We start from the raw sequence: 50,534 nt of genomic DNA on the forward strand, positions 1-50,534 counted from the left end.
CCGGCGCCGACCAGATGCTGCACTGCCGCCAGCTCGTCTCCCTCCACCTCGACGTTCGGGACCACTCGCTCTAGGGCCCTATTTCGAGTGCGGATCCCGAGACGGGGTGCAGATTCCGCCGACGACGGCGGGTACACCGGCGGGACATGGCGGCGGGCCTACTCGGCGATTGCCGCCACCATGTCCCGTTGGTCTTGCGGTCAGTGGGGGTCGTTGACCGGGAGGGGCCAGCGGTCGATGTGGTCGAGGGCGATGGGGCGGGGTGGGAGGAATCGGCGGAGGCCGGATTGGTGGCGGGCTTCGGCGAGGGATGAGCGGGCTTGGGCGGCATAGTGTTCGGCGTAGCGGGCGGCGGGGTGCAGGCGGTGGGCTTCGGCGAGCCAGCCGGTGGCCTGGCGTTGGACTTCGGTGCGGGTGAGGGGTGGGTCGGCGCCGAGAAGGGTGCCGCCGTGTTCGGGGGCCACGGTCATGGCGGAGCCGAGGTGTTGCAGGCAGCGGGCGGTGCCGTGGTCGTCGGCGAGGGTGCGGTACGCGGTCAGCGATTGTTGCCAGCAGCGCAGGGCACGGCGTGGCTCGCCGCGGGTCCACCAGACGATGCCCATGGTTTCGTGGATGTGGGCGCGTCCGTCGGGGTCGCGGCCGGTGCGGGTCAGTGATTCGGCCAGTTCCAGGCGGTCCTGGGCGGCGTCGAGCCGACCCTGCCGGATGTGCACGACGGCCAGATTGATCAGCGCGCATACCTCGCCCGCGACGTCTTCTCGTGGCAGTAGCCACCAGGACGCCTCCAAGCGGGCCGTCACCGCGGCCAGGTCGACGGGCGATTCGGTGAGCAGGCGCAGCGCGGCGCGGTGCTCCCAGCGGGCGGCGAGACTGGTGGACAGGTTGCGAGGCCGATAACGCTGAGGACGTTCCCGCAGCCGACCCGCTCGCATCCACGCCAGATCACGATGCAGCACAAGGTCTTCCAGTCCGGGTACCCCGCACAGTTCGGTCGCGAGCCCGGAGTCGTCCTCCCCCAGGCCGATTCGGGCGTACCACCCGTCCAACGCATCACCGATACGCGCCAGCTCCGGCACCAGGGTGTCGGGCACGGACGCGCCGAGTGACGCGCAGGCGGCGACCAACTTGCGCAGGTACGGCTCCTCGGACTCGAACCAGCGACGCGCGCCGGCGGCGAATCGCACCGACTCCAAGGCGATCGCCCAGCGGGTGGCGCGGTCCGCGTAGTAGTGCACGAGCGCGGTCAACGCCGCCCGCCAGCGCGGTCCCGCGAGCACCGTCGCGCGGTCCGGCAGCCGTGGCACCTGCCGGAGGCAATAGCGTTGCGCGCCACCGGGCGTCACGATCCCGCGCTGCTGCAGATCGTCCAGTAGCACCGCCGCCGTGGGATGCGGCGCAATCTGTTCCAGCGGCAACCGATCCGGCGCATCGAGGGCGGCCGTCAGAACGGCGAGCAGTGCGGCCGTTTCGAATTCACGCACCGGCAGGTCCCGCAGCACCGCGCCGATCACATGACCGTTCAACGCGCCCGCACTGCGCGGCGGCTCCGGACACGGCTCCACATCGACAGCCAACACCGGCGGCCCCGGCTCGACCAGATCCGCAATCAGCTCCAGTTCCTGTGCGGTGCGGACCCTTTCGCGATACCGCAGCACGAACCGATACCCCACATAGACCGCCGCGGCTGCAATGACGAGCACCGACAACCACCGCAACGTCCCCGCCAGCACCGTCATCGCAGTGCTCTCACCGAACGAGTTCACCACCAGATTCCGCGCCAACTCGAACAGCAGCGCATACGCCACCACCGACGCCGTACCCAGAAACCCCTGCCAGATAGACGATCTCGGCGTGCTCGGCTCCACCGACGACTCACTATCGAGCCGCCGCTGATCGCCGGGTTGACTCACCGCGACACCTCCGTGGCCCAATCCCGCACCGGCCGACTCCGAGCCGTCGTCTGCCGCACGCGGTAGTCCGATCCGCCGCGGCATAACATCACGCGGCCCCCGCCTGTCAGCTCAGACCTCTCCAGCCCTGCCGCCGAGTCACCAGCCGCACTATCGCCGGACTGCCGCGCCGCCTGGATCGCCACCGAGCCACCGGCACTGCGGCCGCCCCACGCCGACGGCGACGAGATATGTTGCTGCGCTGGTCTTTCGGTCCTGTCGTGACTCATCGCAGCGCACCGCCGGTGAGGCCGGGTACCAGCCAGCGGCGCCAGGTGGCGAGCAGTAGGGCTACCGGGAGGATGGCCGATATCAGCGCGCCTGCTGCCAATTGGGCTGAGTTCTCGGTGAATTGGCGGGCTTCGCCCCAGAGCAGTAGGGACCAGGGGGTTGCGCCTGCGCCGCTGATCAGGAGGCCGATGACGAAATCGTTCCAGACTTGGATGAATTCGAGGACGGCTACCGCGCCGAGGGCCGGGCCCGCGGAGGTCAGTACGCGGCGGGCGATGGTGCCGGGGCCGGCGAGTCCGTGCAGGGCGTCCGCGGCGGGGCTGCCGGGGGCGGCCAACAGTGCGCCGCGTAGGACGAGGATGGCGATGGGGAGTCCGGCGGCTGCGTGCAGCAGGATCAACGGGATTCGGGTGCCGGAGAGTTCGTAGGTGTCGATGAAGGTGTCGAGCGGGCCGAGGTAGCTCTGCACCGGGAGCACCGAGAGTACGACCAGGAATACCACCGCGATGCCTGCGGCAGGACGGTTCGGTCGCAGGGCGGCAAGGCGATACGCCACCGGCACTGCCGCGGTGACCACGATGATCGTGGCGAGGGCGGCCACCCACGCGGTGGTTTCCAGCGATCGCAGCAGTGCCGGGTCGCGCCACATCCGGGTGATCGCGCCGAAACCGAAACCGTCTCGGTCGTGCAGGCTGGTCACGATCAGCACGCCGATCGGGATCAGGGCGAGCGCCGCCACCGCCGAAACCCCCAGGGCCCGACCGAGTCCGAGGCGTTGGCGCGCCTGCGCCCCGGACAGTTCCGCCTGCGCGGACCAGCTGGTGCGATGCCTGCTCACGTCGGTCTGCAGCAGCCACGCCACGAAACCGACCAGCACCGCGAGCGGCAACCCGTACACGGCCGCCTCGCCCGCGCCGACATCGGAGTCGACGGCCAATCGCCACCAGTGCACGGTCGCGCTGTCGACCTGGTACTGCATCGAACCCGGCACCCCGATCAACACCACGTCGAACACCCGCGCGGCCGCCACACCCACGGCAAGTCCGACGATCAGCACCACCGGACGCAGTAATTCGTAGAGCCGTAACGGCAATGGCCTGTCGTCGCCACGATGCAGGTAGCCGGCGCGGACCGGGTCGGTCTCGATGGCGCGGATACCGGCACGGAACAACCCGGTGACGAAGCCGAGCCAGGTCCACAGAAACGCCGACCCCAGCATCACCGCGAACCAAAACCGGTAAACACCAACACTTTCGATGCCGAGCCGATCCCCGAGATACTGGAAGATCAGCCGAAAAGCCACTCCCGACACCAGCACCGAGATCCCGAACGGCACGATCAGCGGCCGCCACAACCACCGCGAATCCCTTCCCCACCAGGCGATCCCCAACGCCACCGCGAGCAGCACAACGCCGAACAGCACCCACACCAACGTCCGCAGATACGCCCAGCTACCGTCGCGCCCCAACGCACCACCGAGCACCCACAACCCCACGACAACAACAACCAACGCAATCGGCCACAGCACCAACCGAATTCCCGAATACCACCGATGCCGCACCAGCTGCGTCAACCCCACCGCACCCAACGCCACCAGCACACACGACCCGACAACCAACGGCCGCGCCCGCACCGCAAGCACCACCGTCCACACCACCGGCACCGCAACCAACGACACCGTCAACACCGTCGCGGGAAGCCCAGCCGCCCACCCGATCCACCGCCGCGGATGACTCCCCGCCACCAACGGCCCACGCATCCGACGAGTAGCAAGCTCCAACCGCAACCCATTGGCCTGAAAGTCAGGCGAACCCGTCATCGCTGCCCCCGATCCACCGCGTCGAGCGCCGCGATCGCACGATCCGTCGCGTCATCGAGCCGTTCGGTCTTCCCGTCCCCCACCGCGATCAGGAAGTCGGTCAGTATGCGCCACAATCCGTTTCGGCCGCCGACCGCGCCGATTCGATCGGACAGGTCGAAGGCGCTGCGACTGCTCAGGGTGCGGGCGGAGGGGGCGAGGAAAGGTGAGTATCGGGCGTTGGTGCGGAGGTTCGGTGCGATGAAGCCGCCGTAGTTCTCGATCCAGGGCAGCGGGGCCGCGGGATCGGCAAGGGCGCCAACCACTTCCATGGCGCGGTCGGTCGCCGACTCGGTGACGACCATGACGTCGCCGCCGACGATCCGTGGCGGATCCTGATCGGCCGCGACGGCGGGAAAGGCAGCGACGCCGACCACGTCGTCGACGCGCCGCCCGGAGCGCTGGACAGCGGCGCGGACGATCGGCTCGGCGAAGTCCGCCTCGACGACCATCACCGCGCGCCGATGCTCGAAAACCTCACGGACCGCGTCCGGGAATTGACGGGTCAACGCGGCGGCGACGCCACCGGGAAACGCGTGCCGATGTCCCCACAGCGAGCCGAGGTGATTGAATGCCGCCCGCACCCCCGGGCTCTCCCAGGTACGGGCATTGCGTGCAGCGGCCACCTCGTCGTAGATCCGCGGCGATTCGGCCAGCAACGCGTTCTCGAACACATCGGAGAGCACCCAGCCGTCCGCCGCGCCGAGAGCGAGCAACCGAACAGGCGTCTCGGCGAGCACCTCCATCCGGTCGAGCCAGTCAGCGAGCGTCCAGCCGATCGGGTCCCCGAGACCGTACTGGTCGACAAGTTGCCGGTCGTACCAGACCATCGACTTGTCCGCCGCCTTGAACGGCACGCCATACGGTTTCCCGTTGTCCTGCAACAACTGCCGCCACACGTCTGGGTAGCGCGAGCCGAGCTCGTCGGACCACAGCGTGTCGCGGACCGGCCGCAACTTGCCCTGTTCGGCGAGCGGCTGCACCCGACCCGCCTGCGGCAGCATCACGATATCCGGCGCGGAACGACCACCCGCCGTGAACGCGGTCTCGATCTCGTCGCCGAGCGGAACGACATCCACCTGACTGTCGTAGCCGAGGCGAGCGAGCACCGCCCGGAACGCCGCCAGCTCGGAACCGCTCCACGACACCCCGATGCGGACCGCACCGGGATTGCCGAGCAGTAGATTCGGGGCACAGGCGGCTGCCAGCGGCGCGATCAGCGCCACTTGCAGTAGTTCCCGCCTGCTTCGCATATCCCCCCGGGCCCGGCTACTTCCTGCGACCGCTTACTTCGAGAAGTTCTCCGGCGGCTGCCACGGCCGACCGTGCGGGTCGTCGGGGCGGTAGACCGGCGGTTGCTGCTGCGGGGGCTGCTGCTGTGGCGGTTGTTGTTGCGGCAGCTGCTGTTGCGGCGGTGTCTCCCGCGGCGGCTGGTACGCCTCCTCGCGCGACGGCAGCACCGCCTGATGCGGCGACGCCTCATGCGCAGTGGGCGTGGCCGCGGTCATCAGGCCGTCCACCGGCTTGCGGGCGGTCTCCTCCGCCGCGCGCACCGCACGTTCGATGGCGGGGTCGGGCGCGGTGTCGAACCAGTCCGCGACATCCTCGGAGTCGTCCTCTACCTTGGTCGGTTCGCTGTCGGCAGCGGGCGCCTCGTAGCGGAAGATGCCGTCCTCGCCCTTGCTGGCGAAGCTGGTGGCGAATCCTTCGAGCGCCTTGCCGAAGTCGCTGGGCACCAGCCACACCTTGTTGGCGTCGCCGCGCGCGACCATCGGCAGCGTCTGCATGTATTGGTAGGCAAGCAGTTCCGGCGTCGGCTTGCCGTTCTTGATTGCAGCGAAGACCTTTTCGATGGCCTTGGCCTGGCCCTGCGCCTGCAGGTAGGAGGCGGCCCGCTCACCCTGCGCGCGCAGGATGCGGCTCTGCCGTTCACCTTCGGCCTCCAGGATCGCCGACTGCTTGGCGCCTTCGGCGGAGAGGACCTGGGCCTGCTTGGAACCCTCGGCCATCTTGATCTGCGATTCGCGGGTGCCCTCGGCGGTGAGGATCATCGCGCGCTTCTCGCGGTCGGCCTTCATCTGCTTTTCCATCGACTCCTGGATCGATGCGGGCGGGTCGATGCTCTTCAGCTCGACGCGCGCGACCCGCAGGCCCCAGCGTCCGGTCGCCTCGTCCAGCACGCCGCGCAGCTGGCCGTTGATCTGGTCGCGCGAGGTCAGCGTCTGCTCCAGCGTCATGCCGCCGACCACGTTGCGCAGCGTCGTGACGGTGAGCTGCTCGACCGCCGCAATGTAGTTGCTGATCTCGTAGACCGCGGCCTGCGGGCTGGTGACCTGGAAATACACCACGGTGTCGATGTGCAGCGTGAGGTTGTCCTCGGTGATCACCGGCTGCGGCGGGAACGACACCACCCGCTCGCGCAGGTCCACCTTGGCGCGGATGCGGTCGGCGAACGGGACGAGGAACGTCAGCTGGCCCGACACCGTGCGCGAATACCGGCCGAGCCGCTCGATCACCGCCGCCTCGGCCTGCGGCACCAGCGCGATCGACTTGAACACCACCACCACAACCAAAAGTACGAGTACGGCGGCAACGATCAGTACAGCCATTACGGCCCCTTCCAGACGACGGCGGTCGCGCCTTCGATCCTCATGACATACACCTTCGTACCCGGTTCATAGACCTCGGACTCGTCCATCGGCCGCGCGGTCCAGACTTCGCCGCCCAGTTTCACCTGACCGGAATGCTCGGCGACCCGCTCCAGCACCACCGCCGACTTGCCTTCCAACGCAGCCACGTTCGTCGGAATCGGCGGCGGCGTGCCGAAGCGGCGCCGCAGCAGCGGCCGCACGCCGAGGAACAGCACCAGTGTGAGCACGCCGAAGACGAGGGCATCCACCACCAGCGTGGTGTCCGCGACAGCGCTGACGCCCGCGGTGCCGAGCGCGGCGACACCGAGCATGAGCAGCGTCAGGTCGCCGGTGAGCATCTCCGCCGCCGCGAGCAGGATGCCCGCGACCAGCCAAACTATTGCGGCCACAAAACCACTCTAGTGCGCGGGTGATGATCTCGGGCCGCACTGACGCGACTACAGATCTCGGGTGAATCACGAATCGCGCGCGGACGCGCTGGCCGTGCCGCTGTATCGAAATCGCCAGCGGCGGTGCTAGCTTCAGGCGGGTGAGCGGGCATAACAGCTATGGCGGCGACATCTTCGCCGGACACTCCCGAGCGAAAAAGCGCGCGGTACCGCAGGTCACGGCGGATCGCGACCTGGTGGTCGAGGACGCGGCCAGCGGATTCTGCGGCGCCGTGGTCGGTTTCGATCGCAGCTACGACGGCGAGTTCGTGAAACTCGAGGACGCGCGCGGCGCGGTGCGGCTGTTCGCGATGCGCGAAGCTGCGTTCCTCATCGACGGCGAACCCGTGACGTTGATCCGGCCGACCACAGCGGCGCCGAAGAAGGAAACGCGCTCCGCATCCGGCTCGACCCGGGTGGAGGGGCTGCGCGCCCGGGTCGCCCGGACCAGCCGGATCTGGGTGGAGGGCGTGCACGACGCCGCGCTGGTCGAGCGGGTTTGGGGACACGACCTTCGGGTCGAGGGCGTGGTGGTCGAGCATCTGGAAGGCCTGGACAATCTGGCCGAGCGGCTCACCGAATTCGCGCCCGGACCCGGCCGGCGGGTCGGCGTGCTGGTCGACCATCTGGTCACCGGATCCAAGGAAACGCAGCTGACCACCGGGCTCGGCGCGAACGTGCTGGTTACCGGCCATCCGTACATCGACGTCTGGCAGGCGGTGCGCCCGGCGACCGTCGGGATCGCGGCCTGGCCGCAGGTGCCGCGCGGCGAAGACTGGAAAACCGGCATTTGCGATCGCTTGGGGTGGGGCACGCCACAGCAGGGCTGGCGGCGCGTCTACAACTCCGTCGAGTCCTTCCGCGACTTGGAGGCACCGCTCATCGGTGCGGTGGAACGCCTCATCGACTTCGTCACCGAACCGGAATAGCAGGTCCGCAAGGGTGCCTCGCACCCCTGCTCAGGAATGCCCTTTCCGGGAATGCCCGCGAATAACCGTCACCCTTTATGCTCGATAATTATGTGCTCTCCTAGTGCCACGCTGACGGTGTGGGCCGGCTCATGGCTGGCCGGCTGTAGCGCGCCCGACGACGTATTGGAGGCCCTGCACGCGTGGGCGCCCCAGCACACCATCGCCGCCGGTGATCCGGTCACCGGTGGCCGCACCGACCTGCCGTGGTCGTCCCGCGGCAACCTGCCCGGTACCGGAATGATGGCGCTGCTCAAGGTGATTCGCGAGAGTATGGCCCAGCCCGGCGCCCAGCTGCGGCTGGTGCTCCCGGTGCCGGGCGACGTGCGCGGCCTGCCCGCAGGCACCGCCTTCGCGGCCGACGCGATCGAGGCGGAGGAGGGGCTGCTGATCGGGGTGCCCGGCACCGAGGGCACCGGTCTCATCCCGCAGTGGACCGACGAGGACACACTGCAGTGGGCCGTCTACAGCACGCCGATTCCGCCGGTGCCCGGCCAGGACATGTCGCTCGGCGAGGCCGAATACGCGATGCGCGAGGCGGTCCGCGACGCCGCCGACGCGCTGCTGCAACTGCACACCACCTCGGTCGGCTCGGCCGACTCGGACCCGCGCGAACTCATCGAGGCCGAGCTCGCGGACTACTCGCGGCACGACTACCCCGGCTCGATCCCGTTGCGGGCCAGGAAGATTCTCGATACCGCCGATCACGTCGCGGCGATACTCACTGTGGCACAACGGGAACCGGCGTCCTCGCCGACCTCGGCGAGTGCGATCGGCGCACAGGAGTCACTACTACGTCCGCTGTGGGACGCGATCCGAGCCGCGCGCCTGGTGGCCATTCATGCGGCGGCCCGCAGCACGCCGTGAATTCGACGACTCCGGCGGCACTCGGGTCGATCGACGAAGCGGGCAACACGGACGTTCCGGACAGGGCGGCCGCCACGTCCTTCCATCTGGTTGAATGGTGCGACCCTCCAGCCCTCTCAGCAGGCGGTATGACATGAATTTTCCGCGTCGCGGCGCCGCGACCCTCGTCGCCGCACTGCTCGCCCTCGGCCTACCCGCCGCAGCGCCCGCGTCGGCGATCGTCGGCGGCACCGAGACCGAGGCGAGTGCCTACCCGTGGCTCGGCGCGGTCGGTAGTCCGCTGTTCTTCACCAGGCCCTCCGGCCAATTCTGCGGTGGCGCGCTGATCGCGCCCGACCAGGTGCTCACGGCGGCGCATTGTGTGTCGGTCGCGAAACTGGCCCCCCAGGCGGTGACGGTCACCTTCGGGCGCACCGACTTGCGCGACGCCGACGGAGTCGAGGTGCACGTCAAGGAGATTCGCGTCCACCCCGACTTCTACGACACCGACCTCGACGGCGAGACCGTGCACCACAACGATCTCGCCGTCCTCACCCTGGACCATCCCCAGCCCGGCCCGTTCGTGAAAGTCGGTGCCGCCCAGGCGAAGACCGGCACCATTCTCGGCTGGGGCGCCACGTCGGAGGCCGACGAGACCAACACCCATCTGCGCCGAGCCACCGTCCCGCTCGTCCCGGATGCCGACTGTGCCACGGCGTACGGCTCCGCGTTCGACCCGAACAACATGCTCTGCGCCGGTTCTCCCGAAGCCGACACCGCCGAATACGACAGCGGCGGACCACTTCTCGTAGACGGACAACTGGTCGGCCTCACCTCATGGGGCAAAGGCGCCGCCCGCCCTGGCTTCCCCGGCGTCTACGCCCGCATCCCAACCAACTTCATCGAGTCGAGTCATATGGTCGCCAATTGATCTTCAACAGCAGCCATTTGACTCGCCTCGATGACACCAACGACCATTTGACTCGCCTCGATTTCCCCAGCCTCTTTCAACCGGACCACAGCCAGTCCTCACGCTGGAACTCGAGCGTTGCCCATCACAGGCTGCGGAAGAGAAAGGCGGGGACCCACCTGACGTGCTCAGCACTTGGTCATTCCCTTGGATAGGTATACCTATCCGGGCAAGTGCACCTAAGGATTTCCCAAGGTGACCAGCTCAATGAGCTGAAGACCTATCCACGTTTTCCTGTGAGTAGTGTGGGCGCGTCGTGTGCCGTACCCGACTTTAGGTGCACGTCAGGCGCGCGGTGTCGCGTTGTGGAGGTGGTCATCGGGTTGTGGTTGCGTCACAAGCGCTTTGGGCAAGAGTGGGTGGTCGGTGGCGGTTTTGGGGGTCGATCAGCCCCGTGAGGTGGTCGGTGGCGGTTTCTACGTGGTCGATCAAGCCCGCCGGGTGGTCCGGGGGTCGGTGTGCCCGAGGATCTGCACTCTGTCTCGGGATCGGCACTCGGAATAGGGCCCTAAAGCCAGTGCCGATCCCGAGAGAGAGTGCAGATTCTGCTGTTAGCGTGGCGAGTTGGACGCCGAACCCACTTTCGCCGCCGCTTCGGCTTTCTTCGAAGGCGGGTCCGATGCTATCGCAGGCGGATTCGCGTTAGTTCCCGGTGGCAACCGGTCGCTTCGGTGGCGCACAGCATCCCACGGCGCAGGGTGTGCCGTTGAGCGTGCAGCCGTAGCCGGGGACCTCGCCGAGGTGGCGCGAGGCGGTGTCGTTCAGCTGCTCATCGATCAATTCGACGACCAGCTGGGCGAAGCGCGGGTCGGTGCCGGGGGTGGCGGCGCGGGCGAAGGCCATGCCGAGTTCGGCGGCTTTCTCTTTCGCCTCGTTGTCCAGATCCCAGATCACCTCCAGGTGGTCGGAGACGAAACCGACGGGGCAGACGATCACGGCATCGAACTTCTTCGCCGAGAGGTTGTCGAGATGATCGACGATGTCGGGGTCGAGCCACGGCACCTGCGGCGGGCCGGAGCGCGACTGCCAGACAACGTCGTAATCCGTGAAACCTGTTGCGGCAGCGGACAACCGGGCGGCTTCAGCGACCTGACGGCTGTACAGATGACCGCCGTCGGCAGGCGGTCCAGCGGCAGTGTCGGCGCTCAACGGAATGGAGTGCGCGGTGAAGACGAGCCGCGCACCGGCACGCCGATCGGCCGGAAGTTCTTCCCGCGCCGCCCGAATCGCGTCGGCGAAGGCCTCGATCAACAACGGATGGTCGAAGTACTGCCGCAACTTGACCAGATCCGGTGCATCGTCACCGAAAGCGGTTCGAGCCCTGGCGATGTCCTCGTGATACTGCAGGCAACCCGAGTAACCACCCCACGCGGACGTGGGGAACACCAGAGCGGACCGAACACCGTCGGCGGCCATCCGCGCGACGGTGTCCTCCACCATCGGAGACCAGTTCCGATTACCGAAGTACACCGGGAGATCGATACCCGCCGTGGCCAATTCGGCCTCGACCGCGGCGATGATGTCCCGGTTCAACCCGTTGATCGGCGAGACTCCGCCGAAGTGCAGGTAGTGCTGCGCGACCTCTTCCAGGCGTTCGCGCGGCACGCCCCGGCCCCGAGTGACGTTCTCCAAGAACGGCATCACGTCCTCGGGGCGTTCCGGGCCGCCGAAGGACAGCAGCAGAAGTGCGTCGGCAGCCCGAACCACAATGCCCTCCTAAGAAGATCAGTTGATCGACATGCCCTCGGGGAACCAGGTGTTGTGGCTGGCTCCGCCGTCGACGTAGATGATCGACGCGGTCGTGCCCGGCAGCCAGTCCGACAGCAGCGCGACGATCGACTTGGCGACCACCGTCGGGTCATCGACGTCCCAGCCGATCGGCGACGCGCCGTCCCAGTACTCGTTGAGCTGGTTGAGCTTGGCGGCGTCGTCGGTCGCGGTGCCCGCGATGGCCTTGGCCGCGAGGGTCTTGATCGGACCGGCGGCGACCAGGTTCGAGCGAATCTTCTTGGCGGCGCCCACCTCTCGCGCCACGTACCGGTTGACCGACTCGAGCGCGGCCTTCGCCACACCCATCCAGTTGTAGAACGGCATCGCCGTGCGCGGATCGAAGTCCATGCCGACGATCGAGCCGCGCTCGTTCATCACCGGCAGCACCGCGCGGGCCAGCGACGCGTAGCTCCACGCCGAGATCTCGAACGCCTTGGCCGCGTCCGGGCCCGGTCCGTCGAGGAACGGCAGTGCTTCCGGACCCATCAGGGTGCGCGGCGCGAACGCGATCGAGTGCAGCACGCCGTCGACACCCTCGGGCGCCAGCTCGCGCAGCTTGTCCGCCAGCTCACCGAGGTTTTCCTCGTTGGTGACGTCGAGCGGGATGGCCGGAGGAACCTCTTGCGGCAGCCGCTTGGCGATCCGGTCGATCAGCCGCAGCCGCTCCGGAATGCCGGTGATGATCACCTTCGCGCCCTGCTCCTGCGCGACGGCGGCCGCGTGGAACGCGATCGACGAGTCGGTGATGATGCCGGTGACCAGAATGGTCTTACCTTCGAGCAGTCCGCCCATAAGTTTTCGGTTCTCCTGGAGTCGAGTGTGGAATTGCTTGCGGCCGCCGAGGTTTCGGTGGTCGCCGGGTCCGTTAGGTCAGTGGCCCATACCCATGCCACCGTCGACCGGGATGATCGCGCCGGACACGTAGCGAGAATCCTCCGAGGCGAGGAAGCTGACCACGGCCGCAACGTCTTCCGGCGTGCCGAGGCGCTGCAGCGGAATGAACTTCTTGGCGGTGTCGCGCAGATCCTGCGGCAGTTCCGCGGTCATGTCGGTCTCGATGAAGCCGGGCGCGACCACGTTCGCGGTGATCGAACGCGAGCCGAGCTCACGGGTGATCGAACGCGCCAGACCGATGACACCAGCCTTGGACGACGCGTAGTTGATCTGGCCGGGGCCACCGCCGAGGCCGACCACAGAACCGAGGAAGATCATCCGGCCCCAGCGCGCCCGCAGCATCGCGCGGTTAGCCCGCTTGGCACAGCGGAACGCACCGGTCAGGTTCGCATCGATAACCCGGGTGAACTGCTCCTCGGTCATCCGCATCAGCAACGTGTCATCGGTGATACCCGCGTTCGCGACGAGCACCTCGACCGGCCCCTGCTTCTCTTCGACCTCGGTGAACGCGGCATCGACCGAAGCACTATCGGTCACATCGCATTTCACGCCGAACAGGCCGTCCGGCACCCCCGAGCCGCGATGCGTGACGGCCACCTTGTGACCGTCGGCGAGCAGCCGCTGCGCGACCGCGAGGCCGATGCCGCGATTACCGCCGGTGACGAGGACAGACCGGGATGTGTTGTTCGACATGACGGACAACCTATCTGGTGAGGTTCGGACGCCGCGCCTTGGCTCCGAGAAGCGCTTGCGGGTCGCGAATGCGCGAGGCCGCATACCTTGGTGGATGCCACAGTCGCATGGCGGTTACGGCAGGCGTTGACGATAAAGCAATCCGGTGACGACGCCGGCGGCGACCAGCAGCATGCCGAGCAACAGCCAGGGCCTGCTCGCATCACCCCTGGTCAGCTCGTAACCGATCTGCTGTTCGAGAGTGTCGTAGACGGCGGTCAGTTCCGCCAGGCTCGACGCGGTATAGAAATCACCGCCGGAGAGCTTGGCGATCTCGCGCAACGAGTCGTTGTCGACGGGCACCTTGACCCGCTGCGAACCCTGTCCGTCCTGGTCAGGAATCTCCACCGACCCCCATTCGGTACCGAACGAGATCGTCGAGACCGGCACGCCCTTGTTCTTGGCGAGCCGCGCTGCGGTGAAGCCGTGCCGTGGATTGTCGACGTCCTTGTCGTCCGGCACGGTCTGCTTACCGTCGGACATCAGCACGATGCGTGCGGGCGGCGGCGTCTCCGCCCCACCGAGCACCGAGGCGAGCGTATCGATGGAATTGAGCGCGGTGAAGATGCCCTCACCGGTCGCGGTGCGCTCGGCCAGCTTGATGTTGTCGATAGCGGCCTTGACGGCTTCCCGGTTCGTGGTCGGCGAGACCATCACCGAGGCGGTGCCCGCGAAGGTGACGAAACCGAGGTTGATGCCGGGCGTGAGTCCGTCGACGAACTCCTTGCCCGCCTTCTGCGCCACCTGCAGCCGGGTCGGCGGCACGTCGGTGGCCTCCATGGACAGCGAAACGTCCATCACCAGAATGACGGTCGCGCGATTGCGCGGCACCTTCTTGACCGCGGTGGGCCCGGCGGCCGCGACGGTGAGGAAGACCAGGCCGACCAGCATCAGCGCGACGGGCACGTGCCGGAACTGGCTCGGCCGCGACGGGGCCACCTTCTCCAGCAGCTCCATGTTGCTGAACTGCAGCATGTGCTTGTGCCTGCTGCGCTGGACCAGGATGTAGCCGAGCGCGATCAGCGCGACGACGGCCAGGAAGCCGAGCCAGATCTGCGCGGTGAAATGCGAAATACTCACTGGCGAGGCACCCGCCCGCTAGGGGCGCCCAAGCTGTGGCGCCGGGTGGACACGAACCGGACCACGTCGGAGATCCAGTCCCGATCGGTCTGCAGGGTGAGCACGGGCGCGCCGCAACTGCGCAACGCCTCTTCGACCTGATCCCGATGCCGCTGCGCGGCGGCCGCGAAATCGGCGCGCAGCGTTGGCGTCACGCTGAATTCGCGGGTGCGCCCGGTCTCCGGGTCGTGCAGCACGACGTCGCCGACGTCGGGCAGCGACAGGTCGCGCGGGTCGAGCACCTCCACCGCGAGCAGGTCGTGCCGCGCCGAGATGGCGCGCAGCGAACGCTGCCAGTCGATGTCGCCGAGGAAGTCGCTGATGATCACCGCGAGGCCGCGCTTGCGTTGCGGGCGGCGCAGCGATTCGATGCCGCCGCGCAGATCGCCGCGCACGCCGTCGCGGGCGTGCGGGGTGGTCGCGATGCTGCGCAGCAGCGACTGGGCGTGCACCCGTCCGCTGCGCGCGGGCACTCGGACCAGTTCCTCGCCGGTCGCGACGACGGCGCCGATCCGGTTACCACCACCGCTGGTGAGATGGGTGATGGCGGCCGCGGCGGCAATCGCCAGATCCCGCTTCTGGCACAGCGCGGTGCCGAAGTCGAGGCTGGCCGACAGGTCGACGACCATCCAGGTTTCCAGCTCGCGGTCGGCGACGGTCTGCCGCACGTGCGGATGGGTGGTGCGGGCGGTGACCGACCAATCCATCTGCCGCACATCGTCACCCGGCTGATAGGTGCGCGCCTCGCCCGGCTCGGAGCCGGGGCCGGGGATGAGGCCGAGGTGGTCGCCGTGCAGCACGCCGTCGAGCCTGCGGCGCACGGTCAGCTCTAGCGTTTTCAGCGCCGCGGCCAGCCGCGGGTCGGTCAGCTCGCCCGCGTGGAACGAGGGCGGTGCGTGCGACGACGTGCCCGCTGGGGGTTGGTAGGGAGGCGGAGCCGACCGGGGGTGGGTAGACACGGGCGGAAGCGGTTCGCGCGCCGCGGTCACTTGTTCTGAACGTTGCCGGCGGGCTGGGACTGCTGCCCGTTCGGCTGCTGCGGCACCGGCTGCGGAACGCCCTGCTGCGTGGGCTGCGGCACCGCGCCTTGCGGCCCGTTCTGCTGCGGAACCTGCTGCGGTGCACCGGAATTGACCGGCGGCGCGCTCGGCGCGACGGCCTGCGGCGCGACCTGCGGCATGCCGATGGTCTGCAGCACCCGCTTGATCACTTCCTCCGGGCTGATCTCGTCGGCCAGCGCGTCGTAGGACAGCACCAGGCGGTGGCGCAGCACGTCCGGGATCACCTCGACCACGTCCTGCGGCACCACGTAATCGCGGCCGCGGATCAGCGCGACGGCGCGGGCCGCGGCGATGATGCCGAGGCTGGCGCGCGGCGAGGCGCCGTAGGCGATCCAGCTGGCCACGTCCTGCATGCCGAAGTCGGCGGGCTTGCGGGTCGCCGCGATCACCCGGACCACGTAGTCGACCAGTGCGTGGTGCACGAAGACGGAGGCCGCGACCTGCTGCAGCCGGACCACGTCCTCGGGAGTCAGGATGCGCGTCGCCTCCGGCGGGGTGACACCCATCCGGTAGATGATCTCGCGCTCTTCCTCGACCGAGGGGTAGTCGACGACGACCTTGAACAGGAAGCGGTCGCGCTGCGCCTCGGGCAGCGGGTACACGCCCTCGCTCTCGATCGGGTTCTGCGTCGCCATCACCAGGAACGGGTTCGGCATCGGGTAGGTCTTGCCGCCGATCGACACGTGCCGCTCGGCCATCACCTCGAGCAGCGCCGACTGCACCTTCGCGGGCGCGCGGTTGATCTCGTCGGCGAGCACGAAGTTCGCGACGACCGGGCCGAGCTCGGTGTCGAATTCCTCGCGGCCCTGCCGGTAGATACGGGTACCGATGAGGTCGGTGGGCACCAGGTCCGGGGTGAACTGCACCCGGGAGAACGAGCCGCCGATCACCTTGGCGAAGGTCTCCACGGCCAGCGTCTTCGCGATGCCGGGCACGCCTTCGAGCAGGACGTGACCACGCGCGAGCACGCCGACGAGCAGCCGCTCGACCAGTCGATCCTGGCCGACGATTACCCGCTTGACCTCATAGATCGCCTTCTCCAGGGTCTGGACGTCACGCTCCAGGGTGCTAGGCGTGGACGCTGGCGCATCTTTCGCCAAATTCGCCCCGCTCACACCGTCTGTCGAAGTCACCAACATCCCCGCTTTCGCCTTGGTCCTGTGCGTGCTGCCACAACTATTCCAGGTAATGGCCGTATGTGCCGCAACCGGACCCGACATGAAGGGAATTCAAAGCTTTCAGGTGTCCGGTTCGGGTAAGTCCGCGGCTCATGTATCAGTACTCGCAATCGCCGTATGTCGCGAACTCTGACACAACGAAGGAACCGTCAGCTGACGATCCGCACCGCGTACGGCATGATGCCACCCTCGCGCACCGACGTCACCCGGACGACCTCACCCGACTCCGGCGCCTCGATCATCTGCCCGTTGCCCAGATACAGCGCGACATGCTCGCTGGCGTTCGAACCCCAGAACAGCATGTCGCCGCGGGCGCGCTGATCGACCGGCACGCGAGTGCCCGCGTTGTACTGGTACCCGCTGTAGTGCGGCAGCGAAACCCCGATCCCGGCAAAGGCATAGATCATCAGGCCGGAGCAGTCGAAGCCGATCTTGTCGAAGTCGCCGTAGCTGTCGGCGACGCCGCCGTCGTGGATGCCGTATGTCGGGCCGTCCTCGTCGCCGCCGCCCCAGGCGTAGATGACACCCAATTGGGACATGGCGCGATCGACCACCGTCTCGACCGCCGCGGAGCCGCCGACGGACGGCAGGCTCGGACGCGGGGTGCTGCGGCGCGGTGGCGAGTTCTCCAGCTGGGTGTGCGGGCGCTTGCCTTGGCCGAGTTGTCCGGCCCGGCTCTGCGCGTTCTGGTCGGCGTTGGCGCGGGCCGCTGCGGCCGCGGCGGCGGCGCGCACCGCGGCCTCTTCGGCCTTACGTTGCTGTTCCCAGTTCAGATAGACGTCGCGCTGGCCCTGTAGTCCGGCGACGTTCTGTCGTGCGAAGTCCAAGCGGCCCTGCGCATCCTGGCGCTGGCGCTGCAGGTTGTCGCGCTGCACCGTCTGCTGGTCGAACGCGGCCTTGGCGGCGGTGACCGCGTGCTCGGCGTCGACCTTCGCCTGTTCGGCGGCCGCTGCGGCCGCGTCGGCGGCCGACTTCGCTTGGCGCGCACTGGAATTCTTGTTGCCCTGGTCGATCTGGGCGCGACGTAGGCTATCGAGTACCTGCTGCTGATTCTTCGAGACCAGCGATAGGAGCTGGGCCTGATCGAGGGCGGCGGCCGGGGTGGCCGCGGCCAGGTAGACGACCATCGACTCCGCGGCGGGGCGGGTGTAGGCCTGCGCCGCGAACTGGTCGAAGTTGCGCCGCGCGGCACTGACTTTCGTTCCGGCGTCGGCCAATTCGCGCTGGGTGTCGGCCACCACGGCGGCGGCCGCGTCGGCGGCGTCGCGCGCGTTCTGCAGATCGACCAGGGCCTTGTTCACTTCTTCGCGCTTGCGGGCGACCTCGCTGTCGAGCTGCTGCAACTGCTGATCGACCGCCGCGACCTGATTGATCAGCCCGCCCACTTCGGTCACGCCGGCGTCGACTTGCGCTCCGGCATCGGCGATCTGGCCGTCACTCGGATTCGGCGGGGCAGGCGGCACCGCGGCGGCAGGTCCGGCCAGCACCACGACGACCGTCACCAGCAACCCCAGGGCGACCCCCAGGGGACGCCGATAAGCGGCCTCGCCGTTGTTGCGCATCGCACCTCCCAAGGACCCGACTCCAGCAACACCCCATGAGCACCAACCGCACCTCGACGCTCAATGGTGGGCAGATAACCCCTGACAAGACTTCTTCCCCATCGGTAACTACACGACCGTACGACACTTCAGTCACCAAAGGAACTCCAGCAACAGAATGACAGGCGCGTAATTTGCCCGTTGCCTGAGATTAGCCGCATGCGGCAAAGGTTTCCGAGCGGTATTACATACCGGTCGTCAGGGAAAGTAGCTGTCTAGAAACCAGCTATGAGGTAGCGGCCCGATCGCCCTCGGTGCCGGAAACGGCGACCGGCGTGGCGGGTTCGGCACGCCGACGCGACTTCACGAAGTAGAGCCCGACCACGACGGCCGCGGTGCCCGCGAGCAACACACTGGCGATCGCGGTCCAGGAGACGGCCTCCGGCTGCTCCAGCTTGTCCACGAAATGCTGTGCCGCCTCGGCGGAGTGCCCGCCGTTGAACTTCGCCTTGTCCTCGGCCCACTCGAGCCGGACCCGGGAGATGGTGTCGCTGTAGGTGCCCGCCCAGTCGTCGCTGAGCACCAGGACGGTGCCGTGCTGGGTTCCGCCGACCTCGGTGGCCAGGTCGCGCAGGCTTTCGTGGCCCGGTGCGCCCGGCACGACCACGATGTTCAACGGGATGCCGTGCGCTCTCGCGTCGGCGGCGACCGCCGCCAACTCCGTCTGATCCTTGCCGTCCAGCGTGGCGACGTGATTGTCGGCCAGGTCGGCGTTGATGGTGGTGACGGTGTCCTCGGTGACGTTCGGCGGCAGTTCGGCGGCCATGGGCGTGAAAACCGAGGTGTGCGAGACGGTCATCTTCCATCCGGTCTGTCGAGCCGCATCGGCATCCGAAGCGACGTGCATCCAACACTGCGGGGTGAGCTCAATGCCACCCGGCTGGCTCCGAAAGCACAGTACGCGACGGAGAGTCGAGGCACGCGCAGACGGCACGCGACGCGCCCCCGCGCGGCTTCGTACCGGCCGTGACGCAGACTAGGCGGGCGGGGTCGATGTGCTCACAGGACAAGCGTACTGTTAGGGTCGTAGCGCGAGGAACCGGCGCACTCGAGTGCCGGAGCAACCTGCAAAGACTCGGTCGCCGGCACAGCCCCGCCGACGGCCAACCCTCACAGACGAGTGGAGCTGACGTGACGACAAGTATCGATACTTTCGGCGCCAAGGGCACCCTCGAGGTCGGAAGCAACTCCTACGAGATCTTCCGCCTCTCCGCCGTGCCCGGCACCAAGAAACTCCCCTACGCACTCAAGGTCCTCGCGGAGAACCTGCTCCGCACCGAGGACGGCGCGAACATCACTGCCGATCACATTCGCGCCATTGCGGATTGGGATCCCTCGGCCGAGCCGAGCATCGAGATCCAGTTCACCCCGGCCCGCGTGATCATGCAGGACTTCACCGGCGTGCCCTGCATCGTCGACCTCGCCACCATGCGTGAGGCCGTCAAGACCCTCGGCGGCGACCCGGACAAGGTCAACCCGCTGGCCCCCGCCGAGATGGTCATCGACCACTCGGTGATCATCGACGTGTTCGGCCGCGCCGACGCGCTGGAGCGCAACGTCGACATCGAGTACTCCCGCAACCGTGAGCGCTACCAGTTCCTGCGCTGGGGCCAGGGCGCGTTCGACGACTTCAAGGTCGTCCCCCCGGGCACCGGCATCGTGCACCAGGTCAACATCGAGCACCTGGCCCGCACCGTCATGGTCCGCAACGGCCAGGCCTACCCGGACACCTGCGTCGGCACCGACTCGCACACCACGATGGTCAACGGCCTCGGTGTATTGGGTTGGGGCGTCGGCGGTATCGAGGCCGAGGCGGCCATGCTGGGCCAGCCCGTCTCGATGCTGATCCCGCGCGTCGTCGGCTTCAAGCTCACCGGTGAGATCAAGCCGGGCGTCACCGCCACCGACGTGGTGCTCACCGTCACCGACATGCTGCGCAAGCACGGCGTGGTCGGCAAGTTCGTCGAGTTCTACGGCAAGGGCGTCGCCGAGGTGCCGCTGGCCAACCGCGCCACCCTGGGCAACATGAGCCCCGAATTCGGTTCCACCGCAGCGATCTTCCCGATCGACGAGGTGACCATCGACTACCTGCGCCTGACCGGCCGCGACGACGACCAGCTCGCGCTGGTCGAGGCGTACGCCAAGGAACAGGGCATGTGGCACGACGCCGAGCACGAGCCGGTGTACTCGGAGTACATGGAGCTCGACCTCGGCGACGTGGTGCCGTCCATCGCGGGCCCGAAGCGGCCGCAGGACCGAATCCTGTTGTCGGAGTCCAAGACCGCGTTCCGCAAGGACATCCACAACTACACCAACGACGCGGAGAGCGGCCCGGCCGCCGTCACCCCGCACACGCACCTGGACGAGGCCATCGAGGAGTCCTTCCCGGCCAGCGATCCGGCCGTGCTGTCCTTCGCCGATGACGACGCGGTGCTGATCCCGTCCGCCGCGAACGGCGCCGTCGGCCGCCCGAGCAAGCCGGTCAAGGTCTCCTCGGAGGAGTACGGCGACTTCGTGCTCGACCACGGCGCCGTGGTGGTCGCCTCGATCACCTCGTGCACCAACACCTCCAACCCGTCGGTCATGCTCGGCGCCGCGCTGCTCGCGCGCAACGCCGTGGAGAAGGGCCTGACCTCCAAGCCGTGGGTCAAGACCTCGATGGCGCCGGGTTCGCAGGTCGTCAACGACTACTACAACAAGTCGGGCCTGTGGCCCTACCTGGAGAAGCTCGGCTTCTTCCTGGTCGGCTACGGCTGCGCCACCTGCATCGGCAACACCGGCCCGCTGCCGGACGCGGTGTCCAAGGCGATCAACGACAACGACCTCTCGGTCACCGCGGTGCTCTCGGGCAACCGCAACTTCGAAGGCCGCATCTCCCCCGACGTGAAGATGAACTACCTGGCCTCGCCGCCGCTGGTCATCGCCTACGCGCTCGCCGGAACGATGGACTTCGACTTCGAGACCGACGCGCTCGGCCAGGACGCCGACGGCAACGACGTCTTCCTGAAGGACATCTGGCCCTCCTCGAAGGAGATCGAGGCGACCATCGGCAGCGCGATCAGCCAGGACATGTTCATCAAGTCCTACGCCGACGTGTTCAAGGGTGACGAGCGCTGGCGCGGCCTGGCGACCCCCGAAGGCAAGATCTTCGACTGGGACGCCGACTCCACCTACGTGCGCAAGCCTCCGTACTTCGACGGCATGCCGCAGGATCCGGAGCCGGTCACCGACATCTCCGGCGCGCGCGTGCTGGCCCTGCTCGGCGATTCGGTCACCACCGACCACATCTCCCCCGCGGGCAACATCAAGGCCGGTACCCCGGCCGCGCAGTACCTCGAGGGCCACGGCGTCGAGCGCAAGGACTACAACTCCTACGGCTCGCGGCGCGGTAACCACGAAGTGATGATCCGCGGCACCTTCGCCAACATCCGGCTGCGCAACCAGCTCCTCGACGACGTCTCGGGCGGTTACACCCGCGACTTCACCCAGGACGGCGGCCCGCAGGCCTTCATCTACGACGCCTCGCAGAACTACCAGGCCGCGGGCATCCCGCTGGTCGTGCTGGGCGGCAAGGAGTACGGCTCGGGTTCCTCGCGTGACTGGGCCGCCAAGGGCACCTCGCTGCTGGGTGTGAAGGCCGTCATCACCGAGTCGTTCGAGCGCATCCACCGCTCGAATCTCATTGGTATGGGCGTCATTCCGCTGCAGTTCCCGGCCGGTGAGTCGGCCGCGTCGCTGAAGCTGGACGGCACCGAGACCTTCGACATCGAGGGCATCACCAAGCTGAACGAGGGCACGACGCCGAAGACCCTGAAGGTCACCGCCACCAAGGAGAACGGTGACAAGGTCACCTTCGACGCGGTGGTCCGGATCGACACCCCCGGTGAAGCCGATTACTACCGCAACGGCGGCATCCTGCAGTACGTGTTGCGCAACATGATTCGCGGCTGATCACCCACACGCCGTTGGTCGAGAGTCCGCGCACCGCGTTTTCGCGGTGCGCGGACTGCTCACACCTCTTGGAGGAGCACGCCCGCTATGCCCAAAGTCAGTGAAGATCACCTCGCCGCCCGGCGCAGCCAGATTCTCGACGGGGCGCGGCGCTGCTTTGCCGAATACGGGTACGAGGGCGCCACGGTACGTCGGCTCGAGGAGGAGATCGGGCTCTCGCGCGGTGCGATCTTCCACCACTTCCGGGACAAGGACGCGCTGTTCCTCGCGCTCGCGCAGGAGGATGCCGAGCGGATGGCCGATGTCGCGGCCAACCAGGGCATCGTCGGGGTGATGCGGGACATGCTCGCGCATCCCGAGCAGTTCAATTGGCTCGGAACGCGTTTGGAGATCGCGCGGCGGTTGCGCACCGACCCTGAGTTCCGTGCGGGGTGGACTCAGCGGTCGGCGGAGTTGACTGCCGCGACGTTGGCCCGGTTGGAGCGGCGCAAGGCGGCGGGGGCGTTGCGCGACGACGTGCCTACCGATGTTTTGCTCGGGTATCTCGATCTGGTGCTCGACGGGCTCATCGCGCGCATCGCGTCGGGGCATACAAACGAAAACCTCACCGCCGTACTGGATCTCGTCGAAGCCTCGGTCCGCCGCCGCGACTGAGCTCCCCGCCGAACGCCTCCTCGCGCAGAGCCAAACCACTTCTGATTTCCCGCACCGAGAATCGCATGCGAATTTCGGTGCGGGAGATCAAGAGGAGTGCGGGGAGTCAGCAGGGGCGAGTGTAGGGCACGGACGGGAGCAGGCTGCGCCATTCTTGTTCGTCGAGCATGGCGACCGAGGAGGAGCACAGTTTCGCAGCGACTGCGGCGGGGTCGGTGTACCAGAGGGTGGTGAGTTGATCACCGACGCCGAGTAGGCGTGATTCGTCGGTGGGGTCGAAACGCAGGAACCAGGTCCAGCCGATCTTGGCCTCGATCGGGTCGCCTTGCTCGCGGATGCGAGACGGATCGGTGATGTCCCACAGGCGAGCCGTCTGGTCACCGCCGCCGGAGGCCAGGCGATGGCCGGACTCGTCGACCGCCAGCGTCCGGATCGTGGCTGTGTGTGCGCGCACCGAATCCAGTTCGCGAACGTGCACCGGATCGGTGATGTCCCACGAGCGGATCATGCCGCTGTCGTCGCCGCTGAACAGGGTTTTGCCGTCCGGAGCGAACAGCAGAGCGCGTGCTTGCCCGCCGTGCAAGTCGAGTGAGACCGCGGTCGACTTTCCGGGATCGGTGATGTCCCACAAGTGGATTCGTGCATCGTCGCCGGCGGCCGCGACCACAGGGCGGCCGGGCGCGAAGGCGGCCAGTTCGAGTTCTCGGTCGTCTCCGGTCGACAGTGGACCGCCCAGTGGGCGCGGGACGGCCGGGTCGGCGACGTCCCACAGTTGCAGCGAGCGGTGCCCCCCTCCGGTGACCAGGTGATCCCCCTTGGAGGCGAAAGCAATCGGCCCGGTGCCGGGTATCGCGCCGAGCGCCGCGGGCCTGGCTCGGTCGGTCAGATCCCACAGTCGGACCTCATCGGCGCCGGTGGTGGCCAGCAGGGTGCCGTCGGGACGGAGGGCCACCTTCGTCCCGTGGCGGTCCGGCGGGCCTGCGCGCACCTCGCTGATCATCGCGCTGATGAGTGGGGCAGCGATGTTCCACACGTCGACCTGACCGTCGCGGAATCCGCCGACCAACGTTTTACCCGGCTGGTCGAAATCGAGAGAGGTCAGCGAGCTGGCGAACACGATGGGCAGCCGCACGCCGGCTTGGCTCCATACCCTGAGCTTGCCGTCGGCACCCGCGCTGATCGCCGTGGTGTTGGTGACCACCACCAGCGACTGCAGCGAACCGTTGTTGACCAGTTCGAGGACGATGGGCGTCACGCGGTCGAGCCGGCTGGTGTTCCACTCGCGGGCGGTGCCGCCCGCGTCGGTGACCACGAGTGCTCGACCGTTGAGCCAGTATTGCAGGCCCGAAATCGGCACGGGGCGGGTCTGTTTCCGGTCGACGAGTTGGGGTCGATCTCGGTCACGGGCGTCCCAGAACAGCAGTTGGCCGTCCGCGGTGCCCGCGGCGAGCCGGCCTTGGGCACCGAAGGCGATGGCCTGCACGGCGCCGCCGGTGTCTAGCGGGATGCCCACCGGGAGCGGCTGTTCGCGGTCATCGACGGACCACAAGCGCACGGTGTGATCGTCGCCGGCGGTGGCGAGCACCGATGCGTCAGGTGCGAGCGCCATCGCCTTGATAGCGGTGGGATGTGCGCCGAGAACTGCGCCGAGCCGCCGAATAGCTTGGGGCGCGATGATATCGAGGAAGGTGAGCGTTCCGTCGCCGCCGCCGACCGCCAGGGTGCGGGCATCGGGTAGGAAGGCGACAGTGGTGAGCGGGGTGCCGTTGTCGAAAGTTCCGGCCAGGCTCGCCTGGCGCGGATCGCGGATGTCCCACAGTCGTAGCGTGCCACCGGAGTCGAGGCTGGCCAGCATGGTGCCGTCCTGATTGAATTCGGCCGCTTCGACAGCACCTCGATGCCCGCTCAGGGCTGGTCCGACCTGGGTGAGCACGCCCGGATTCGATATGTCCCACAGCTTTACGAGGCCGTCGCCACCGGCGCTGGCCACCAGGCGATGGCCCCAACTGAAGGTCAGACTGCGGACGGGACCGTCGTGGGCAGCGACCGTGACGAGTTCGATCGGCTGCACCTGCGCGGCCAGCAAGCGGGCTCGGGCGACGGGATCGGCGGGGTTCAACCGGTAGGCCGCCAGCGCGAGCTGGGTGGACAGCACCGGGTCGGCGTTCTCGACGCGTTCCGATTGGTCGACGAGCTGGCTGAGCACCGTGTCTTTGTGTTCCTGGGAGACGGTCGCGCGCTGGCCTACCACCACGACCGAAAGCACCAGTGCCGCAACGGTGAGCACGGCGACGGCGGACAGGAAGGCCCGCCATCGGATGGTCCGCGTCCGGTGCCGCTCCTGCGACGCGGACACGAATTCTCGGGCGAGCCGGTTCGACGACTCCGTGCGCCGCATCCAGCCGGTGGCATTTTCCAGCCGAGTCTTGGTGTACAGCAGCGATATCGGTCGTTCCATCCGCGCCCACTCGCGGGCGTCGGCCTCGACGCGCTGGCGATCGGCGGCGAATTCCCGTTCCTCGGACAGCCATTCGGCCAGGCGGGGCCAACCGGTGAGCAACAGCTCGTGGACCAGCTCGATATCGTCGTTGTGCTGCACCAGAATTCGCCCGGTGGTGAGCTTCGCGATCGCGGTGCGGGCGACCGCCGGATCCGCCGACTCCTCGATCAGCAGTTCGACGGGCATCCGGTTGCGCACCACGGTGGTCGGCTCGGTGATGGTCAACGCTACGAGTACTTGCCGCGCCATCACCCGTTCGCGGTCGGTGAGCTGGGACCACACCGACTCGCAGCTGATCGCGCAGGCGCCGCTGAGGCCGCCCGCTTCGCGATAGCCGTCGACGGTCAGCGCGCGGCCGTGCCGATTCGCCCAGGTCATGGCCAGTGCCAGCGACAAGAGCGGGAGCCGGACCTCGCTGTTCGCCTGGATGGCGCCCAGATCCTGCAGCACCACCTCGACCAGGCTGTCCTCGACCCGCAGACCGGCGGCCTCGGCGGGCCGGACGATCACCTCGCGCAGCTCGGGCAGGGTCATCGGGTCGAGCAGCATCGCGTGTTGCCGCAGCGGTTCCACCGTCCACGAGTACCGCAGGAACGCCTGCAGCAGTTCATGCAGGTAGACGATGTTGAACGCGGCGACGACGGTGGTCGGCGGCTCGGCGGCCGGATCGGTGAGCGCGGTCAACTGACGCAGGAACTGTTGCCGCAGTGCATCATCCGTGCACAGCGTGAACAGCTCCTCGCCCTGATCGATCAGCAGCAGCCGGTGGGTCGACGGCTGGTCCGCGAGCGCGGCGGCCAATGCGGCCACCGGGTCGTGGCCGGGGGTCATGGCGATCGGCGTGCGCGGTCCCGGCGCGGCCTGCAGCCCGGCGGCGAGCAGCGACGACTTACCGATGCCGGACGGACCGAGCAGCAGTGCCGCGGCCGACCGCTCGCTCGACTCGACCGCCGAAATCAGTTCGAGCAGGCGATGTTTCGCGTCACTGCGGCCGAAGTACAGATCACTGTCCTCGACCCGGTAGGACTCGAGACCACGGTAGGGTGCGCGATCGGCATCAATGACAGGCAACTCGACCTTGGCGGCCTCCCAGTCCTGGTACCAGCGCTCCAGATCAAGCAGCGAGGGGTCGACCCGCGGGTTTTCCGGGGTCCGCCGCCGCGCGTCCGCGATCAGCACCTCCAGCACCGGCCGAACCGAGTCGAACGCCGCCGGCGTGCGCTGGCCGCGCCGCCAATCGCTGATCCGCTGGAAGGTGATCTTGCTGGCGCCCGGGGCGAGGCGGGCGTTGGCGGCGCGGACCACCGACTTCAACGGCGGCCCGCCCGCTGCGGTGAAGAGGTCGCTGAGCCGGTCGGCGAACAGGCGGCGGCCTTCGGCTCGACTCGGGGTGGCGACGTTTTTCGGCGCTACCACGTTCGCGACGGCGCGGACTCGGGACATACCAGCGAGCAGAACAATCGCATGTTCACCACCAACGTGTCGGGTGTCCAGGAATTGTGGCGCTGAGCTGACGAAATGCGTTCCTGCGATCATCCATCGGGTGATCGATATTCGGCACCGACGCTGGGTAGGAAAGGCGGTTCCAGCGGCGGCGTGAGCATACCAGCCGGTATGTTCAACGCCGATTCAATGCCGACCCGCATCGCGTCTGGTGACGCGCACCGCGTTGGCACGGTGCGCGTCACCACGCTCGACTACGACTGCACCAGGAGAACGGCGTACTGCACCGCCGGTATGAGGCCAAGTGCCGTCACCAACGTCATCCCGACGCCGATCGCGACCCGCCGGTGCCGCGACCACCAGCCGACTCGGGTCACCTCCCGAGAAACGGCTTCAGCGTCGTCGATGTTCTGCGCGTAGTAGCCGAAACCAATTGGCGCGGAACTGATATCGAGCAGGCGCTCGGGACTGGTATCCAGGATGGGCTCCATCTCGGACTCCTATTTTCGTCGTAATCCGTTGCGAGCGAATGGTTCCGGTCTGCTGACAGCTCAGACCGTCACCAGTTCGCGGTCGTTCGCGGTCCCGCCGTTAACGATCTGCGGCACAGTGGAACTCGTGTACGCCGTGCCATAGGCCCTCGGTCCGCCCTGCGGGACTGGCTCGATGTACTGCCGAGGAGCAGGTTCGGCATACGGCTGCGGCGCGGGCTCAACCAGATACGGCTGCGGCGCGGGCTCGAGATACGGCTGGGGTGCCGGCTCGAGATACGGCTGCGGCGCGGGCTGCGCGTACGGCTGCGGCGCAGGTTCAACCAGATACGGCTGCGGCGCAGGCTGGGCATACGGCTGCGGCGCAGGCTGCGCGTACGGCTGCGGCGCGGGCTCAACGAGATACGGCTGCGGCGCGGGCTGCGCGTACGGCTGCGGCGCGGGCTCGACCAGATACGGCTGCGGCGCAGGGGCCGAGTAAGGCCGAGGCTCGACATACGGCCGCGGCTGAACCTGCGGGGCAGGCTCGCTGTACGGCTGCGGCGCGGGTCCCGGGTAAGGCCGGGGCTCGACACGAGGCTCGACATAGGGCCGCGGCTGAACCTGCGGAGCGGGCTCGCTGTACGGCCCCGGTTGCGTGCGCGGGCCGGTCTCGCCATACGGCGAAGGTGCGGCCTGCGGGCCCGTCTCACCATTAGGCGAGGGTGCCGTGCGCGGGCCGGTCTCACCGTTAGGTGCCGGTGCTGTCCGCGGGCCGGTCTCACCATTGGGCGCAGGAGCATTGCGCGGACCTGTCTCACCGAACGGCGAAGGCGCTGTGCGCGGCGAAGATTCGCCGAACGGCGTCTGCGACGGCGACGGAACCGGCCCCGTCTCGGTGTAAGGCGAAGGCGACGGGGCACCGAACGGCGACGGCGCGGTGCGCGGGGCACCCTCACCGAACGGCGACGGGCTCGGCGCATTCTGCCCGAACGGCGCAGGCGCGGTACGCGGAGCCTCGCCGAACGGCGACGGAACCGGACCGGTCTCGCCGAAGGGCGACGGCGCCGGAGCACCGAACGGCGACGGCACGCCGCGCGGGACCTCGGGCGCGAATCCGCCCAGCATCGACGAGATCAGCTCCTCGAAGAGCGCGGCGCCTTCCATCTCCTCCAGCAACGGAATCGTCAGGAACAGCATCGACAACATCCCGAGCGTCAGCAGCACCACGAACGCGGCAGGCACGCCGAATTCGAGCAGCGGAACGCCGATCACCGTCACCAGCCCCATACCGACGGCGGCCGTCGCGGCCGCGGCCGCACCCGCCATCAGCGTCCCGATCAGCACCGTGCCGACCGCACCGGCGACCATGCCGCCGAGTACGAGCAGCGCGGCGCCGCCGCCTGCCATCAGGCCGGCCAGCGCGCCGAGCACGAACACGCCGAACCCGAGCACCTCCGGCAGCGTGAACAGTGCGCCACCGAACAGCACCGCCGCACCCAGAGCAAGCACCCCGAGCACCTCCGGCGCCGCGAGCAACGCACCGCCGAACAGCACAGCAGCACCAAGCCCGAGCACGCCGAGCACCTCCGGCGCAGCCAACAGCGCACCACCGAACAGCACAGCAGCACCAAGCCCGAGCACGCCGAGCACCTCCGGCGCAGCCAACAGCGCACCACCGAACAGCACGGCCGCACCCAGAGCGAGCGCCCCGAGCACCGGTACCCCGATGGTGATCTCGAACGGCAAGGCCAGCACTTCCAAGCCGGCGAGCACAGCGCCGATCCCGAGGACCGCGGGAATCGCGATCGGCGCGAGCAGGACTGCGCCGATCGCCAGTGCGCCGATGATCTCCGGCGCCGCAAGCACTGCGAGCGCTGCGGCCGCACCGAGCGCCAACGTACCGAGGAGCAGCCCACCGCCGAGCACACCGGCGATCATCGGCAGCTCGAGCGTCGCGTTGCGGAGGCCGAGCAGGCCGCCGTCGTTGCGCATGCCGCGGGCATCGGTCAGCATCGGCGCCAGGCCGATGCCGAGCGCCGCGGCCGGATCGGCGACGAGCTGCCGCAGCCCGGTGGCCAAGCCCTGCAACGGATCCCCGCCGCCCGTGGCCTGGCCGAGCATCGGATTCAGCAAGTCACGCAAGCCCGCAGCGGGGTCGGGTCCACCGTTCGGGAAACCGAAGAACGTGCGCGCCTGGTCGGCCACGTTTTCCAGCGGAGCGCCGAGCAGGTCGCGACGGATGCCCGCCTGCTCGATCGCCTCGTCGGCGAACACGAGCAGATCCCGGACCGGCTGCCCGAGCGGTCCGGTCGGCACCGCCGCACCGATCAACTCGGTGAGCTGCGGCAGGGCGATGGTGCCGACAACTTGTTCGGCGGCCGACACCAGTTCGGGCATCGGCAACGGTGCGGAACCGGCCGGGCCCGAGGCCGACGCGTCGTCGACGATCAGACTTCCCGGCAGCGACGAGTGCGCGGCCTCCGGCGTCGGCGTGGTCAGGTCGTGGATCATCTCACCCGTGCCGTCGGCCTGCGGAACCGCCGGTTCGGTGCCGAGCGCGGTGAGCGCCTGGCCGAGCGCGTGCTGCACGACCGGACCCCAGGTCGTGGCGAGGTCATCGAGTTCGGGCACCCCGGTGGGGGGTGGCACCGAGTCGCCGAACTCGGTCACCGCCCGGCGGATTTCCGGCAGCGCGACGGCGAAGGCCGAGTTCACGCCCGCGGCGATCTGGCTCGGATCCGCGGGTACCGGCGGCGGCGCGGGCGCTTCGGCGGCCGCCTGACCAGTGGACAACAGAACGGTGGCCAACGAGGCGACCACGGCCGCTGCGTAACGGCCCTTGCGCGTGCGATCGGCTGCCATGCGGTGCCCGGGCGTGGTTACCCGGCGACGTTTGTGTGTTGCAAACATACGAGGACCTTTCGATCGGGGTGGTGCAGCGAGTACGCGGCCGGATCGGACCGGGTCGGCAGTACTCGCGCCGAGCTCTGCGAGTGCGGACTGATTCGTCGCTCGGACCGGTCAGCGGCACCGGTCGCGCAGACCGTCCGTGACCACAAACCGCTGATTCCGGCGGTGGTGGTGATGCGGACGAGGACTGCGCCGCTGGCGTCGCGAGAGCACAGATATGCGCGTTGTTCGACATTCGCGCCCCGCGGGAACGGCGATCGCGACCTTGGCGGCCAGGCTGCGGAACACCCGCCTGGCGGCGGGTCGTGCACCGGTCGCACGGCGGACGGCGAGCGCATAACGACCGACGCACGTGCGGTAGCTACTTTTCCGCATCTCTCGTAACTGGTCATGCTTCCAGGTTTGAGATGCGACACGCGGCCGTCAATGGACAAAAAGGCCTCACTGGACATCCGACCAGCTAGGTGGGCAAATCACACCTTTCCGCCGCGGAATGCGTTTACGGGATACTGATGGTCGCCGCTCTTGACAGACAACCTTCAACCGCATCGAAAAGTCGAAAGATGCACAACAGCGATCTTCTAGCTATCTCTTTGTTGCCGCCCAATTGACCACCGACCGGCCGGGCGGGTACGCGGATCCCGATACTGTGGCGTGGGAATCCGACTCAGAATGTGTCGTTGATGTACTCGGCCGCGTCGGTCGTCCACAGATGGTCGGTGCCGGGCATGTTGTGACCGGAGTACAACACGTGCTGCCCGTCCGGCCATGGAGTGAGGTAGCCGATGAGCCCACGGACGGCCGTGGCATATCGATCGAGATTCGCGATCGGGTCGTGCATCAGCCAGTCGAGTAGCTCGGCGAAGATCAGCGGACCGAGGTTGCCGATCCGGGCACCCTCCAGGAACGAGAACGGCGAGATACCGACGTCGATGAATCGGAGCGGCGAATCGGCGGGTGCGGCGGTGATGATGTCGCCGGGATTGGCGTACTCGCGGACGGCGACCTCGGCGGGCCAGAGCCCACGCTGGCCGTGCAGGCCGAAGGTCGACGGCGGGCACAGATTCCCCACCGACTGACCCGCCTTGCGCAACGGGTTGGAGATGTTCACCGCGAACGCGATCTCCAGCGGCGTCCCGTTGGTGTTCTTGTACGTGCCCGAGCGCACGCCCTCCAGGATCTGGCTCGCGCAGATGCCGCCGAGCGAATAGGTCAGCAGCCCACAGACATTCGGCGAATCCTGGATCGCCTTGACACCGGCCGCGGTTCCGAGCCGCACCGAGGTGTCCAGCGACGAGCCCCAGACATCCGGGTCCGGCCCGACCGAGGCGGGCCAATCCGGCTCGAAGAACGAGAATCGTTCGGTGTCGAGCAGTTTCGTGACGTCGTGCAGCATTCCCGTGGGCGTCCCGTCCGAGTTCCGCGGCTCGCCGGTTCCGCGAAGGGTGATGATGTCGATCATCGTTGATCTCCTAGCGCACCACACCGAGGTTTTCGATGCGGAACTCCACCGTAAGCCCGCCGAACGGCCGATGCGCGAGTAACGAACTACGTGATTCGGTCACCGAACCAACCACCCCGAACGGACCCGCCGCGACCCCGAATGGAGCCGCGGCGGACCTAGCTCGCTACGTCCAGGAGGATAGCGAGGGCTTAAGCGCCCGGGCGTTTGCCGTGATTGGCCTTGTTCTTGCGGCGGGCGCGTTTCTTGTTGGCGCGCTTGGACACTGACGTGCCTACTTTCGTTGTAAGGGACTAGTCGGCGTGCACAGGCTGACGACTCCACGCCGCCAACCGCGCGCGGGCACGCGAATTACGCACCAGCGCAGCCGGTTTCGCCTGCTCGATGCCGTCGTAGTAGCCGCCGTTGACCACCGGCGTCGACGAAGCGCTGAGCAACGCGAGCAGGTCGGCGGCCCCGTCGACGGGCGCGGCCGCGTGACTGCGCAGCTGCGGCATGTCGAGCTCGAAATCGGCGGGGCACACGCTGATCGCGGTCAGCCCGGCCGGACCGGTCTCGGCCAGCGTGCGGGTGAACATCGTCAGCGCCAGTTTGGACTGGGCGTACACCGACATCGGGGTATAGATGCCGCGGTTGCGGTCCAGGTCGGAGTAGTCGATGTTGCCGCCGACGTGCAGTCGCGAGGTCGCGTTGACCACCCGGCCGTGTGCCGCCGCGATCGCGTCCGCCAACGCGAGGGTCAGCCGCTGCGGCGCGAGATAGTTGAACTGCATGGTCAGCTCGTTGCCGTCCTCGGTGTGCGAACGCCGCTGCAGGCCCGGCATCGACGCGGCGTTGATCAGCGCGTCGAGCGCGGGCACCGTCGCGGCCAGCATCCCGGCCAGCTCGTCCACCTCGGCCAGCTTGGTGAAATCGGCGTGCACCATGCGCAGCCGCTGCGCCTGCGCGCCGTCGGCGAGCAATCGTTCCAGTGCGTCGTCGGCGAGCTCCTTGTCCTGCGCGTGCAGGATGACGGTGGCCCCGTCGATGACCAAGCGCTTCGCCGTCGCGTACCCGAGGCGTTCATCGACGCCGGTCACCAAGACAATCCGGCCGTCGGACGAGAATTCGGACATAGCTCTCCTATCGTGGAGCGCGCGCCTCGGCCTCAACGGTCCGAAAGACGCACGCGGAGAATGGATCCGCGATCACACGTCGCGGATGCTGAACGCGCACACCGATGCACCGGTCAGGTGCGCGAAGAGAAAGCCGCGCAAGGCCGTTCGGCCGCGCGGTGAATGGGTCAGACCGAACCGGGACTCGGCGGTTCGTCCTCACTCCCGAAGCCGACCAGCTCCAGGGCGGACGGGAGATCCGATCCGAGACACATGCCAACCCCGGGCAATCCGCGCAGCGCGCGACGAAGGCCGAAAGTTGCGGTCATACCGCGATATAACCGCACCCGGCGATCCCGGGCAAGAGATCCCCACCCACTTTGACAGATCCCTGACGCCCCCACCCGCACACCACTGCGTATTGCTTTGGCCGAACCCCCTTTCTTGAACCCGCACACCCGATATAGCGGGGGTGCGGGTCACAGAAACGGTGTTCGCCTGTTGGTCGGCGCCGCGCGTAGCAGAGTTTGGGAGGGTGGGGGGTTGCTACTCTGCCGGTTCCAGGCTGCCGAGTAGTACGCGGGCGATGCGGTCGAGTTCGCTGCGGTCAGTCGCGGAAAGTACGGCGAGCATGCGGGTTTCGTTGTCGGCGTGGGCGGTGACGACTCGGTCGATGAGAGTGCGGCCGTTCTCGGTCAGTGCGACGCGCACGGCGCGGCGGTCGTCCGGGTCGGCGATCCGCCGGACCAGACCGGCCGACTCCAGCCGATCGAGCCGACCGGTCATGCCCGCGCGCGACAGCATCAGCGTGTCGGCGAGTACGGACGGGTTCAGCTCATACGGTTCGCCCGAACGACGTAGGGCCGCAAGCACATCGAACTCGCCGCGCTGCAGCCCGTGCGCCGTGAAGACCTCCTCGACCACTCGCTGGCCGATGATGAGCAGCCGTGCGAGGCGGCCGAGGATCGACATGGCCTCCAGTTCGAGATCGGGTCGTTCGCGTCGCCACTGCCCGATGATCACATCGACGGGATCGTCGCCCGTCACGCCACCGACGGACGCCGGGGTGGTGGGGGTGCCCGGCGAGTCACCCATGTGCTTGCGAAATCAGTCGCGTTTCGGCCATGGACAGGATTCTATTCGCTGATATATAGTTCGGTAGCGAATTATCAATCAACGAACTACCTGGAGCACCGCATGAGCACCACCACTCCCCGCATGGACGTCGCGATCCGCCGGACGCAGGACGCCGAGACGCTGGGCACCGACACAGTCACCATGCGGCTACTGCTCGATGCGGCAGACACCGACGGCGCGCTGAGCACGCTCGAGGTCACCATGCAGCGGGGCGCGGACGGTGCCGCGCCGCACTACCACACCAGCTCGGACGAGCTGTTCTACGTCGCCGACGGCGAATTGCAGCTGCTGGCCGGCGACAAGATCGTCACCGTCGGCACCGGCGGCACGATCGTGGTGCCGAAGTTCATGCCGCACGCGTTCGGCGCCACGCCCGACAGCTCCGCGCGAATCATGATCGCGCTGATGCCCGGCGTGCAGCGCTTCGAGTACTTCCGGCTGCTGGACCGCATCGCCAAGGGGGAATCACAACTGTCCGAACTGGCCGCCGCGCAGGAAGAGTTCGACAACCACTTCGTCGACGCACCGAACTGGTGGGCCGAGCGCAACGCCAACCGCCGCTGAGGCAGGTGCACAATTCATCTGTGACCAACCCATCGTTGCAGGTCGGAAGAACTCCGACCGCGAAGGAGGTTCGCAGGATATGACCTTTTCCGTACCGATCGTCGTCCGCGGCTACGAGCTCGACACGCAGGGCCACCTGAACCAAGCGGTCTATCTGCAATACGCCGAACACGCCCGATGGGAATTGCTCCGCGCGGCAGGCGCGCCGCAGGACAAGCTCATCGCCGGCGGCATCGGACCGGTGGTGCTGGAGAACAACATCAAGTACCTCCGGGAGCTGCGCGGCGGCGACGAGGTCACCGTTTCGGTCGACTTCGAATGGTCGACCGGCAAGACCTTCGGATTCCGGCACGAGATCCGCAAACTCGACGGCACCGTCGCCGCCGAGATAACGGCCACCGGCGGCCTGCTCGATCTGGCCGCCCGCAGGCTCGTCACCGCGCCGGGCGAACGTCTCGCGGCGCTGGCCGAGCGCCCGGACCTGCTGGGTCTGTGAAGCGGTAAGTACGGATGCACAGCCGTCAACCCGTGGCAATGCACCGCCAGAATTTTCCGATCGGAAATAGCTAAACGGTTGCGCAGGAACTATTTCTGGTGTACCGAAAATCTTTCGGCGCTAGCGCATCCTGCGCCGAAATGCGGTTTGCCACCGGCCGTGAAATCTCCCGATCCGAACCGATCCGACCCCGCTGCGCGATATGATCCAGTTCACGCTCGGGGGTCGTGGCAAATCGCGAGCAGATCGGAGAAACAGTGATGACCGACGCACTCCGCCTCCCTGGCACCGCGCCGAAGAGTGACCGCGTTCCCCCGCTCCAGGGTTTGCTGGTAGCGGAGTCGGAACGCGATATCACCGTGCGGGTCGCCGAGGGAACGTGGACTTTCCGTCGGTCCGACGTGCTGCGCGTGCTCGATTCGCCGCTGCCCGACGGGTTCTCGTGCGTGCCCGACGGCATCGCCACGGTGCCCGATGGATTCACGACCGACACCACCGAGCGCGACGGTCGCCCGGTCCTGGTGGACATCCGCGCGGGCGCGACCGCCGATTTCACTCGCCGCCTGCGCATCGACCTGGTCGACCGGCCGATGACGCTCACCGAGACCCCGTCCGCGGCGCTCGGCGACGAGCAGTTGCAGCAGCTCACCGACAGCTGGGCCGACCGCCTGCAACTGGCCGACCTCACCGGCGCGCACGGCGCCACCTTTACCTACTGCCAGACCAAGTCGCTCGCGACCAGCGACGACGGCATCAACTGCGACAGTCTCGACTGAGCGGTGCACGCATGACGGCACGCCGGGCGAGCTCGGTCCTCATAGTGTCGGAATCCGACGATCTACACGCCACCGCCATGGCCGCGACACTACGAGAACATCACGCGCTCAACGCCATTCACCTCGACCTGCGCGACTTCCCCCGGGAGTCGGGCAGTTTCCGGCTGGACCGGCTGGGCACCGCGCGCTCGCTCTCGCACCTGATCGGACTCGACGACGTGCGCTCGGTCTGGTGGCGCAGGCCGCATCCCGCCCAGGTGCCCGGCGGCGTGCGCGCCGCCGACGACGACTTCCGCCAGGCCGAATGCGACAGCTTCATCCAGGGCATGCTCTGGTCCATTCCGGCCAACTGGATCAACGATCCCGGCGCCGACCGCACCGCGACCCGCAAGATCGTGCAGCTGGAGACCGCGTTGCGCGCCGGGTTCGCGATACCGGAGACGCTGATCACCAACGATCCGGACGAGGCCCGCAGCTTCGCCGAATCCCGGCCCGGCCCAGTCGTTTACAAGCGCACCGGGACCAGTCGCGCCGAGTTCGCGGAGACCAGGATCATCACCGAGGCCGACTACGGCAGGCTGGCCGGTATCCGCTCGGCGCCGACCACCTTCCAGGATTACGTCGACGCCGAATGCGATCTGCGGGTGGTCTGGGTGGACGGCGTCGAATGGACGGTGCGCATCGACTCGCAGGCCGGGGTCGGCCGGGTCGACTCCCGGCTGGACACCTCGGTCGATTTCGCGCCCGAGCATCTGCCCGCCTCGGTGAGCAAGTCGCTCGCCACGCTGATGGGCGCGCTCGGATTGTCCTTCGGGGTCTTGGACATTCGGCTCGGCCTCGACGGCGAGTACTACTTCCTCGAGGTCAATCCCCAGGGACAGTTCGCGTACCTGGAGATCAAGACGGGTCTACCGATTTTCCGGAGCCTGGCCAATCTGCTCGTCGACGGCGACGGGGCGGTCAGCGGCTACTGACGAGAGTCCGTAGCAACACACCGATTTCGGCGCGTACGCGCATCGAACAGCCGGGAACATCAGCGGCCGAAGCTCATCCGAGGCACACGACCGGATCAGGTTGTGCCGACACAACAATCGTCGGCGATGTGTTCGACCAGCGGATCTAGCGCACAGCACCGGCAGTGGCCGGGCCCGATACCGCACCCGACCAGCCGAACTCCCCGGTATCGGCGAAAAACACACCGCCGAAACCGGTTTCGAGTTCTCCGGACGCTACTGGCTCTTGCGACGGTTGGCGCCGCCGCGGCTGCGGAGTTGCACATGCGACTCCACCAGTACGTTGTGGATGAAGCCGTAGGAGCGACCGGTTGCTCGCGCCAGCGAGCGAATGCTCGCCCCTGCCTCGTACTGCTTCTTCAACTGGGTCTGTAGGCGGTCCCGGGACTTCCCCGTGACGCGTGTTCCCTTACCCAGGGTGGCTTTGACTTGCGTGGGCCTGTCGCTCATGGCTTCCTCCGAGTCGCCGAGCAGCTCTTTCCAGGCTAAGCACTCGAGGGGCCGTGATCAACGAATTCTTGTGATGAAAGTCACGCGAGCTGAATAAGTTCCAAATATTCGGCGGACCAATGGTCTTCCGTACCGTCCGGTAGCAAGATCACCCGCTCCGGCGACAGCGCCTCCGCGGCACCCGGATCGTGCGTGACCAGCACGACCGCGCCCGCGTATGTGCGCAGCGCATCGAGCACCTGCTCGCGCGACACCGGATCGAGGTTGTTGGTCGGTTCGTCGAGCAGCAGCACGTTGGCGGCCGAGGAAACCAGGCCGGCCAGCGCCAGGCGGGTCTTCTCACCACCGGACAGCGTGCCCGCGGGCTGGTCCAACTGGGGACCGGTGAACATGAACGCGCCGAGCAGGCTGCGCAGGCTCTGCTCCCCCGCGTCCGGCGCGGCATGCCGGATGTTCTCCCACACGCTGGACTGATCGTCGAGGGTGTCGTGCTCCTGCGCGAAGTACCCGACCTTCAGGCCGTGCCCGGGCACCAGGTTGCCCGCGGTCGGTTGTTCGACCCCGGCGAGCATCCGCAGCAGCGTGGTCTTGCCCGCGCCGTTGAGGCCGAGCACCACAACCCGGCTGCCCCGGTCGATCGCGAGATCGACGCCGGTGAAGATCTCCAGCGAGCCGTAGACCTTGGTCAGGTTCTCCGCCATCAGCGGCGTCTTGCCGCACGGGGCGGGCTCGGGGAACTTGATCCTGGCCACCTTGTCGGCGACGCGCACGTCGTCCAGCTCGGCGATCAGCCGGTCGGCGCGCTTGGCCATGTTCTGTGCCGCAGTGGCTTTGGTGGCCTTGGCGCCGAGCTTGGCGGCCTGCACGCGCAGCGCGCCCGCCTTCTTCTCGGCGTTGGCGCGTTCGCGACGGCGGCGCTGTTCGTCGGTGGCGCGGGCGTCGAGGTACTTCTGCCAGCCCATGTTGTACACGTCGGCCTCGCCGCGCACCGCGTCCAGGAACCACACCTTGTTCACCACGTCGCCGAGCAGTTCCACGTCGTGGCTGATCACGATCAGGCCGCCGTCATGGTTCTGCAGGAAGCCGCGCAGCCAGGTGATCGAGTCGGCGTCGAGGTGGTTGGTCGGCTCGTCGAGCAGCAGGATGGTGTCGGAACGCCCACCGCTGCCGTCGGAGGCGGCGAACAGGATGCGCGCCAACTCGATTCGACGACGCTGACCACCGGACAGGGTGCGCAGCGCCTGGGCGAGCACCCGGTCGGGCAGGCCGAGGCTGTTGCAGATGCGGGCCGCGTCGCTCTCGGCGACATAGCCACCGAGCGCCGAGAACTGATCCTCCAGGCGGCCGTACTTGCGGACCGCCTTGTCGCGTTCGGCCTCGTCGGCCACCTCGGCCATCAGCGCCTGCTGCTTCTCCATGTCGCGGATCAGCGTGTCCAGGCCGCGCGCCGAGAGCACCCGGTCGCGGGCGAGGATGTCGAGATTGCCCTCGCGCGGATCCTGCGGCAGGTAGCCGATATCGCTGGAGCGCAAAATCTTTCCGGCGTACGGCTCGCCCTCGCCCGCCAGGATGCGCAGCGTGGTGGTCTTGCCAGCACCGTTGCGTCCGACCAGTCCGATCCGGTCGCCGGACTGCACCCGCAGGGCCGGTCCGGGGGCCGACAGCAGGGTGCGGACTCCGGCCCGGACCTCCAGGTCGGTCGCGGTGATCACAGATTTCTCCTCGCGGATCAGTGGTGCTGGGCGGTAGCTACTCGATTGTGCGACGCGATATGCACAAGAACCACTGATTTTACCTGGGTCCGGCGACCGCTTTTACCCACGGCGACGCACATGTGACGGCGCTAACTGCAGCGGCGAGTAGCCTGCCGATGCATGAGTAGCGATCTATTGGGCAAGAGTGCGCTGGTCTCCGGGGCCAGCCGGGGCATTGGTAAGGCCGTGGCGGCGGAGCTGTTGAGCCGTGGCGCGAACGTGCTGATCACGGCACGCAAGAAGGACCCGTTGGAAGCGGCCGCCGCCGAGCTGCGCGCCCTCGGTCATCAGGGCGAGGTCGTGGCGTTGGCGGGCAACTCGGGCCAGGCCGAGGATCGCGCGGCGGCCATCGATCGGATGATGGCCGAATTCGGTTCGGTGGACATCCTGATCAACAACACCGGCATCAACCCGGCGTTCGGCTCGCTGATGGACGCGGACCTCGATGCGGTGCGCAAGATCTTCGACGTCAACGTGGTCGCGGCCCTCGGCTACATCCAGCAGGCGTTCAAGGCGTGGATGGGCGAGCACGGTGGTGCGGTGGTCAACGTCGCCAGCGTCGCGGGCATCCGGTCGTCCGGCGTGATCGCCGCGTACGGCGCGTCCAAGGCCGCGCTCATCCGGCTCACCGACGAACTGGCCTGGCAGCTCGGCCCGAAGATCCGGGTGAATGCCGTCGCGCCCGGCGTGATCAAGACCAAGTTCGCCGACGCGCTGTACTCCGACGACGAGGAGCGCGCGGCCGGCATCTATCCGATGAAGCGGCTCGGCACCCCCGAGGACGTCGCCCGGCTGATCGGTTTCTTGGTCTCCGACGAGGCCGCCTGGATCACCGGCGAGACCGTGCGAGTGGACGGCGGGCTGCTGTCCACCGGCGGACTCTGACCGTGTGGACGTCATCGTCTGTGGACTCGGGCCTGCCGGGCGAGCACTGGCGCATCGCTGTCTCGCACGTGGCATCTCGGTCACTGTCGTCGATCCGGCACCCGATCGGCACTGGACCGCGACCTACGCGGCGTGGGCAGACGAGCTGCCCGGGTGGCTGAACCCGTCGGTCATCGCGGCCAGGGTCGACGAGCCGATGGCGTGGGGAACTCGTGCGCATCGGATCGAACGGCCGTACGTGGTGCTCGATTCGGGTCAGTTGCAGAAGTCACTGAATCTGACCGGTGCCGACATCGTCGCGGATCGCGCGGTGGAGCTCGCTCCAGGCAGGGTGTCGCTGGCCGCTGGACGGCCGCTGACGGGTCGACGGGTCATCGACGCACGTGGGATTGCCCGCTCGCCCCGATTGGCGGAACAGACGGCATATGGGCTCGTGCTCGACGCGCGGCGCTGCGCGGGGCTCGAACCGTTGTTCATGGATTGGCGGGCGGACAACGGCGCGCCCGGCGATGCGCCGCGTTCGTTCCTCTACGCGGTGCCGCTCGGCGACGCGACGATGCTGCTCGAGGAAACCTGCCTGGCCGGTCGCCCCGCGCTCGGCGGCACCGAGCTGCGCGACCGGCTGCACCACCGATTGCGTTCGCGCGGAATCGAACTCACCGGTGCGGAACGAGTCGAACGAGTTCGCTTCCCGGTCGAGGGCGGCCGACCCGGACGATACACTTTCGGCGCGGCAGGCGGATTCGCACACCCGGCCACCGGCTACAGCGTGGCCGCATCACTCACCGCAGCCGATACCGTCGCGGCGGGGGCGCAGGCGTGGCCCGCGTCGGCACACGCCGTCCACCGACTCCGCGCCGCGGGCCTGCGCGCGCTCCTCGCCCTACCGCCTGCCGACCTCCCCCTTTTCTTCGACGCCTTCTTCACCATGCCGCCCGCCGCGCAGCGCGCCTACCTGTCCGGTCGAACCGATCTGACCGGCACCGTTACCGCCATGCGCACGCTTTTCGGCGCACTACCGCCGCAGCTGCGTCGGCGCGTCGCCGCCGCGACACTCGGGATGCGCATTCGCTCGCGTATTCGAATACCGTCCGCCATCATGGAAGAGTGAGTGGGCCTTAGCGTCCAGCACTCATCCGTTCCGAGCCGCCGAACCGGTGACCCGAGTACCCGCGTCGAGGGGATGCAGCAGTGAGGTCGATCTGGAAGGGCTCGATCGCATTCGGGCTGGTGAACGTCCCGGTCAAGGTCTATACCGCGACCGAGGACCACGACATCCGCTTCCATCAGGTGCACGCCAAGGATGGGGGCCGGATCAAATACGACCGGGTCTGCACCGTGTGTGGAAAGTCCGTGCAGTACGCCGATATCGACAAGGCGTACGAGTCCCCCGAGGGCGACAAGGTCATTCTCACCGACGAGGACTTCGCCAAACTGCCCGCCGCCGAGAAGCACGAGATCCCCGTGCTGCAGTTCGTCCCGTCCGACCAGATCGACCCGATCCTGTTCGACAAGAGCTACTACCTCGAACCCGACTCCAGCACGCCCAAGGCCTACGTGCTGCTGGCGACGACGCTGGAACGCATCGACCGCACCGCGCTGGTGCACTTCACGCTGCGCCAGAAGACCAGGCTGGCGGCACTGCGGGTGCGCGACGGCATGCTGGTGCTGCAAACGCTGCTCTGGCCGGACGAAGTGCGCGCGGTCGAATTCGAATCCCTCGACGGGGTCGCCGCGCCGCGCCCGCAGGAAATCAAGATGGCCGAGACGCTGGTCGAGTCCATGTCCGACGATTTCGACCAGGACCAGTACACCGACGAATACCAGATCGAACTCAAGCGACTGCTCGACGAGGCCATCGCCAGCGGCACCGGCAAGGTGCCCGAGCAGCCCGAGTCCGCGCCCGTCGAGATGGACGCGGAGGTGGTCGACCTGGTCGCCGCGCTGCAACGCAGCCTGGAGGCCAGCGGTCGCCGCGCGGCGGGCGGCGCCGAGGACAACGGCAAGGCCAAACCCGCGAAGAAGGCGGCGGCCAAGAAGACCGCCGCCAAGAAGACAGCCGAGAAGCCAGCGAAGAAGGCCGCCAAGAAGACCGCGGCCCGCAAGGGCGCGTGACGGCAGCACCGCATCCAGCTGGCAAACTATCGGCATGGATTCTGCCGTTGTGATCGTCCCGATGGGTCTCGGCCATCTGCGCCAGGTCCTCGATCTCGGTCACGAAGTCTTCGACATCACCACCAAGCCGTACACCTCGTGGTCGCTGACCTCGGTCGCCGAGCACCTGGACAGCCCGGACAACGCCTGCTGGGTCGCCCTCGATTCCGACCGGGTGGTCGGTTTCGTGCTCGGGTCGATGGAATTCGAGAACCGGGACGACTGGGCCTACCTGGAGTGGATCGCGGTCGCGCCGGATATGCAGGGGCACGGCATCGCCCGGCGACTGGTCGACGTCTGCTCCGAGGCATTGTTCGCTCGCGGCGCGCGGCGGATCGTCACTGATGTCGAAGATCGCAACGCGGCCTCCACCGCCCTGATGACGCGCAGCGGCTTCCTCCCCGCCGCCACGGTGACGCTGTTCGTCCGGCCGAATCCCAATGAACCAGAACCGGATTCGCACCTCGACGCCGCCGCCATCGCGCCGGGCTCCAAGCGCGCGCTGATCCGCCGCGGCCGCCTGGCCGGCGACAACCACCGCGCCGCTCGCTAGCACAAGCCGTTCGGCGCAGTCTCAACGTTGGACCACCTGCCCGGGCTCGATCCAACGCACGCACTACTTCTGATGTCGCGCACCGGATTTCGCATGCGATTTCCGGTGCGCGATATCGAGAACCGTACGGGTGTGGGCTATTCGACCGCGGCGCGGCCTTGCTCGAAGAACTCGAGAAGAGTGGCGAGCGAGCTCACCTCGTCGCGCGGACGGAACGCACCGAAGGAGGCGTTCCAGAACTCGCCGGTGCGCGGGGTCCACGGGCCGACGTAGGCGTAGGGACCCTGATGGAATGAATCTCCCGGCGAGACACCGTAATTCACTTCGTCGATCGTGATGGACAGATCGAAGTGCTCCGGCCACAGCACCGGCGTCGAATCCGGCGCCAGCGAACGCAAAGCCTTGTCCCCCAGCGCAAACCAGTCGCCGACCAATCGCGCCGCCGCAGGATCGATATCCATCACACTGTCGGGATCAACCCCCGTAGTGTCCTGGTACACCCCCTTCGGCGCCTCCGGCTCGAACCCGGCCAGCCGCCCGAGCTCCCGATAGGTCCCCTGCAGCGGCGCACGCCCATCCGCCCACACCAGTTCCGCCCCGACCACCGAAACCGGCCACTGCACGCCCTCGAACCCCTGGTCCACTGCCCGCAACCGGATCGTCCCGTGCTGCCGATACTGCGGCCCGGCGATCAACAACTCCGCCACCGCATGCAAACCACGCCGCGACCGCTCGTACATCTGTTCGTCCACATCCGAAATCATGGCCGCAACCGTCGCCGCCCGCAGCACTTTCCGCTCAGAGCGGAGTCCGCAGGTCAGCGCCTCGCCCACCTCAATGGCCCCGGCCTACAGCAGTCCGGCGAATGGTGCGCCTGCGCCCTCTCCCCTGCCGTCCGCCAACCCGCCGTCTCCGCTTCTTCACCACCCCCGCCGCACCCAAGCGATGATCCGCGGCTCCGGCGTCGACGTAACCCGCTCCCGCCCGAAAGTCCATACGACGCTGCGGAGTTGAGCGTCCACACCGGAACCGTACCGGTGTGGACGCTACCCGCGGGAATCGCCTACGGCTGAGCCGCGTCCCCTGGAACAGCCACACCCAGGTGCGACGCGATTGCGGCAACCGCTACACCCAGGCCGCCCAGATCGTGGACTTCGTCGACGAGTTCCTCCATCTCGAGTCGCATACTCGTCATGCGCAGTTGCAGCGTCATGATCCGGTCACGAACATCCATGAAGGCGTCGTGCGCCGAGAACGGCCTCTCGCCGTGCTCCCCTACCACCCTTTCGAGCACACACATCCTGGCCTGGAGATCTTCCAGCGTTACCGGCATACAGCCCCCTATCTCATTGACCCCCCATCCGCCCTCGCGGTGTCGGCACGGACAGCCCTTCCGGCATCGAAGCGCGACGTCACCGGAGGACGGATGGGATGCTGGTCTACCTGCTAGTTCTCGCGCTCGGGCAAATTGATTTCGAGGTGTGACACGATCGCACTAACACCCCGGGTCAATGCCGACATATCTTCCTTCAGACCCGAAACGTCTTCCTTCAGACCCGACATGTCTTGCTTCAGACCCGAAACGTTGTGCTTGATCGCCGCGAACTCGTCTCGGACCTCGTGCCTGAATGCGCCCATCTCCAGCCTGAATGTCACGAAGTCATCGCGTAACTCCCAGACTTCCTGCTGGATCCCCTGCACCCACCGATGGGTCTTCTTGACCCTCCTCTTCGTCTTGTAGATGGCGTCCTCGTACGCGCGCCGGTCCTCGTCCAGCAGTTCGTACTTGGTCTCCAAATCGCTCACACGCACCTCGAGCGGTCGCAGCGTCACTGACATGTAGAGCCCCCTGTCGCCTTGGAATGAGGGCCCCAGTTTAGGGCAACACACCGGCAGAAAAGCAAGCCGAATTGGCGACGAATTTCGCTGGCACAGACCAGTTTTCGGAATCGACCACTGGTACGTTCCAATAGGAACTTGCGTTTACAGGAATGTGACCCGAATGAGCGATTTGGAACGCACACGCGTTCCATGATGGAGCGGTCATCGGCTATTGGAAGGACGGCTCGCTGTGGAGTTTCAGGTTCCTGTTATCGATATTTCCGCTTACGTCGGCGGTGCGAGCGCTGCGGACCGGGCGGTGGTCGCGCGGCAGATCGACGAGGCGGCGCAGAGCGTTGGGTTCATGCAGATTCGCGGGCATGGGATCGCGCAATCGGTGCTCGACGAGTTCGCGTCCGCGCTCGATGATTTCTTCGCCCTCGATCAGGCGACGAAGGAGGCCTATCGGACGGCGGTCGAGTTCAATCGGGGCTATTCGCCGCCGAAGAGCGAGAGCCTGAGTTTGAGCCTCGGAGTAGCGTCGGCGACGCGGATGAACGATTTCTTCGAGGCGTTCAATATCGGCACCACCACTGCCGACTATCCGGGGCTGGATTTGCCCGCGGCGGCGGGCTACGCCGAAAACGTCTGGCCCGCACAGATTCCCACGTTCCGGCAGCGAGTACTGACGTATTACACCGAGGCCGCGCGCGTCGCGGGCACCCTTACCGCGATCTTCGCCGACGCCCTCGACCTGCCCACCGGATACTTCGACCGCTTCACCGACCACTCGCTGAATGTGTTGCGCATGAACAACTACGCACTGCCACCGGGCAATATCGACCTCGACGGCGAACTCAAGGGCATGGGCGAGCACACCGACTACGGCATCGTCACCGTCCTGTGGGCCGACCAAGTGCCCGGCCTGCAGGTGCTCGGCGCGGACGGCCGCTGGCACGACGTGCAACCCGCCGACGACGCACTGCTCATCAACCTCGGCGACCTGATGGCCCGCTGGACGAACGAACGCTGGCTCTCCACTCTGCACCGGGTGATGCCGCCGATCGTCGACGGCGCCGTCGAAAGACGCCGCAGCGCAGCGTTTTTCCATGATGGCAATTTCGACGCACTGATCGAGACCTTGCCCTCCTGCATAGGCGTCGGCAGCAAGTACGCACCGATCACGGTCTCCGAACACGTGCAAGCGAAACTCGCTGGTTCCCGTGGCCTGCAACCGAATACGAACGCGCCGAGGGAAGCCGCACGGGCTCTCTCGGCGCGCTCGTAGCCGAAATTACTTGCGGAACTTGACTTCCAGCTCGGTCGCCGTGGCCTGCAGGTCGGCCGGTTCGTTGGTCTTGAAGATGCCCTCGTACCCGGTCTCGGCGCGCACCGCGGCCTCGACCTCCGGATCGTGGTACAGCCGAGCGAGTTTCAGCAGCGTCGGGTTGTCCTTGTCCGCAGCCCGCGCGGCGAAGATATTGATGTACTGCTTGAGCTCCGGCAGTTCCGGGTCGTCGGTGTAGATCGTGTCGTTCTTCGTCAAACCTGCTGGGCGAGCGAAGGTGTCGTCGACGAACGCGGCATCGACACTGCTGAGCGACTGCGCGGTCAACGTCGGATCGATGGGAGTCAGCTTCACCTTCGACGCTGCGGTGTCCACGTCCTCGATCTTGGAATCCCAACTGGCACCGCCCTTCAGCACGATCAGCCCGGCTGCAGCCAGGCTGAGCAGCGGACGCACCTGGTTCGCCGAGTTGTTGCTCAACGTGATCTGACCGCCGCGCGGAATGTCGGCCACCGACTTGTGCTTACGCGAATACAGCGCCAGCGGGAAGATCTCGGTTGCGCCGATCGGCACCAGGGTGTCGTTGTTGCGGGCGTTGTAGTTGGCCAGGTATCGCACGTGCTGGAACTTGTTGAGATCGATCTGGCGTTGCGCGAGCGCGGGATTGGGCTGGTTGTAGTCGGTGAAGTTGACGAACTCGATCGCGATGCCCTGATCTGCGGCCTTCTTCTTGTACACGTCCCAGTGCGGCAACGAGAGGTCGTTCACACCGATGCGGATCACGTCGCCGCGGTGCTCTGCGCCACACGAAACAGCGGCAATGGCCAGGACGGACAGGATCGGGATCAGCAGTAGTCGGTGCATCAAGCGCATTGCGAGCAAACTAGACGGTCGTCCAAGTTTTCGGAAGGGTTTTGCTCACCACAATCTCAACCGTTGCCTACCCGGTTGCCAGGTCGCTTGGATTACCGGGTTCATATAGCGACAAGCATTTCGGGAGCACGAGTGAAATTCCATCGGGTACTGGCGATCCCGGTCCTGGTAGCAACCGCGGCCCTCACCCTTACGGCGTGCGGTTCTGACGACAAGGCTTCCTCCGACACGGTAGTGCGCATCGGCACCACCGACAAGGACAAAGCCTGGGACGTCTTCGAGCAGCGGGCCAAGGACAAGGGCATCACGCTGAAGATCACCAACTTCTCCGATTACAAGCAGCCGAACCTCGCGCTGGCGCAGAAGCAGATCGACGTGAATCTGTTCCAGCACCTGCAGTTCCTCGGCGCGTACAACGTCGCGAACAACGACACCCTGACGCCGATCGGGTCCACCTACATCGTGCCGCTGGGCCTGTATTCCAAGAAGCACAAGACCCTCGCCGACATCCCGCAGGGCGGGGAGATCGCCATCCCGAACGACCCGACCAACCAGGCGCGGGCCCTGTTCGTGTTGCAGGCGGCCGGCCTGCTGAAGCTGTCCTCGAACACCAACTCGCCCTCCCCCGCCGACATCGACCGTGGCGCGTCCAAGGTCAAGGTGACCACCGTCGACGCCGCGCAGACCGCGCTCTCACTGGCCTCGGTGGACGGCTCGGTGATCAACAACACCTTCCTCGAGCGGTCCGGCGTCGACCCCAGTTCGGCGCTGTACAAGGACGATCCGAAGAACCCGGCGGCCGAGCCGTACATCAACGCGCTGGTGACCAGGGCCGAGGACAAGAACAACCCGAAGCTGCTGCAGCTGGTCGAACTCTGGCACGACCCCGAGGTGCAGAAGGCGCACAGCGAGGTGACCAAGGGCACCGCCGTCGAGGTCAAGCGCACTGGTCCTGAGCTGGAACAGATTCTGCAGCGGGTGCAGCAGTCCATCCGCGACGGCAAGTGACCGATAACCCGCCCGCAGTCGAGTTCCGTTCGGTCACCAAGGTTTTCGGCAAGGGCGCGGACGCCCAGGTCGCGCTGGACGATATCGATCTGCGCATCGAGCAGGGTGAGATCTTCGGCGTGATCGGCTATTCCGGCGCGGGCAAGAGCACGCTGGTCCGGTTGATCAACGCGCTGGAGAAGCCGACCAGCGGCACCGTCGAGGTCGCGGGCACCCCGATCACCGGGGTGCGCGAGGCGCAGGTGCGGCGGCTGCGCCGCGATATCGGGATGGTGTTCCAGCAGTTCAACCTGTTCCGATCACGCACGGCCGCAGGCAATATCGAGTATCCATTGAAGGTCGCGGGCTGGCAGCGAGCCGAGCGCAAGGCTCGGGTCGCGGAGTTGCTGGAGTTCGTCGGGTTGTCCGACAAGGCGCGCAGCTATCCCGATCAGCTGTCCGGCGGGCAGAAGCAGCGGGTCGGCATCGCCCGCGCGCTGGCGACCTCACCCTCGCTGCTGCTCGCGGACGAATCGACCTCGGCGCTCGACCCGGAAACCACCGGTGAGGTGCTGCGACTGCTGAAGAAGATCAATCGCGAACTCGGCGTCACCATCGTGGTGATCACCCATGAGATGGATGTGATCCGCGCGGTGGCCGACCGGGTCGCGGTGCTCGCCGAGGGCCGCATCGTAGAACTCGCCAGTACCTTCGAGGTTTTCGCGGCCCCGAAGGCGGCGCCGACGCAGTCGTTCGTGGGCACGGTGCTGCACAATCGGCCGTCCGAGGACGAATTGCGCAGGCTCGGTGAGCTACACGGCGGCCGGCTGATCACGGTGGACGTGGACGACCGGCGCGGCATCGGCGCGGCACTGGCCACCGCGGTGCACGCGGACGTCCGCTTCGAGGTGGTCTACGGCGGCGTGAGCACGTTGCAGGACAAGACATTCGGCAGCGTCACCTTGGCGCTGCACGGCTCCGACGAAGCCATCGACCAAGTCATCGACGAACTCCACCGCCGGACGGCCTGAAAGGAGTACCTATGCACGCGAATTGGGACACTCTCCGGCCGCTGCTGTACGAGGCGATCGGCCAGACCATCTATCTGGTGCTGATCACCTTCGTGGTCTCCGGCCTGATCGGCCTGTTTCTCGGCACCGTGCTCTATGTCACCCGCAAGGGCGGGCTGCTGGCGAACGCGCCGATCAACCTGCTGCTCAACGTGATCGTCAACGTTGTCCGGCCCATCCCGTTCATCATTCTGCTGGCGGCGCTGGGCCCGGTGACGCTGAAGGTGGTCGGCACCACCATCGGCGGGGATGCCGCGGCGTTCGTCATGATCGTGGCGGCGTCGGTGTTCATCGCCCGGATCGTGGAGCAGAACCTGGTGACGGTCGACCCCGGCGTGATCGAGGCGGCCAGGGCGGTCGGCGCCGGGCCACTGCGCATCATCGTGACGCTGTTGATCCCCGAGGCGCTGGGCCCGCTGGTACTCGGCTACACCTTCGCGGTGATCGGCATCGTCGATATTTCCGCCATGGCGGGCACCGTCGGCGGCGGCGGGCTCGGCGATTTCGCGCTCGTGCAGGGCTATCAGCGATTCAACTGGCAGGTCACCCTGGTGGCCACGCTGATCATCATCGCAGGCGTGCAGGTCATCCAGTTCTTCGGCAACTGGATAGCTCGAAAAGTCTTGCGCCGCTAAGTAGATCGAAACAAAACGAGGGGTGTCCGCGCTGAGCACGGATACCCCTCGTTCAGTTATGGCGTGACTACTCCGGCGTGCACTGGGAGTGCAGGATCTCGGCACGCTTGGGTGCCGCGCTACCGAAGTTCGGGAACGGCGGTGCCAGCGGGCCGAGGGCGGCCATGGCGTTGCGCTCCGCCTCGCCCCGGTCCCGGCCGGTGCCGACGGCCCACTTGCCGTCCGAACTCGCCGAGATCGCACCGCAGCCGTCCACAAAGCGGACGACGATGAAGCAATCCCGACTGTCACATTCGGCCAGCGCCCTGGCGTCCGACGATTCCCAGCTCGGGTAGTTGAATCCCGACGCGGTGTCCCCGTTCTTGGGGTTCAGCGCGAGCGAACCGTAGTACCTGCCCGCCGAGTCCGGCTCGGCCTGGGCTACGCCCGCACCGGCTGCGACCAATGCGGCCGCGGATGACACGACCAGGCCGAGGGCAGCCTTGCGCGACAACGACATTGTGATCCTCCCCGAGAAAGAAATAACTTCGAGTCAGATCATGAGCCACGGCACCCGAATTGTCCAAATCATTTCCGACGTGAAATAGACTGGGCCACAGAACCTTTCGGAATGAAACCCTCGAATTGCAGCGCGCACGACAGTTACCGACTACGGCCGTGGTGACCGAGCTCAGTTCGCATTCTTCGTACACGAGGACAGCACAATGCTCGCCGCCCGTGGCGACGCGCTACCGAGATCGGGGAACGGCGGCGCACTCTCGCCGAGCTTGGCGATCGCCAGCCGCTCCGCGTCCGCCCGCGCCGACGCCGAGTCCGCCGCGAACTGTCCGTCGGCACCCCGCGCGATCGCCGCACATCCGTTGGCGAACCGCACCATGATCCGACAGTCGTAAACGCCGCAATCCCTGATCGCCGCCGCATCGGCCGCCACCCAGGTCGGCTGATCGGTCGCCTCGACGACCTTCCCGGTCCCCGGCGAAAGCGCCAGCGTCCCATAGTAATTGCCCGCCGCACCCGCCGAGCCCGCGCCAACGGCGGCCAGCGCCGCAGCGGATGTCAGGGCCGCACCGAACGCGGCCCTACTCAGAACTGACACCAGATTCTCCCCGGTTCCAAAGAAGTAAACGCGGAGCTGATCATCACCCAACACACCCAGCCTGTCCAGTTTCCGGCCTACCGAGGAAAGCACCGACACCAACTCCACCAGCGCCGAATCCCTCCTCCCAGCAACACTTTCCAACACCCCACCTCCCCCGCGCACTTCGCAAGCAACTCCCCGTCGAGTCGAGTCAAATGGTCGCTAGATGCTCTTCGGCAGCGACCATTTGACTCGAC

Annotated in this window: 44 protein-coding genes and 1 pseudogene; 18 read left to right on the forward strand and 27 right to left on the reverse strand. The window is 67.2% G+C overall.

The genetic code is table 11. The features are described 5' to 3' along the window. Positions 1-200 precede the first annotated feature (200 nt). From ABZ942_RS43115 to ABZ942_RS43135, 5 genes are all read right to left on the reverse strand, one after another. On the reverse strand, positions 201-1,910 hold the full coding sequence (locus ABZ942_RS43115; RefSeq protein WP_357392072.1) for a tetratricopeptide repeat protein: 1,710 nt from the start codon (positions 1,908-1,910) through the stop codon (positions 201-203). A 265-nt stretch (positions 1,911-2,175) separates the two neighbouring features. After that, a complete protein-coding gene (locus tag ABZ942_RS43120; protein ID WP_357392073.1) occupies positions 2,176-3,999 on the reverse strand; it encodes a hypothetical protein in 1,824 nt (607 codons plus the stop codon). Further along, on the reverse strand, positions 3,996-5,291 hold the full coding sequence (locus ABZ942_RS43125; protein WP_357392074.1) for an ABC transporter substrate-binding protein: 1,296 nt from the start codon (positions 5,289-5,291) through the stop codon (positions 3,996-3,998). Before ABZ942_RS43125 ends, ABZ942_RS43120 begins: the two co-directional genes overlap by 4 nt. A gap of 33 nt (positions 5,292-5,324) precedes the next feature. Beyond that, the gene (locus ABZ942_RS43130) at positions 5,325-6,647 is read right to left on the reverse strand and encodes an SPFH domain-containing protein (protein ID WP_357392075.1); all 1,323 of its coding nucleotides are present in this window, start codon (positions 6,645-6,647) and stop codon (positions 5,325-5,327) included. Further along, positions 6,647-7,078, reverse strand: a complete 432-nt coding sequence (locus ABZ942_RS43135) for an NfeD family protein (RefSeq protein ID WP_357392076.1) — start codon at positions 7,076-7,078, stop codon at positions 6,647-6,649. The genes ABZ942_RS43130 and ABZ942_RS43135 overlap by 1 nt, the downstream gene beginning before the upstream one ends. A gap of 140 nt (positions 7,079-7,218) precedes the next feature. Between ABZ942_RS43135 and ABZ942_RS43140 the strand changes: the two genes are divergently transcribed. The 3 genes from ABZ942_RS43140 (at position 7,219) to ABZ942_RS43150 (ending at position 9,862) form a co-directional block, all read left to right on the forward strand. After that, positions 7,219-8,046, forward strand: coding sequence for a DUF3097 domain-containing protein (locus ABZ942_RS43140; protein WP_357392077.1), 828 nt, complete (start codon positions 7,219-7,221; stop codon positions 8,044-8,046). Positions 8,047-8,136: 90 nt separating this feature from the next. Next, positions 8,137-8,952 (forward strand): hypothetical protein, encoded by an 816-nt coding sequence (locus ABZ942_RS43145; RefSeq protein WP_357392078.1) that lies wholly within the window; start codon positions 8,137-8,139, stop codon positions 8,950-8,952. A gap of 133 nt (positions 8,953-9,085) precedes the next feature. Next, positions 9,086-9,862: a serine protease gene (locus tag ABZ942_RS43150; protein ID WP_357392079.1), complete on the forward strand. Its 777-nt coding sequence runs from the start codon at positions 9,086-9,088 to the stop codon at positions 9,860-9,862. Between the two features lie 681 nt (positions 9,863-10,543). On the opposite strand, the gene ABZ942_RS43155 is transcribed toward ABZ942_RS43150, so the two are convergent. From ABZ942_RS43155 to ABZ942_RS43190, 8 genes are all read right to left on the reverse strand, one after another. Beyond that, a complete protein-coding gene (locus tag ABZ942_RS43155) occupies positions 10,544-11,608 on the reverse strand; it encodes a ferrochelatase (RefSeq protein ID WP_357392080.1) in 1,065 nt (354 codons plus the stop codon). A gap of 18 nt (positions 11,609-11,626) precedes the next feature. Next, entirely contained in the window at positions 11,627-12,463 is an 837-nt protein-coding gene (gene inhA, locus ABZ942_RS43160) for an NADH-dependent enoyl-ACP reductase InhA (protein WP_357392081.1), read from the reverse strand. A gap of 78 nt (positions 12,464-12,541) precedes the next feature. Continuing rightward, complete coding sequence (gene fabG1, locus ABZ942_RS43165; protein WP_357392082.1) at positions 12,542-13,258, reverse strand: 3-oxoacyl-ACP reductase FabG1; 717 nt, start codon at positions 13,256-13,258, stop codon at positions 12,542-12,544. Positions 13,259-13,372: 114 nt separating this feature from the next. Next, positions 13,373-14,377, reverse strand: a complete 1,005-nt coding sequence (locus tag ABZ942_RS43170; RefSeq protein ID WP_357392083.1) for a VWA domain-containing protein — start codon at positions 14,375-14,377, stop codon at positions 13,373-13,375. Then, complete coding sequence (locus ABZ942_RS43175) at positions 14,374-15,285, reverse strand: DUF58 domain-containing protein (RefSeq protein WP_357392168.1); 912 nt, start codon at positions 15,283-15,285, stop codon at positions 14,374-14,376. The genes ABZ942_RS43170 and ABZ942_RS43175 overlap by 4 nt, the downstream gene beginning before the upstream one ends. Before the next feature lie 116 nt (positions 15,286-15,401). Then, positions 15,402-16,616, reverse strand: coding sequence for an AAA family ATPase (locus ABZ942_RS43180; protein ID WP_357392084.1), 1,215 nt, complete (start codon positions 16,614-16,616; stop codon positions 15,402-15,404). Between the two features lie 188 nt (positions 16,617-16,804). Next, positions 16,805-18,217: an NlpC/P60 family protein gene (locus tag ABZ942_RS43185; RefSeq protein ID WP_357392085.1), complete on the reverse strand. Its 1,413-nt coding sequence runs from the start codon at positions 18,215-18,217 to the stop codon at positions 16,805-16,807. 265 nt (positions 18,218-18,482) lie between these two features. Continuing rightward, positions 18,483-19,055 (reverse strand): DUF6676 family protein, encoded by a 573-nt coding sequence (locus ABZ942_RS43190; RefSeq protein ID WP_357392086.1) that lies wholly within the window; start codon positions 19,053-19,055, stop codon positions 18,483-18,485. A gap of 332 nt (positions 19,056-19,387) precedes the next feature. Here ABZ942_RS43190 and ABZ942_RS43195 point away from each other — a divergent pair, with 332 nt between their 5' ends. Together ABZ942_RS43195 and ABZ942_RS43200 are read left to right on the forward strand one after the other, a co-directional pair. Continuing rightward, entirely contained in the window at positions 19,388-22,207 is a 2,820-nt protein-coding gene (locus tag ABZ942_RS43195; protein WP_357392087.1) for an aconitate hydratase, read from the forward strand. A gap of 87 nt (positions 22,208-22,294) precedes the next feature. Beyond that, on the forward strand, positions 22,295-22,861 hold the full coding sequence (locus ABZ942_RS43200) for a helix-turn-helix domain-containing protein (RefSeq protein WP_357392088.1): 567 nt from the start codon (positions 22,295-22,297) through the stop codon (positions 22,859-22,861). 106 nt (positions 22,862-22,967) lie between these two features. Here ABZ942_RS43200 and ABZ942_RS43205 read toward each other — a convergent pair whose 3' ends face one another. The 6 genes from ABZ942_RS43205 to ABZ942_RS43230 all read right to left on the reverse strand — a co-directional run bounded on the left by ABZ942_RS43205 (position 22,968) and on the right by ABZ942_RS43230 (position 33,838). Next, entirely contained in the window at positions 22,968-26,804 is a 3,837-nt protein-coding gene (locus ABZ942_RS43205) for a hypothetical protein (protein ID WP_357392089.1), read from the reverse strand. A gap of 254 nt (positions 26,805-27,058) precedes the next feature. Further along, on the reverse strand, positions 27,059-27,295 hold the full coding sequence (locus ABZ942_RS43210) for a hypothetical protein (protein ID WP_357392090.1): 237 nt from the start codon (positions 27,293-27,295) through the stop codon (positions 27,059-27,061). A 60-nt stretch (positions 27,296-27,355) separates the two neighbouring features. Next, positions 27,356-30,139, reverse strand: a complete 2,784-nt coding sequence (locus ABZ942_RS43215; protein ID WP_357392091.1) for a hypothetical protein — start codon at positions 30,137-30,139, stop codon at positions 27,356-27,358. A gap of 715 nt (positions 30,140-30,854) precedes the next feature. Continuing rightward, positions 30,855-31,649 (reverse strand): hypothetical protein, encoded by a 795-nt coding sequence (locus tag ABZ942_RS43220; RefSeq protein ID WP_357392092.1) that lies wholly within the window; start codon positions 31,647-31,649, stop codon positions 30,855-30,857. Positions 31,650-31,942: 293 nt separating this feature from the next. Next, a complete protein-coding gene (locus ABZ942_RS43225) occupies positions 31,943-32,764 on the reverse strand; it encodes an SDR family NAD(P)-dependent oxidoreductase (RefSeq protein ID WP_357392093.1) in 822 nt (273 codons plus the stop codon). Positions 32,765-33,289: 525 nt separating this feature from the next. Then, positions 33,290-33,838, reverse strand: coding sequence for a MarR family transcriptional regulator (locus ABZ942_RS43230; protein ID WP_357392094.1), 549 nt, complete (start codon positions 33,836-33,838; stop codon positions 33,290-33,292). A 102-nt stretch (positions 33,839-33,940) separates the two neighbouring features. Here ABZ942_RS43230 and ABZ942_RS43235 point away from each other — a divergent pair, with 102 nt between their 5' ends. The 4 genes from ABZ942_RS43235 to ABZ942_RS43250 all read left to right on the forward strand — a co-directional run bounded on the left by ABZ942_RS43235 (position 33,941) and on the right by ABZ942_RS43250 (position 36,690). Further along, complete coding sequence (locus ABZ942_RS43235) at positions 33,941-34,444, forward strand: cupin domain-containing protein (RefSeq protein WP_357392095.1); 504 nt, start codon at positions 33,941-33,943, stop codon at positions 34,442-34,444. A gap of 79 nt (positions 34,445-34,523) precedes the next feature. After that, the gene (locus tag ABZ942_RS43240; RefSeq protein WP_357392096.1) at positions 34,524-34,940 is read left to right on the forward strand and encodes an acyl-CoA thioesterase; all 417 of its coding nucleotides are present in this window, start codon (positions 34,524-34,526) and stop codon (positions 34,938-34,940) included. A gap of 260 nt (positions 34,941-35,200) precedes the next feature. Continuing rightward, on the forward strand, positions 35,201-35,716 hold the full coding sequence (locus ABZ942_RS43245; protein ID WP_357392097.1) for a hypothetical protein: 516 nt from the start codon (positions 35,201-35,203) through the stop codon (positions 35,714-35,716). Positions 35,717-35,727: 11 nt separating this feature from the next. Continuing rightward, positions 35,728-36,690 (forward strand): hypothetical protein, encoded by a 963-nt coding sequence (locus ABZ942_RS43250; RefSeq protein ID WP_357392098.1) that lies wholly within the window; start codon positions 35,728-35,730, stop codon positions 36,688-36,690. Between the two features lie 255 nt (positions 36,691-36,945). Here ABZ942_RS43250 and ABZ942_RS43255 read toward each other — a convergent pair whose 3' ends face one another. Both ABZ942_RS43255 and ABZ942_RS43260 read right to left on the reverse strand, forming a co-directional pair. Further along, a complete protein-coding gene (locus tag ABZ942_RS43255; protein WP_040736162.1) occupies positions 36,946-37,179 on the reverse strand; it encodes a helix-turn-helix domain-containing protein in 234 nt (77 codons plus the stop codon). Positions 37,180-37,259: 80 nt separating this feature from the next. After that, positions 37,260-38,891, reverse strand: a complete 1,632-nt coding sequence (locus tag ABZ942_RS43260) for an ABC-F family ATP-binding cassette domain-containing protein (protein ID WP_357392099.1) — start codon at positions 38,889-38,891, stop codon at positions 37,260-37,262. Between the two features lie 162 nt (positions 38,892-39,053). On the opposite strand from ABZ942_RS43260, the gene ABZ942_RS43265 reads away from it, so the two are divergent. The 4 genes from ABZ942_RS43265 (at position 39,054) to ABZ942_RS43280 (ending at position 42,525) form a co-directional block, all read left to right on the forward strand. Further along, positions 39,054-39,818 carry an SDR family oxidoreductase gene (locus ABZ942_RS43265; RefSeq protein ID WP_357392100.1) on the forward strand — a complete coding sequence of 255 codons (765 nt, stop codon included), beginning with the start codon at positions 39,054-39,056 and terminating at the stop codon, positions 39,816-39,818. A 13-nt stretch (positions 39,819-39,831) separates the two neighbouring features. Next, complete coding sequence (locus tag ABZ942_RS43270) at positions 39,832-40,929, forward strand: lycopene cyclase family protein (RefSeq protein WP_357392170.1); 1,098 nt, start codon at positions 39,832-39,834, stop codon at positions 40,927-40,929. Positions 40,930-41,009: 80 nt separating this feature from the next. Continuing rightward, the gene (locus tag ABZ942_RS43275) at positions 41,010-41,933 is read left to right on the forward strand and encodes a Ku protein (protein WP_357392101.1); all 924 of its coding nucleotides are present in this window, start codon (positions 41,010-41,012) and stop codon (positions 41,931-41,933) included. Between the two features lie 34 nt (positions 41,934-41,967). Continuing rightward, entirely contained in the window at positions 41,968-42,525 is a 558-nt protein-coding gene (locus tag ABZ942_RS43280) for a GNAT family N-acetyltransferase (RefSeq protein WP_357392102.1), read from the forward strand. A 137-nt stretch (positions 42,526-42,662) separates the two neighbouring features. Here ABZ942_RS43280 and ABZ942_RS43285 read toward each other — a convergent pair whose 3' ends face one another. Further along, positions 42,663-43,289, reverse strand: coding sequence for a hypothetical protein (locus ABZ942_RS43285; RefSeq protein WP_357392103.1), 627 nt, complete (start codon positions 43,287-43,289; stop codon positions 42,663-42,665). 57 nt (positions 43,290-43,346) lie between these two features. On the opposite strand from ABZ942_RS43285, the pseudogene ABZ942_RS43290 reads away from it, so the two are divergent. Then, positions 43,347-43,539: pseudogene (locus ABZ942_RS43290) on the forward strand (LysR family transcriptional regulator); the annotation flags it as partial. 49 nt (positions 43,540-43,588) lie between these two features. On the opposite strand, the gene ABZ942_RS43295 reads toward ABZ942_RS43290, so the two are convergent. Together ABZ942_RS43295 and ABZ942_RS43300 are read right to left on the reverse strand one after the other, a co-directional pair. Next, on the reverse strand, positions 43,589-43,858 hold the full coding sequence (locus ABZ942_RS43295) for a hypothetical protein (RefSeq protein ID WP_357392104.1): 270 nt from the start codon (positions 43,856-43,858) through the stop codon (positions 43,589-43,591). Positions 43,859-43,971: 113 nt separating this feature from the next. After that, positions 43,972-44,364, reverse strand: coding sequence for a hypothetical protein (locus tag ABZ942_RS43300; protein ID WP_357392105.1), 393 nt, complete (start codon positions 44,362-44,364; stop codon positions 43,972-43,974). 232 nt (positions 44,365-44,596) lie between these two features. Between ABZ942_RS43300 and ABZ942_RS43305 the strand changes: the two genes are divergently transcribed. Next, the gene (locus tag ABZ942_RS43305) at positions 44,597-45,634 is read left to right on the forward strand and encodes a 2-oxoglutarate and iron-dependent oxygenase domain-containing protein (protein ID WP_357392106.1); all 1,038 of its coding nucleotides are present in this window, start codon (positions 44,597-44,599) and stop codon (positions 45,632-45,634) included. Positions 45,635-45,640: 6 nt separating this feature from the next. Here the strand turns inward: ABZ942_RS43305 and ABZ942_RS43310 are convergent, their stop codons facing one another. Beyond that, positions 45,641-46,507 (reverse strand): MetQ/NlpA family ABC transporter substrate-binding protein, encoded by an 867-nt coding sequence (locus tag ABZ942_RS43310; protein ID WP_357392107.1) that lies wholly within the window; start codon positions 46,505-46,507, stop codon positions 45,641-45,643. A 132-nt stretch (positions 46,508-46,639) separates the two neighbouring features. On the opposite strand from ABZ942_RS43310, the gene ABZ942_RS43315 reads away from it, so the two are divergent. From ABZ942_RS43315 to ABZ942_RS43325, 3 genes are read left to right on the forward strand one after another with little or no spacing between them, the layout of a single operon-like run. Continuing rightward, positions 46,640-47,515, forward strand: a complete 876-nt coding sequence (locus tag ABZ942_RS43315; RefSeq protein WP_357392108.1) for a MetQ/NlpA family ABC transporter substrate-binding protein — start codon at positions 46,640-46,642, stop codon at positions 47,513-47,515. Next, positions 47,512-48,525: a methionine ABC transporter ATP-binding protein gene (locus ABZ942_RS43320; protein ID WP_357392109.1), complete on the forward strand. Its 1,014-nt coding sequence runs from the start codon at positions 47,512-47,514 to the stop codon at positions 48,523-48,525. Before ABZ942_RS43315 ends, ABZ942_RS43320 begins: the two co-directional genes overlap by 4 nt. Positions 48,526-48,536: 11 nt before the next feature. Continuing rightward, the gene (locus ABZ942_RS43325; protein WP_357392110.1) at positions 48,537-49,199 is read left to right on the forward strand and encodes a methionine ABC transporter permease; all 663 of its coding nucleotides are present in this window, start codon (positions 48,537-48,539) and stop codon (positions 49,197-49,199) included. 67 nt (positions 49,200-49,266) lie between these two features. Here ABZ942_RS43325 and ABZ942_RS43330 read toward each other — a convergent pair whose 3' ends face one another. Together ABZ942_RS43330 and ABZ942_RS43335 are read right to left on the reverse strand one after the other, a co-directional pair. Continuing rightward, positions 49,267-49,698, reverse strand: coding sequence for a DUF4189 domain-containing protein (locus ABZ942_RS43330; RefSeq protein WP_357392111.1), 432 nt, complete (start codon positions 49,696-49,698; stop codon positions 49,267-49,269). 171 nt (positions 49,699-49,869) lie between these two features. After that, positions 49,870-50,295, reverse strand: coding sequence for a DUF4189 domain-containing protein (locus ABZ942_RS43335; RefSeq protein WP_357392112.1), 426 nt, complete (start codon positions 50,293-50,295; stop codon positions 49,870-49,872). Positions 50,296-50,534: the final 239 nt, after the last annotated feature.

Origin of the sequence: Nocardia sp. NPDC046473 (assembly GCF_040645995.1) — a bacterium.
GTDB lineage: Bacteria > Actinomycetota > Actinomycetes > Mycobacteriales > Mycobacteriaceae > Nocardia.

Bases quoted from the DNA above. Each gene is read 5' to 3' on its own strand.
- ABZ942_RS43310 (WP_357392107.1), bottom strand. From the start codon at position 46,507: ATGCGCTTGATGCACCGACTACTGCTGATCCCGATCCTGTCCGTCCTG.
- ABZ942_RS43130 (WP_357392075.1), bottom strand. From the start codon at position 6,647: ATGGCTGTACTGATCGTTGCCGCCGTACTCGTACTTTTGGTTGTGGTG.
- ABZ942_RS43185 (WP_357392085.1), bottom strand. From the start codon at position 18,217: ATGCGCAACAACGGCGAGGCCGCTTATCGGCGTCCCCTGGGGGTCGCC.
- fabG1 (WP_357392082.1), bottom strand. From the start codon at position 13,258: ATGTCGAACAACACATCCCGGTCTGTCCTCGTCACCGGCGGTAATCGC.
- ABZ942_RS43330 (WP_357392111.1), bottom strand. From the start codon at position 49,698: ATGTCGTTGTCGCGCAAGGCTGCCCTCGGCCTGGTCGTGTCATCCGCG.
- ABZ942_RS43285 (WP_357392103.1), bottom strand. From the start codon at position 43,289: ATGATTTCGGATGTGGACGAACAGATGTACGAGCGGTCGCGGCGTGGT.
- ABZ942_RS43125 (WP_357392074.1), bottom strand. From the start codon at position 5,291: ATGCGAAGCAGGCGGGAACTACTGCAAGTGGCGCTGATCGCGCCGCTG.
- ABZ942_RS43235 (WP_357392095.1), top strand. From the start codon at position 33,941: ATGAGCACCACCACTCCCCGCATGGACGTCGCGATCCGCCGGACGCAG.
- ABZ942_RS43230 (WP_357392094.1), bottom strand. From the start codon at position 33,838: ATGGGTGACTCGCCGGGCACCCCCACCACCCCGGCGTCCGTCGGTGGC.
- ABZ942_RS43250 (WP_357392098.1), top strand. From the start codon at position 35,728: ATGACGGCACGCCGGGCGAGCTCGGTCCTCATAGTGTCGGAATCCGAC.
- ABZ942_RS43325 (WP_357392110.1), top strand. From the start codon at position 48,537: ATGCACGCGAATTGGGACACTCTCCGGCCGCTGCTGTACGAGGCGATC.
- ABZ942_RS43225 (WP_357392093.1), bottom strand. From the start codon at position 32,764: ATGTCCGAATTCTCGTCCGACGGCCGGATTGTCTTGGTGACCGGCGTC.
- ABZ942_RS43180 (WP_357392084.1), bottom strand. From the start codon at position 16,616: ATGTTGGTGACTTCGACAGACGGTGTGAGCGGGGCGAATTTGGCGAAA.
- ABZ942_RS43215 (WP_357392091.1), bottom strand. From the start codon at position 30,139: ATGGCAGCCGATCGCACGCGCAAGGGCCGTTACGCAGCGGCCGTGGTC.
- ABZ942_RS43210 (WP_357392090.1), bottom strand. From the start codon at position 27,295: ATGGAGCCCATCCTGGATACCAGTCCCGAGCGCCTGCTCGATATCAGT.
- ABZ942_RS43255 (WP_040736162.1), bottom strand. From the start codon at position 37,179: ATGAGCGACAGGCCCACGCAAGTCAAAGCCACCCTGGGTAAGGGAACA.
- ABZ942_RS43200 (WP_357392088.1), top strand. From the start codon at position 22,295: ATGCCCAAAGTCAGTGAAGATCACCTCGCCGCCCGGCGCAGCCAGATT.
- ABZ942_RS43240 (WP_357392096.1), top strand. From the start codon at position 34,524: ATGACCTTTTCCGTACCGATCGTCGTCCGCGGCTACGAGCTCGACACG.
- ABZ942_RS43220 (WP_357392092.1), bottom strand. From the start codon at position 31,649: ATGATCGACATCATCACCCTTCGCGGAACCGGCGAGCCGCGGAACTCG.
- ABZ942_RS43150 (WP_357392079.1), top strand. From the start codon at position 9,086: ATGAATTTTCCGCGTCGCGGCGCCGCGACCCTCGTCGCCGCACTGCTC.
- ABZ942_RS43145 (WP_357392078.1), top strand. From the start codon at position 8,137: ATGTGCTCTCCTAGTGCCACGCTGACGGTGTGGGCCGGCTCATGGCTG.
- ABZ942_RS43190 (WP_357392086.1), bottom strand. From the start codon at position 19,055: ATGACCGTCTCGCACACCTCGGTTTTCACGCCCATGGCCGCCGAACTG.
- ABZ942_RS43245 (WP_357392097.1), top strand. From the start codon at position 35,201: ATGACCGACGCACTCCGCCTCCCTGGCACCGCGCCGAAGAGTGACCGC.
- ABZ942_RS43120 (WP_357392073.1), bottom strand. From the start codon at position 3,999: ATGACGGGTTCGCCTGACTTTCAGGCCAATGGGTTGCGGTTGGAGCTT.
- ABZ942_RS43205 (WP_357392089.1), bottom strand. From the start codon at position 26,804: ATGTCCCGAGTCCGCGCCGTCGCGAACGTGGTAGCGCCGAAAAACGTC.
- ABZ942_RS43300 (WP_357392105.1), bottom strand. From the start codon at position 44,364: ATGTCAGTGACGCTGCGACCGCTCGAGGTGCGTGTGAGCGATTTGGAG.
- inhA (WP_357392081.1), bottom strand. From the start codon at position 12,463: ATGGGCGGACTGCTCGAAGGTAAGACCATTCTGGTCACCGGCATCATC.
- ABZ942_RS43265 (WP_357392100.1), top strand. From the start codon at position 39,054: ATGAGTAGCGATCTATTGGGCAAGAGTGCGCTGGTCTCCGGGGCCAGC.
- ABZ942_RS43280 (WP_357392102.1), top strand. From the start codon at position 41,968: ATGGATTCTGCCGTTGTGATCGTCCCGATGGGTCTCGGCCATCTGCGC.
- ABZ942_RS43295 (WP_357392104.1), bottom strand. From the start codon at position 43,858: ATGCCGGTAACGCTGGAAGATCTCCAGGCCAGGATGTGTGTGCTCGAA.